We start from the raw sequence: 55,406 nt of genomic DNA, 5'->3' as shown, positions 1-55,406 counted from the left end.
CGCCTCCGGACCCGAAAGCCGCAGCCCAGCGACAAGCAGCAGCGACACACAAAAGCCGGGTGCGGCCCTCACCCCCGCCCTCTCCCAGGGGGAGAGGGAGCAAGGCAGCGCAGCCTGGCGAACAGCCAAGCGCCCTCTCCGCGAGGAAAGAAAAAGCCAGGCACCCGGCACGCTTCAAAGCACCCCCCCCCSCCGCGCCCGCCACCGCGCCGCCACCCCCGCGAACCCCAGATAGATCACCGGCGTCGTGAACAACGTCAACAACTGAGACACCACCAGCCCCCCCACCATCGTCACCCCCAGCGGATGCCGCAACTCGCTCCCCACCCCCGAGCCCAGCATCAGCGGCAACGCCCCTAGCAACGCGGCCAGCGTCGTCATCAGGATCGGCCGGAACCGCAGCAGGCACGCCTGGTGGATCGCCTCGCGCGGCGCAAGGCCCTGGGTGCGCTCGGCGTCCAGCGCGAAGTCGATCATCATGATCGCGTTCTTCTTCACGATGCCGATCAGCAGCACGATGCCGATGATCGCGATGATGTCGATGTCGAGCCGCGCCACCCACAGCGCCAGCAGCGCGCCCAGCGCGGCCGACGGCAGGGTCGAGAGGATGGTCACCGGGTGGATCGTGCTTTCGTACAGCACGCCGAGCACGATGTACATCGTCACCACCGCGGCCAGCACCAGCAGCAGCGTGTTCGACAGCGACGCCTGGAAGGCCAGCGCCGCGCCCTGGAACCGGGTCTCCACGCTCAGGGGCAGCTCCATCGCCGCCTCTTCCCGCTGGATCGCCTCGACCGCCTGGCCGAGCGATACGCCGGGCGCGGTGTTGAACGAAAGGGTCGCGGCGGGCAGCTGGCCGACGTGGTTGACGGCCAGCGCGGTGGGCCGCTCGGTCACCCGGGCCACCGACGACAGCGGCACCGGCGCGCCCAGGCTGCTCGGCACGTAGATGGCGCCCAACGCGTCGGGGCCCAGCTTGTACTGCGGCGCCACCTCCAGCACCACCCGGTACTGGTTGGACTGGGTGAAGATGGTCGAGATCAGCCGCTGGCCGAAGGCGTTGTAGAGCGCGGTGTCGATGCCCGCCACCGTCACGCCCAGGCGGCCGGCCTGGGCGCGGTCGATCTCCACATACGCCTGCAGGCCGTCGTTCTGCAGGTCGCTGGCCACATCGGCCAGCTGCGGCAAACCGCGCAGGCGCTCCAGCAACTGCGCGGTGGTGGACTGCAGCTGCGCCATGTCGGGCGAGGACAGCAGGAACTGGTATTGGGTGCGGGCGACGCGGTCCTCGATCGTCAGGTCCTGCACCGGCTGCGCATAGAGGGCGATGCCGGGCACGTCCCGCGCGGCAGCGGACAGCCGCCGCAGCACTTCGGCCACCGGGCCGCGCCGGGCCTTGGGCTGCAGGTCGATCAGCAGACGGCCGGTGTTGAGCGTGGTGTTGGCGCCGTCCACCCCGATGAAGGACGAGACGCTCTTGACCGCCGGGTCCTGCAGCAGCCGCTCGACCAGCGCCTGCTGACGCTGGCTCATCGCCGCGAAGGAGACCGACTGCGCGGCCTCGGTCGTCGCCTGCAGCGTGCCGGTGTCCTGCTCGGGGAAGAAGCCCTTGGGCACGACGACATACAGCAGCGCGGTCAGCGCCAGCGTCGCGGCGAAGACCAGCAGCGTGAGCCCGCTGCGATCGAGCACCCAGTTCAGCATGCGGCCGTAGCGGGCGATGGTGCGGTCGAAGAAACGGCCGGTGGCCTGGTAGAGCCGGCCGTGGCTCTCCTCGGGCGTGTGCTTCAACAACCGGGCGCAGAGCATCGGCGTCAAGGTGAGCGACACCACCATCGACACCAGGATCGCCACCGCCATCGTGATCGCGAACTCGTGGAACAGCCGGCCCACCACGTCGCCCATGAAGAGCAGCGGGATCAGCACCGCGATCAGCGAGATGGTGAGCGAGACGATGGTGAAGCCGATCTGCTGCGCGCCCTTGAGCGCGGCGGCCATCGGCGTCTCGCCGGCCTCCACGTAGCGGGCGATGTTCTCGATCATCACGATCGCGTCGTCGACCACGAAGCCGGTGGAGATGGTCAGCGCCATCAGCGTCAGGTTGTTGATCGAGAAGCCGCAGAGGTACATCACCCCGAAGGTGCCGACCAGCGACAGCGGCACCGCGACGCTCGGGATCAGCGTGGCCGAAACGCTGCGCAGGAACACGAAGATCACCATCACCACCAGCGCGATCGCCAGCAGCAGCTCGAACTGGGTGTCGCGCACCGAGGCGCGGATGGTGGTGGTGCGGTCGGTCAGCACCTGCACGTCGAGCGAGGCGGGCAGCGTCGCCTGCAGCTGCGGCAACAGCGCCTTGATGCGGTCGACCGTGTCGATCACGTTGGCGCCGGGCTGGCGGCGGATGTTGAGGATGACCCCTGCCTTGGCAATCGGCCCTTCGGTGCCGGTGGCGGTGGCGGCGGCGCCGGGCGCCGGCGCCACCCCGGCCCAGGCGGCCAGGCGGGTGTTCTCGGCGTCGTCCACCGTCTCGGCGATGTCCTGCAGCCGGATCGGGTTGCCGTTCTTGTAGGCGACGATCAGGTTGCGGTACTCGGCGGCGGACTGCAGCTGGTCGTTGGCGTCGATGGTCGAGGCGCGGGCCGGGCCGTCGAAGCTGCCCTTGGCCTGCTTGACGTTGGCCGCGGCGATCGCGGTGCGCACGTCGTCGAGCGTCATGCCGGCCGAGGCCAGGGCCACCGGGCTGGCCTGGATGCGCACCGCCGGCCGGCGGCCGCCCGCGATCGCCACCAGCCCCACGCCCGGCACCTGCGAGAGCTTGGGCGCCAGCCGGTTCTCGACCAGGTCGTGCACCCGGATCACCGGCAGCGAGGGCGAGGTGATCGCGAGCGTGAGCACCGGCGCATCGGCCGGATTGACCTTGCTGTAGACCGGCGGCATCGGCAGGTCGGCGGGCAGCAGGTTGCTGCCGGCGTTGATCGCCGCCTGCACCTCCTGCTCGGCCACGTCCAGGCCCACGTCGAGCGCGAAGCGCAGCGTGATCACCGACGCGCCGCCCGAGCTGGTCGACGACATCTGCGACAGCCCCGGCATCTGCCCGAACTGGCGCTCCAGCGGCGCGGTGACGGCCGAGGTCATCACGTCGGGGCTGGCGCCGGGGTAGAGGGTGACGATCTGGATCGTGGGGTAGTCCACCTCGGGCAGGGCCGACAGCGGCAGCAGCCGGTAGGCCAGGATGCCCGCGATCAGCACCGCCACCATCAGCAGCGAGGTGGCGACCGGGCGCAGGATGAAGATGCGCGACAGGTTCATGGGCGGCAGGCCGGTGCGGGTGCGGAAACAGGCGCGCGGCGCCTAGCGCGCGGCGGGGGCGGCCGGTGCGGCGGCGGGCGAACCGGCCGGGGCGGTGGCCGGTGCAGCGGCGCCGCCCGGCGCGGGCGCCGCGGCCGGCGTGCCCGGCGCACCGGGGCCGCCGGGCGCGGCGCCCTGCTGCTGGCGCTCGCGCATCTGGCGGAAGAAGGCGCGGCGCTCCTCGGGCGACATCGCCTGCACCTTGGCGGCCAGCTCGGGCGGCAGGTTGCGCCGGCCGCCGCGCGGGCCCTGGGCCGACTCCTGCACCGCCTGGTCGGCACGGGCGGCCGCATCGGGTGCGATCACCGCCACCTGCGCGCCCTCGCGCAGCCGGTCGGCGCCGTCGGTGACCACCCGCTCGCCCTCCTGCAGCTCGCCCTGCACGCTGACCCGGTCGCCGTCGGTGGTGCCGAGACGCACCTTGCGCAGGGACACGGTGCTGTCGTCCTTCACCGCATACACATAGGTGCCCTGGGTGCCGCGCTGCACTGCGGTGGTGGGCACGGTGAGCACGCCCGGCAGCGTGTCGACCTGCAGCCGCACGTTGGCGAACTGGTTGGGGAACAGGCTGCCGTCGGTGTTGGCGAAAGTGGCCTTGGCCTTGATGGTGCCGGTGGTGGTGTCGATCGCGTTGTCGACCGTCTCCAGCCGGCCGGTGGCCAGCCGCGTCTTCTGGTCGCGGTCCCACAGCTCCACCGGCATCGCGGCGCCGGCGCGCAGCCGGGCCACGACCCGCGGCAGGCTGGCCTCGGGGATCGAGAACAGCGCGTGGATCGGCTGCACCTGGGTGATGGTGACGATGCCGGTGGTGTCGGCCGCCCGCACCACGTTGCCCAGGTCGGCCTGGCGCAGCCCCAGCCGGCCCGAGATGGGCGCGGTGACGCGGGTGTAGGAAAGCTGCAGCCTGGCGGCATCGACCTGGGCCTGGTCGGTCTGCACCGTGCCCTGGGTCTGGCGCACCAGCGCGGCCTGGGTGTCGACCTGCTGCCGGGCGATCGAGTCCTGCGCCAGCAGGTCCTGGTAGCGCTGCAGGTCGAGCTGGGCGTTGCGCAGCAGCGCCTGGTCGCGGGCCAGCGCGCCCTGCGCCTGGGCCAGGGCCGCCTGGTAGTTGCGCGGGTCGATCTCGGCCAGCAACTGGCCGGCCTGCACCATGTCGCCCTCCTTGAAACGGATCGCCTTCAGCTCGCCGTCGGCCTTGGCGCGCACCACCGCGGTGTTGCGCGCGGCCACGGTGCCGATCGCGTTGACCAGCACCCGCACGTCTTGCCGCCGCACCGTGTCGGCCGAGATAGGCTGTACCTGGGCAGCCGGTGCGCGGCGGCCGCCCGGACCTGCCGCCGCGCCGGTGGCGGCCGGCGCCGCCGCCTGCCGTGCCGCGTGGCCGCGCCACCACCAGACGGCCGCCGCCACCGCGCAGAGCAGCACCACCGCCACGACCAGCCAGCCGGGCCGCACCCGTCCCCGCAGGGCATGCCGTACAGGCAAGGCAAGGGAGGGGCGCGAGCGTGGCCGGAACCAGGAGAGACGGGTGCAGGACATGGGCATGGGCAAGGTGCGGGCGGGCCGCAGGCGGCGGCAGGCCGAAAACGGGGCGGGGCCGGCCGGATGTTACGCGGCGCAACAGCGGCGGCGTAGCGCCCCGCGGCGCGATTTACCGTGGATTTACCCACCGTCCACCGGCAACCTCGGAAGACCGCCCGGCGCAGGGTGCCCGGCACCGCGCGCCGTAACAGAATATTTCCCCGACACGACCCGTACAAGCCCTCTGGTAAGGTCCCACGCGATGCAATTGCTTCCCACGGTCACTGCCGGGACCGCCCTCTTCCTCGACTTCGACGGCACCCTGGCCGAGCTCGCCCCCACCCCGGATTCCGTCCATGTGCCCTCGGGCCTGGTGACCACCATCGCCGCGCTGCGCCAGCATCTGGGCGGTGCGCTCGCCATCGTCACCGGCCGCAGGGTCGAGGACGTCGACCGGTTCCTGAGCCCGCTGCTGCTGCCGGTCGCGGGTGAGCACGGTGCTGAGTTCCGCCTGCCCGACGGCACCGGCCCCGACATCGCCCCGCCGGCGCTCGGCCCGGCGCTCGACGTGATGGAGCGGCTCGCCGCCACCCACCACGGCCTGCTGGTCGAGCGCAAGCCCCATTCGGTCGCGCTGCACTACCGCCACGCCCCCGACTTGGAGGCGCTGTGCCTGGCCGCGGTGCAGGCCGCCGTGGCCCCGCTGCCGGGCGTGGAACTGCTGCGTGGCAAGTGCGTGTTGGAGGTCAAGTCGGCCCACGTCGACAAGGGCCGTGCCATCGCCATCTTCATGCAGGCGCTGCCCTTCGAAGGCCGCACGCCGATCTTCGTCGGCGACGACGTGACAGACGAGGCCGGCTTCGCCGTGGTGCAGGGCCTGGGCGGCATCGGCATCAAGGTGGGCGAAGGGCCCACGCAGGCCCGCTACCGCTGCCAGAACCCGGCCGCGCTGCGCGGCTGGCTGGCGAGCGCCCGCACCAGCCTGGCCGCCGCCGAGGCGTCGATACCGCCGTCGCCCGCCGAATCCTGAAACCGATCTGAAGAAGAGCCCGCCATGCACGACGCCACCGCCCCCCACGCCGCCCATGCCGCCGCGCCGCACACGGACAACACCGCCGGCTTCGCGCCGCCCGAGCCCGCATCGCTGCAGCTGGGCCTGATCGGCAATTGCGGCTTCAGCGGCCTGGTGGACAAGCGGGGCCGCATCGTCTGGTGCTGCATGCCGCGCTTCGACGGCGACCCGGTCTTCAACGCCCTGCTGCAGCCGGGCGACGAGGCCAGCGCCTTCGGCATCGAGATCCAGGACTTCGCGCGCAGCGAGCAGTGGTACGAGCCCAATACCGCGGTGCTGCGCACCCGGCTGTGGGACACCGCGGGCAACGGCCTGGAGATCACCGACCTGGCGCCGCGCTTCTTCGCGCGCTCCCGCTTCTTCCGGCCGCTGACGCTGGTGCGCCGGGTGCGTGTGCTGCACGGCGCGCCGAGGGTGCGGGTGGCGATGGACCTGCGCTACGACTGGGGCCGCGAGACGCCCACCATCACCCGCGGCAGCAACCATGTGCGCTACGTCGGCGGCGACATGACGCTGCGGCTCAACACCGACGCGCCGATCGCCTACGTGCTGGCCAAGACGCCCTTCCTGCTGACCCGCGACCTGCACTTCATGCTGGGCGCCGACGAGACGCTGCACGACGGCATCGCCGACACGGTGCGCCACTTCGAGCGCGAGACCATCGCCTACTGGCGCAAGTGGAGCCAGCGGCTGGCGGTGCCGCTGGAGTGGCAGGACGCGGTGATCCGCGCGGCGATCACCCTCAAGCTCTCGCTCTACGAGGAGACCGGCGCCATCGTCGCCGCGATGACCACCAGCATCCCCGAGGCGCCGGGCAGCCAGCGCAACTGGGACTACCGCTACTGCTGGCTGCGCGATGCGTTCTTCGTGGTGCGGGCGCTCAACAGCCTCTCCGAAGTCGGCACGATGGAGGACTACCTGCGCTACCTGGGCAACGTGGTGATCGCCGCCGGCGGCGAGCATGTGCAGCCGCTCTACGGCATCGGCATGGAGCAGCAGCTGCCCGAATCCTTCGTCGAGCACCTGGGCGGCTACCGCGGCATGGGCCCGGTGCGGGTCGGCAACCAGGCGCAGGAGCATTTCCAGCACGATGTCTACGGCAACATCGTCCTCGGCGCGGCGCAGGCCTTCCACGACCACCGGCTGCTGCACCGCGCCGGCGAGGCCGAGTTCGCCCAGCTGGAGAAGATCGGCGAGCAGGCGATCCGCGTCTACGGCACGCCCGACGCCGGCATGTGGGAGCTGCGCACCCGCGCCCGGGTGCACACCTCGTCGGCCCTGATGAGCTGGGCCGCCTGCGACCGGCTGGCCAAGATCGCCACCGCGCTCTCGCTGCCGGAGCGCGCCGACTACTGGCACGGCCACGCCCGCCGGATGCAGGCCGAGATCATCGAGAAATCCTGGAACGAGGAGCGCCAGGCCTTCGCCGAGAGCTTCGGCGGCGCCGACCTCGACGCCAGCGTGCTGCTGATGGCCGAGGTGGGCATCATCGACCCGAAGGACCCGCGTTTCGTCTCCACCGTCGAGGCGATGCAGGCTTCGCTCTGCGACGGTCCCTACATGCGCCGCTACGAGGCGCCCGACGACTTCGGCAAGCCCGAGACCGCGTTCAACATCTGCACCTTCTGGCTGATCGACGCGCTGGCCCGCATCGGCCGCAAGGACGAGGCCCGCAGCATCTTCGAGACGATGCTCGCCGCCCGCAACCACCTCGGCATGATGAGCGAGGACACGCATCCCGACACGCAGGAGATGTGGGGCAACTTCCCGCAGACCTACTCGATGGTCGGCATCATCAACGCCGCGGTGCGCCTGTCCGCCCCATGGGACAGCGCGATATGAGCCGTCTCGTTGTCGTCTCCAACCGGCTGGCCGATCCGCGCAAGGCCGCGGCCGGCGGGCTGGCGGTGGCGCTGGGCGAGGCGCTCAACCGCACCGGCGGCCTGTGGTTCGGCTGGAGCGGCAACATCGTCGAAGGCGGCACGCCCGGCGAGGGCGAGCTGCACCGCCAGCAAGCCGGCGCGGTGACCCTGGCCACGGTCGACCTCTGCCGCGAGGACCACGACAACTACTACCTGGGCTACAGCAACGGCGTGCTGTGGCCGGTGTTCCATTACCGGCTGGACCTGGCGCATTTCGACGCCAACCACATCGCCGGCTACCGCCGGGTCAACCAGCTCTTCGCCCGCAAGCTGATGTCGCTCCTGAAGGAAGACGACACCATCTGGGTGCACGACTACCACCTGATCCCGCTGGCGGCCGAATTGCGCGCCATGGGCTGCAAGCAGAAGATCGGCTTCTTCCTGCACATCCCGCTGCCGCCGCAGCTGATCCTGGCCGCGATCCCGCAGCACGAGTGGCTGATGCGCTCGCTGTTCTCCTACGACGTGGTCGGCCTGCAGAGCGAGGCCGACGCCACCCACTTCTCGCGCTATGTCGAGAGCGAGCTGGGCGCCGAGGTGCTGGGCGACCACATGTTTCGCGCCTTCGGCAGCACCATCCGGGCGCAGGCGTTCCCGATCGGCATCGACGTGGACGAGTTCGCCGCCCTCACCCATGCCAAGGAAGCACGGGACACCTACGACCGGATGCGCGAGGAGTACGCCCGCCGGCGCCTGTTGATCGGCGTCGACCGGCTCGACTATTCCAAGGGCATACCGCACCGGGTGCGGGCCTTCCGCGAGCTGCTGGCCAACTACCCCGAGAACCGCGACAGCGCGGTGCTGATCCAGATCGCCTCGCCCACCCGCGAGAGCGTCGATGCGTACAACGACATCCGCATCGAGCTGGAGGGCCTCTGCGGCGCGATCAACGGCGACTACGGCGAGCTCGACTGGATGCCGATCCGCTACATCCACCGCACCGTGGCGCGCAAGCGCATTCCCGGCATCTGCCGCGCGGCCGCGGTCGGCCTGGTGACGCCGCTGCGCGACGGCATGAACCTGGTCGCCAAGGAATACGTCGCCGCCCAGGACCCGGCGGATCCGGGCGTTCTGGTGCTGTCGCGCTTCGCCGGCGCCGCCGAGCAGATGAAGGACGCGCTGCTGGTCAACCCCTACGACGCGCACGGCACCGCCGAGGTGATCCAGCGCGCGCTGCAGATGCCGCTGGACGAGCGCCGCGACCGGCACCAGAAGCTGCTACACGGCATCCGCGAGCACGACGTGCACTGGTGGCGGCGGACCTTCCTGGCGGCGCTGGAGAGCGCGCGCTGACCCATCGAATCGCTTATGGTCGCCTGCACAGGCGGCCGTGACGATAAGAACCTAAGCGCGTTTGCGAGCCTCGCCCTTGCGGACCCTGCGCAGTCGCCACATGCCGGCGAATCCCAGCGGCCCGACCAGCAGCCACCAAGGCGCTACCGGGACCGAGGCAATCTGCCCGCCAGCGCCACCCGGTACCGCGGCGGCCACGTTAAACGAAACGACATTGTTCGCGGCCACAGGATCGTTTTCCGTGGCCCCTGCGGTTCCGGTAACGGTGAATGGGGCCGCCGGCATCGTATACCCCACAGTGCAGACGATGGAAGCGTTCACTGCCAACACCGCGGGGGCGGCCGGAACGCAGGACACGGTGGCGCCCGGCGGCAGCCCGCCCACAGTGCACTGCGCCGCCGCTGCGGGGCTGGGCCCGGCGTTGGTGCAGGTCACCGTGCCGGTGCCCGCGCCGCCCACGGCGACCGGCGCGAAGCCTGCGATCGCCGCCTGCATGTCCACGGCTGCGGCGGAAGCCGTGGTGGTTACGGTGGCACTGTTGTTGAGCGTGCTCGACTCCGGGCTCTGGGTGGTCACGCCGCTCGAGATCGGCACGGTGCCGCCACTGGGCGGTGCCGTGTAGGCCACACCGATGGAAACCGATGCGCTCGGCGCCAGACTGGCCGGCATCCCCGACAGCGCCACGACGCAGCTGTTGGGGTCGTACATCGCAGATGCACCTGCCGGCAGGTTGGACACGCTTGCGTTGGCCGGGCAGCTTCCGGCAGTTCCGACCGTCAGCCGATAAGTCACACCAGTGGCCGTGCCACCGCCGAGGTTGGAGAAACTCACCGTTGCGCTAACCGCACTGCCGGCGGCGACGGTCGTGGGAATGCCGGTGATGGCGGTCGCCACGTCCGCCAGGATCACCTGCGTTTGCGCCGACGCGCTGTTGCTCGAGCGGTCATTGTTCTCGTTGGTCGCCTGAATCGCGGTGGTCAGGGTGACGGTGCCGGCGGTCGCCGGCGCAACGTAGCTGAAATTGAACGGCAATCCGCTCGAGGCCGCCAGTGTCGTCGGCATGCCGGTGAAAGCCAATGCGCAGGTCGCAGCGTTGTAGCCGACCGTGACGCCCGGCGGAACCGCGCTGAAATTGACCGCCGCAGGGCAGTAGCCGCCTGGCGCACCCAAGCTTGCGGCGTAGGTCACGCCGTTTGCAGCCGCATCGCCATCGTTGCGGAACACGAAGCTGCCATTGACCGTCTGGCCCGCATACACCTGGTTGGCAACCGAGGCTGCAGTACCGACATCCACACCTGCGGTCTGCGCGACGATGGTCAGTGTATTGGCCTCGGCGGAGGTGAACTGGTAGACCCACAGGTCGAGCGCCTTCGCGTCGCCGAACGAACCGGTCGCAGAACAATCGGCATTCGCGTTTCCGGTACCGGTCCAGGTGCGGTAGGTAGCCAGCGAATCCTGGCCCACCAACGAATGGTCCGGCACAGGCGAGGCCTGCGGATAGGCCGCGCCGCAGATCTTGCCATTGAGATCGCCGATGGCGGTGCCGTTGGAGGTGACGTAGCCGCGGTCGTCGTAGAACACGGTAGTGCGATCTGCTGCCGAGCCGTTCAGGCGGGTCATGGTGGGCCCGCTGGTGGTATTAAATTCGGCATCGACCAAGGGAAAATGAGCCTCGCCGTTGCGCCCCAGCACGCGGTAGGGATAGGGCGCCGCCGACGCGGGGAAAACCGCACCGGCGTTGTCGCGCCCGTCCCAGTAGCGGCTGTGGGTTCCGCCGAGTGCGGTTCCGGTCAGGATTCGGTTCGTGGTCTTCGCGGGATCGAAATCCACGCCGTCGGCGCTGATGACGATCTGATAGGACAACGTATTGGTGGTGGTGAAGCCGAACATGCCGCCCGCGCCTTGTGACGAAGTCGAGCCGGCCACATTGCCGGTGAAGCTCACCGATTGCAGCGTAGGTGCAGCCGGAACAGCCGGAATACCCAATTGCGCCAGCACCATTCTCACCGCGGCATCGTTGGCGCCGCCGGGCGTCACGTCGCTGAAGAATATCGGGTACTGCGCCGGCTGCGACACGATGCCGCTGGCCGGGTTGGCACCACGCGCCGCATAGGCGTTGCTACCCCGCACGTCCTTGTAGAGGGGCGAACCGGCATCGATGAAGCCCTTGCTGTTGGCATAGAGGGTGTAGCCATTGGGGTCGGTGCCGCGGAACTCCTGTCGATAGCGGTAACCGTCGGAGGTGACGTAGTAGAACGTGTGGTAGATCGGATTGCCGTTTCCGCCGGTGAACCCGTTCCATGCGTAGGTGAAGAGCCGGCCGTTGATGTCGGTCGTGCTGGCGGCGTCGGCGCGCACCGATACGTCCCACGCCGCCGTGGAGTTGTTGCTGGCCGTCTGGAGCGGATCGACAGATGCGTCGGGTCCGCCTCCACCGGTGGATTTGGTGAAATGGACGCCGTAGATGCCGTCGCGTGGCGCCTGGTAGGCACAGGGTACGAACTGGTTGCCCGAGACCGTTCCGTTGGCGGCACCGGGACCTGCCAACTCCTGTGCACGGTTGGCGATGGTACCCAGGGCACCGCCACCGAAGCTGCCGATACCGCCGACGCTGCAACGAAAGTTGACGGTTCCTGGTTCGGTCTCGTCGCCTGGTGTGCCGAACGACTGCGGGTCGTACACCAGCACGTCGCCTCCATTGGCGCGATTGCTGCTGCCCAGCACGATCTGCTCGCCCTGGCGTGCATACACGTAGAGGAAAGTCAGGCGATTGACCACATCCGCGTATTTTCCCGCGCCGCCCTGGTCATCGAGGTTCGACCGCTTGCCGGCTGCAGGATAGCCGGTCGGATGGATGCTGCGGCTGCCCTCCGCATGGGCCGTTATGGACAGCAGTACCGACAAGCAGCCGGTCAGAAGCGGCAGACGAAGGCGCGTGATGGTCGCAACCTTGCCGAGGCAGAAATGGAGGGGTGAATTCACGGACGCGAGGAAGTAAGCAAATGTTCGCCAATGGTAGCCGAGGTGTCGTTGCACAAATTTGCGTCGACCTGGTACGGCCCTTGCTCGCAATCGACAGGACGGCGCTCACTGCGCGCGCTCCCTTCCACACTTGAGGAGTTCCATGAAGACCTTGCCCCCTTTGCGCCGCCTGGCGCTGGCCTGTCTGTTCGGTGCCGGTGCCTCCCTGGCCGGCATGGCCCATGCGCAGGAGAAGACGCTGCGCATCGCCATGACCGCCGGCGACATTCCGCGGACCTCGGGCCAGCCCGACCAGGGCTACGAGGGCAACCGCTTTACCGGCATCCCGATGTACGACGCGCTGACGCAGTGGGACCTCAGCTCGGCCACCAAGCCCAGCGTGGTGATCCCCGACCTGGCCGTCTCCTGGGCGGTGAACGAGGCCGACAAGACCAAATGGACCTTCAAGCTGCGCCCCGGCGTGGTGTTCCACGACGGAACGCCCTTCAACGCCGACGCGGTGGTCTGGAACGTGGGCAAGGTGCTCGACAAGGAAGCCGCGCAGTACGACCCGGCGCAGATCGGCGTGACCGCCTCCCGCATGCCCACGCTGCGCACCGCCCGCAAGATCGACGACCTGACGGTGGAGCTGACCACCTCCGAGCCCGACTCGTTCCTGCCGATCAACCTCACCAACCTGTTCATGGCCTCGCCCGCGCACTGGGCCAAGAAGCTGGCCGCGGTGCCCGCCGCCACCACCGACAAGGCCGAACGCAGCAAGCAGGCCTGGGCCGCCTTCGCGGCCGACGCGTCGGGCACCGGCCCGTTCAAGCAGGCCAAGTTCGTGCCGCGCGAACGGCTGGAGATGGTGAAGAACCCCGCCTACTGGGACGCGGCCCGCCGCCCCAAGATCGACCGGGTGGTGCTGCTGCCCCTGCCCGAGGCCAGCGCCCGCACCGCGGCGCTGATGTCGGGCCAGGTCGACTGGATCGAGGCGCCCTCGCCCGACGCGCTGGACGCGATCAAGGCGCGCGGCTTCAAGCTGTACTCCAACCTGCAGCCGCACCTGTGGCCGTGGCAGTTCTCGCTGCTGCCCGACTCGCCCTTCAAGGACAAGAAGGTGCGCCAGGCCGCCAACCTGTGCGTGAACCGCGAGGCGATGAAGGAACTGCTGGGCGGCCTGATGGTGGGCGCCACCGGCATCGCCGAGCCGGGCGACCCGTGGCGCGGCAACCCGACGTTCCAGATCAAGCACGACGTGCCCGCCGGCCAGAAGCTGATGCAGGAGGCCGGCTACTCGGCCGCCAAGCCGGTGAAGGTGAAGGTGCAGACCTCGGCCTCCGGCTCGGGCCAGATGCAGCCGCTGCCGATGAACGAGTTCATCCAGCAGAGCCTCAAGGACTGCTATTTCGACGTGCAGTTCGACGTGGTCGAGTGGAACACCCTGTTCTCCGGCTGGCGCCTGGGCGCCAAGGATCCGGGCGCGCACGGGGCCCACGCCACCAACATCAGCGCCGCGACGATGGACCCGTTCTTCGCGATGGTGCGCTTCGTGAGCACCAAGGCGCAGCCGCCGGTCGCCAACAACTGGGGTTACTACAGCGACCCGGCGATGGACGCGCTGGTCGACAAGGCCCGCACCACCTTCGACGAGAAGCAGCGCGACGCGGCCCTGGCCGCACTGCACACCCGCATCGTCGACGAGGCGCCGTTCCTGTTCGTGGCGCACGACGTGGGCCCGCGGGCGATGTCGGCCAAGGTCAAGGGCGTGGTGCAGCCGAAGAGCTGGTTCATCGACATCGCCACGATGGACTTGAACTGACCCCCAGGCTGCGCGCTTCGCGTCTTCGCCACCCCCCCTTCGAGGGGGCGACACCGGCGGCCCGGCGGAGCCGGTTCCGCGGTGTCCCTGATATGGAGAGGGTGCGCGTCGTTCGTTGCGGCGCGGCGCCCGAGGAAACACGATGATCGCCTACCTTTTTCGCCGTGCGGGTTACGCGCTGCCCATCATGCTGGGGGTGTCGTTCCTGTGCTTCATGCTGGTGCACATCGCGCCGGGCGACCCGCTGGTGGCGATCCTGCCGGCGGATGCGTCGGTGGACCTGCAGCGGCAGATGATGAAGCTCTACGGCTTCGACCGCAGCCTGCCCGAGCAGTTCTTCCACTGGCTCTGGCGCGCGCTGCACGGCGACCTGGGCACCTCGATCGCGACCAGCCGGCCGGTGACGCAGGAGGTGATGAAGGCGGTGGGCAACACCTTCATGCTGGCGATGATGGCCACGCTGATCGGGTTTTTCTTCGGCGCGCTGTTCGGCTTCGTGGCGGGGTATTTCCGGCACTCGTGGGCCGACCGGCTGGCCTCGTTCATCTCGGTGATCGGGGTGAGCGTGCCGCACTACTGGCTGGGCATGGTGCTGGTGATCGTGTTCTCGTCGCAACTGATGTGGCTGCCGGCCACCGGCGCCGGCCCCGACGGCTCGGGCGCCTGGAAATGGGACCTGGAGCACCTCAAGTACATGGTGCTGCCGGCGGTCACCATGTCGTTCATCCCGATGGGCATCGTGGCGCGCACCGTGCGGGCGCTGGTGGCCGACATCCTGTCGCAGGAGTTCGTGGTGGGCCTGCGCGCCCGCGGCCTGGGCGAGTTCGGCGTGTTCCGGCACGTGGTGAAGAACTGCGCGCCCACCGCGCTGGCGGTGATGGGCCTGCAGCTGGGCTACCTGCTGGGCGGCTCGATCCTGATCGAGACGGTGTTCTCCTGGCCCGGCACCGGCTTTCTGCTGAACCAGGCGATCTTCCAGCGCGACCTGCCGCTGCTGCAGGGCACGATCCTGGTGCTGGCGCTGTTCTTCGTGGGCCTGAACCTGATCGTCGACGTGCTCCAAACCGTCTTCGACCCCCGTATCGAAAGAGCCTAGCCATGCAGCACACCCCCAGGCTTGCCCACTGCGTGTGGCCGCCAACCCCCTTGCAGGGGGCAACACCGGCGGCCTGGCAAAGCCGGTTCCGCGGTGTTTCTGGCCCTGGAGCGTTGCCATGAGCGCGGTCCTCGCGCCAGGCGGCCTGCCGTCCGCCCCCGCGCCGAACGTGGTGCGCTCCCGCGGCCACGGCGCCAACGTGCTGCGCCGGCTGGTGCGCAACCCCGTCGCGATGGCGGCGGCGGCGGTGATCCTGCTGCTGGTGCTGGTGGCGCTGCTGGCGCCGTGGATCTCGCCGGCCGATCCGTTCGCCACCTCGATGTTCAAACGGCTGCGGCCGGTCGGCACCGCCGGCTATCCGCTCGGCAGCGACGAGCTGGGGCGCGACATGCTCTCGCGGCTGATGCTGGGCGGCCGGCTGTCGCTGTTCATGGGCATCGCGCCGGTCGTCATGGCCTTCGCGGTGGGCGGCGGCATCGGCATCCTGGCCGGCTATGCGGGCGGCCGGGTCAACACGGTGGTGATGCGCTGCATCGACGTGCTGTACGCGTTTCCGTCGGTGCTGCTGGCGATCGCGCTGTCGGGCGCGCTGGGCGCGGGCATCACCAACGCGCTGATCTCGCTGACCGTCGTCTTCGTGCCGCAGATCGCCCGCATCGCCGAGAGCGTCACCACCCAAGTGCGGCGCAGCGACTACGTGGACGCGGCCCGTGCCTCGGGCGCCGGGCCGTTCACCATCGTGCGGCGCCATGTGCTGGGCAACGTGATCGGGCCGATCTTCGTCTATGCCACCAGCCTCATCTCGGTGTCGATGATCCTGGCCTCGGGCCTGTCGTTCCTGGGCCTGGGCGTGAAGCCGCCGCAGCCCGAATGGGGGCTGATGCTCAACACCCTGCGCACCGCCATCTACAGCCAGCCGCTGATCGCCGCGCTGCCGGGGGTGCTGATCTTCGTCACCTCGGTGTCCTTCAACATGCTGGCCGACGGCCTGCGCCAGGCGATGGAGGTCAAGCAATGAACCGTCGATTCGCCCTGCCGATATGGGCCCGCGCCGCAGCGCGCGGCACCGAGGTGTCCCGATGAGCCAGATGTTCAGCATCGTCCCCGCCGCCCTCGCCGACCCGCGCGACCTGGGCGGCCCGCGCCAGCCGCTGCTGCGGGTGCAGCACCTGCAGAAACACTTCCCGCTCAAGCGCAAGGGCCTGGCGCCCTGGGGCCCGCGGCCCGCGGTGCGGGCGGTAGACGACGTGAGCTTCGACATCAAGAAAGGCGAGACGCTGGGCGTGGTCGGCGAATCGGGCTGCGGCAAGTCGACCACCGCGCGCCTGCTGATGCAGCTCACCCGCCAGGACCGGGGCGAGCTGGTGTTCGACGGCCAGACGGTCGGCTCCCGCGCGCTGCCGCTGCGCGAGTTCCGCCGCCAGACGCAGATGGTGTTCCAGGACAGCTATTCGTCGCTCAACCCGCGGATGACGATCGAGGACTCGGTCGCCTTCGGCCCCACGGTGCACGGCGTGCCGCAGCGCGCCGCGCTCGCCCGGGCGCACGACCTGCTGGCGCGGGTGGGGCTGGACCCGGCGCGATTCGCCGGCCGCTATCCGCACGAGCTCTCGGGCGGGCAGCGGCAGCGGGTCAACATCGCCCGCGCGCTGGCGCTGGAGCCGCGGCTGGTGATCCTGGACGAAGCCGTGTCGGCGCTCGACAAGTCGGTCGAGGCGCAGGTGCTCAACCTGCTCGAAGACCTCAAGCGCGACTTCGGCCTGACCTACCTCTTCATCAGCCACGACCTGCACGTGGTGCGCTACGTGAGCGACCGGGTGCTGGTGATGTACCTGGGCCAAGTGGTCGAGGTGGGGCCGTCGGAGCAGGTCTTCGACGCGCCGCGCCATCCCTACACCCGGGCGCTGCTGCAGTCGATGCCGAGCGCCGATCCGCTGCAGCGCACCACCGAGGCGCCGCTCTCGGGCGATCCGCCCAACCCGATCGACCCGCCGACGGGCTGCCGCTTCCACACCCGCTGCGCCTTCGCCCAGCCGGTGTGCGCGCAGCGGATGCCCGCCTTCGTGGAGCCGGCGCCCGGCCACGGGGTGGCCTGCCTGCGCTGGGAGCCCGAATCCGGCTACGAGCCGCTGCCCGACTTCCCGCCCTGCCCCGCCGCGGGCGACCGGCGCCCGACGGCGGTGCGGGCGGTGCACGCGGCCGGCGAACTGCCCGACATCTTCCCGGAGGCCCAGCGTGGTTGACCGCACACCCTCCCCCCTGGCGGCCGGCACGGCCGCGGCCACACCCGCGCTGCGGATGCAGGACCTGCGGGTCGAGTTCAGCGCCGGCGCCCGGCGCATCGAGGCGGTCAACGGCGTCGACCTGTCGCTGCGCCCCGGCGAGGTGGTGGCGCTGATCGGCGAATCGGGCTCGGGCAAGAGCGTGACGCTGCGGGCCGTCATGCGGCTGCACGCGGCGCGCAGCACCTGCATCACCGGCCGGCTGGAGGTGGCGGGCCAGGACGTGCTGGCGATGTCGGCGCGGGAGCTGTCGGCCCTGCGCGGCAAGCAGGTGGCGATGATCTTCCAGGAGCCGCTGCTGGCGCTGGACCCGGTGTACCCGGTGGGCGCGCAGATCGTCGAGGCGATCCGCCGGCACGAGAGCGTCGGCCGCGCCGAGGCCCATGCCCGCGCGCTGGCCCTCTTCGAGCGGGTGCGCATCCCCAGCCCCGAGCGGCGGCTGGCCGCCTATGCCCACGAGATGTCGGGCGGCATGCGCCAGCGCGCCATGATCGCACTGGCCCTGGCCTGCCGGCCCCAGCTGCTGCTGGCCGACGAACCCACCACCGCGCTCGATGCCACGGTGCAGATCCAGATCCTGCTGCTGCTGCGCGAGCTCCAGCAGGAGATGGGCCTTGCCATCGTCTTCGTCACCCACGACATCGGCGCCGCGGCCGAGGTGGCCGACCGCATGGCGGTGATGTATGCCGGGCGCATCGTCGAGCAGGGCCCGGCCGCCATCCTGCTGACCCGGCCGCGCCACCCCTACACCCTGTCGCTGCTGCAGAGCCGCGCCCACGGCGCGATGCAGAAGGGCCAGCGGCTGCAGACCATCGCCGGATCGCCGCCCGACCTGTCGCGGCTGCCGCCGGGTTGCGCCTTCGCCGAGCGCTGCGCCTGGGCGCAGGACGCCTGCCGCGCCACCCAGCCGCCCGAGGTGGCGCTGGGTGCCGGCCACAGCGCCCGCTGCCTGCGACTCGACGTGGTCGATGCGGTGCGGCCCGCCGCGGCGCCGGCGACCGCCACCGGCTGACGCATGCCGTTTGCTATAGATTTGATAGCTGGTGGCCGGCGTACCGCGCCGGCCACAGCCTCTTTTCATCCGAAAACACGCTCAGCACCATGACCGTACCCGCCTCCGACACCCTCCCGGCCGCGCCCGAACACTGCTGGGTGCCCTACCCCGCGCCGCCGGGCGGCACGCCGCATGCCGCGGCCGGCCCGCTGCAGGGGCTGAGCTTCGCGGTCAAGGACATCTACGACATGGAGGGCTATCCCACCGGCTGCGGCAGCCCGCACATGCTGGCGCTCTCGGGCAACAAGCCGCGCTCGGCCCCGGTGGTGGAGGCACTGCTGGCCGCGGGCGCCGCCTTCGCCGGCAAGGTCGTCACCGACGAGCTGGCCTTCTCGATGAGCGGCAAGAACGCGCACTTCGGCGCGCCGCGCAACGGCGCCGCGCCGGAGCGGATCAGCGGCGGATCGAGCTCGGGCTCGGCCTCGGCCGTGTCCTGCGGGCTGGTCGATTTCGCGATCGGGTCGGACACCGGCGGCTCGGTGCGGGCGCCGGCCAGCCACTGCGGCCTGGTGGGCCTGCGGCCGACGCACGAGCGCATCCCGCTCGGCGGCACCATGCCGCTGGCGCCGCGCTTCGACACCTGCGGCTGGTTCGCCCGCGACATCGCCACCTTCGCCCGCGTCGGCGCGGTGCTGCTGGGCGAGGACACGGGCGCAACGCTGGCCGCGCCGCGCTGGCTGGTCGCGGCCGACGTGCTGGCCGCGCTCGACCCCGCGGTGCAGGCCGCCTTCGGCACCACGCTCGACCGGCTGGCCTTCGCCGTCGGCCAGCCCGCACCGGTGCAGGCCGGCTGCGGCCTGGCCTTCGACACGCTGTACTGGGCGTTCCGGCATCTGCAGGGCGCAGAGGCCTGGCAGCACCACGGCACGACGATCGAGCGCCACAACCTGCAGCTGGGCCCCGGCGTGAAGGAACGCTTCGCCTGGTCGCGCGACGTGGCGGCCACCGGCCTGGCCGGGCATGCGGCGGTGCAGGCCGATTTCCGCGCCCGCCTGGCTGCGCTGCTGGGCACCGACGGCGTGCTGCTGATGCCCACCATGCCGCAGGTGGCGCCGCTGCTGCGCGAGCCCGAGAGCGCGCTGGACGACTACCGCAACCAGGCGATCCGCATGCTGTGCCTGGCCGGGCTCTCGGGCTTCCCGCAGATCTCGCTGCCGCTGATGCGGATCGACGGCGCCCCCCTGGGCCTGTCGCTGGTCGGCCCGCCCGGCAGCGACCGCGCGCTGATCGCCCTCTCCGCCACCCTTTTCTGAACCAAACCCGATGGCACTGCTCACCCCCGACCACGCTCCGACCGCCCTGCCCGCCACCGCCGCGCTGCGCACCGACCCCGATCGCCTCTGGCAGTCGCTGATGGACCTGGCGCGGATCGGCGCCACCGACAAGGGCGGCGTCTGCCGGCTGGCGCTCACCGCGCTCGACGGCCAGGGCCGCGACCTGTTCGTCGCCTGGTGCGAGGCCGAGGGCCTGGCGGTGCGGATCGACGAGATCGGCAACATCTTCGCCCGCCGCGCCGGCACCGACCCGGGACGCCCGGCCATCGCCACCGGCAGCCACATCGACACCCAGCCCACCGGCGGCAAGTTCGACGGCAACTACGGCGTGCTGGCCGGGCTGGAGGTGGTGCGCACCCTGAACGCCCACGGCATCGAGACGGCCGCGCCGATCGAGGTGGTCGCCTGGACCAACGAGGAGGGATCGCGCTTCGTGCCGGTGATGATGGGCTCGGGCGTGTTCGCCGGCGCCTTCACTGCCGCTTTCGCGCACGGGCAGACCGACATCGACGGCATCCGGGTCGGCGACGCGCTGCAGCGCATCGGCTATGCCGGCAGCCACCCGGCCGGCGCGGTGCCGGGCGGCATGTTCGGCGCGTACTTCGAGGCGCACATCGAACAGGGCCCGGTGCTGGAAGCCGCCGGCCGCACCATCGGCGTGGTGCCCGGCGCGCTCGGCCAGCGCTGGTACGACGTGGCGGTGACCGGCATGGAGGCGCACGCCGGTCCCACGCCGATGCCGTTGCGCCACGACGCGCTGCTGGCCGCGGCGCGCATCGTCGAGCAGGTCAACCGCATCGCGCTCGGCCATGCGCCGCACGGGCGCGGCACCGTCGGCTTCCTGCAGGTTTCGCCCAACTCGCGCAACACGATCCCCGGCACGGTGAAGTTCAGCGTCGATTTCCGCAACCTGACCGACGAAGCCCTGGCCGCGATGGACGCCGCGCTGCGCGCCGCCTGCGCCGAGGTGGCCGCCGCCACCCAGGTGCGGATCGCGGTGGAGCAGGTCGTGTACTACCCGCCCTGCCACTTCGCCCCCGACTGCATCGCCAGCGTGCGCAGTGCCGCCGAGGCGCTGGGCCTGTCCCACATGGAAGTGGTCAGCGGCGCCGGACACGACGCCGTCTACGTCGCCACCCGCGCCCCCGCCGCGATGGTTTTCGTGCCCTGCAAGGACGGCATCAGCCACAACGAGATCGAGTTCGCCGAGCCCGCCCACCTGGCCGCCGGCGCCGACGTGCTGCTGCACGCGCTGCTGGCCCACGCCCTGTGATGGCGGGCTCCGAATCCGATACGGGCACCCTCCGCACCCTCGTCGCCCAGCCCCTCGGCGCCGCCGCGTTCGCGCCCTTCGGCGACGTGTTGCAGGTACCCGACGGCGCCGGCCTGCCGATCAACGCCGGCAGCGCCCAGCGCCACGACCAGCCGCCGCCCGACATCACCGGCGACGGCGGCACGCCCTGCCTGACCGTCTTCCGCACCCACGGCCCGGCCCATGCCGCGCCCTGGACACTGCACACGCTGGAGCGCCACACGCTCGGCAGCCAGACCTTCGTGCCCCTGGGCGACGCCACCTGCCTGGTGGTGGTGGCACCCACCCTGCCCGACGGCCGCCCCGACACCGCCACCCTGCAGGCCTTCCTGGTCGGGCCGGGCCAGGGCGTGACGCTGCACCGGGGTACCTGGCACCACCCGCTCTTGACGCTGGGAGCGGCCGACGTGCTGGTGCTGGAGCGGCGTGGCGCCAGGGTCGATTGCGAACTGACGGCACTTCCCGCCGGAACCTTCGTTTCAAGCACAGTGCATAGCTCCTGAAACCATAGCAGCATGTCGGCACTGCTCGCGGGCTTCAGGCGCTTTCACCAGATTTTTTCGCTACCGACAGGTTGTGCGGAAACCGGGGGATGGCCTCATTCCAGCAAGGCCAGCGCCGCGTAGTCCCCCACCTTGTCCTGCAGCCCCGCCGGCGCCAGCGCCACGCCCTGGGTCAGGGCGGGCAGGTGCGATGCCAGCTCGGCCTGCAGGCGCGGCAGCAGGTAGTCGCGGTGGTGCCAGAACACGCTGCCGCCCAGGCTGATCTTCTGCAGGTCCATCAGGGCCACCGCGTTGAACAGCGCGCGGCCCAGGATGCGGCACAGCTCGTCGACGATGGCCGTGGCCTCGGGCACGCCCTGGCGGGCGGCGTCGAGCAGGGTCGCGGCGTCGTGGAAGCCCTGGCGGACGAAGCGGCGCGACATCGCGGTGCCGGAGACCAGCGATTCGATGTCGCCCACGTTGCCGCAGCCGCAGGTCGGGCCTTCGTAGCCGCCGCTGGAAAACGTGTGGCCGCCGTGGCCGGCGTTGCCGTTCTTGCCGCGCAGCACCCGGCCGTCGACGCAGAAGCCCATGCCGATGCCGGTGCTCCAGGTCACGTAGGCGCAGTCGGCCACGCCCTGCAGCGCGCCCCAGCGGCGCTCGGCTTCCAGCGCGGCGACGCAGTCGTTCTCAACCCGCACCGGCACCTGCGGGCCGAAGCGTGCGCGCAGCGGCGCCTCCAGTGGAAAGGCGATCCAGTCGTTGGGCGTGCCCTGGTCGGCGCCGGCCAGGCCGCCACAGATGTTGGGGGTGGAGACTTCGACGCAGCCGCCCTTCATCAGGAACGGGCCGGCGGAGGACACGCCGACGCCGTCGATCGCCGCCATGTCGATGCCCGCCTCGGCGCAGGCATCGCCCAACAGCCGCAGTATCTGCGCCACCACCGCGTCGGGCGGGCCCTCCTTGGCGGTGGGTTCCGCCCGGCGGTGCAGCAGGGTCTGCGAGCCGGGCCGTGCCAGGCTCACGGCGAGTTTGGTTCCTCCGATATCGACACACGCGCGCATGGGCAGATCGTCCTCGTCTGGTGGGCGGCGCGCTCGGGGTGGCGCCGGTTCGGCCCAGTGTAGAAGCCCGGGCGCGCGCCGGCTGTAAGCAGATTCGGCAAGCGGCCCGCTAGACGAACTTGGCGACAGCGCCCGCGACGACACCGATCAGCAGCGTGCTGGCCACCGGCACGTCCCACTCGCGGCCGAAGAGCCGGAACCGCAGGTCGCCCGGCAGCCGCCCCAGCCCGAAGCGCTTCAACCAGGGCGCGGCCCAGCTCAGCAGGATGAGGACCAGGAAGACGGCGAGGTAGAGGCGGATCATGGGCAGGCGCGATTGTCGCCGCCGCGGCGCCGGCGTGCCGCCGCCGCCTACCGCGCCTGCCCCCAGCGCTGCACCGTCACCCGTTCCAGCGTGCGGAAGCCCAGGCCCTCGACCACCAGGCCGATCAGGATCACCATCGCGAGGCCTGCGAAGACCTTGTCGGTGTAGAGCTCGTTGCGGTTCTGGAAGATGTACCAGCCCAGGCCGCCCTTGCCCGACGAGGCGCCGAACACCAGCTCGGCCGCGATCAGCGTGCGCCAGGCGAAGGCCCAGCCGATCTTCAGGCCCGACAGGATCGACGGCAGCGCCGCCGGCACCAGGATCTGCAGCACGTAGCGGATGCCGGTCAGGCCGTAGTTGCGGCCGGCCATGCGCAAGGTCTCGGGCACGCCCTGGAAGCCGGCGTAGGTCGCGAGCGACAGCGGCCACAGCACCGAATGGATCAGCACGAAGACCAGGCTGCCCTGGCCCAGGCCGAACCAGAGCAGGGCCAGCGGCAGCAGCGCGATCGCGGGCAGCGGGTTGAACATGGCGGTCAGGGTGGAGAGCAGGTCGCGCCCGAACTGGGTGGACACCGCCAGCGTGGTCAGCAGGAACGCGCCGGCGATCCCCGCCAGGTAGCCCTTGAGCAGCACCGCCAGCGAGATGCGTGTCTTCTCCAGCAGCTCGCCGGTGCCCAGGCCCTCGACCAGGGCACGGGCCGTCTGCAAAAAGGTGGGCAGCAGCAGGTCGTTGTCCTGCCAGCGCGCGGCGATCTCCCACACCACCGCCAGCGCGGCCAGGATCACCATCTTGCGCAGCCAGGCCTGCTGCCAGACGCGCGCAGCCAGCGGCAGCGGCTGGGTCGGCAGGATGCCGGTCAGCGGCTCCAGCGCGCGGTCGATCTCGGGGCGCACCGGCGGCACGCGGCCTGCGCGGACGACCGTGCCGGCAGGGTCCACGTCCAGCGGCTCGGGGGACACGAAGGCGTTCATATGGCGATCTGGAAGGGCGGCTGTCCTGCCGGGCGGATGTAGGGGGCGGCACCGGGTCGGCCGTGGCGCGACAGGGCCGCGGCGTCGGCATCGACCGAGCCCGGGGGCGCGGCGGGGCCGTCGGCACCGGCGGCGGGCTCGTCGAACAGCAGCCGGTGGATGCGCTGCGCGGTCGCCTGGAACTCCACCCCGCCCAGGCTGTGCAGCCCGAACTGGTGGCTGTTGAGCTCGGCCCGCAGCCGGCCCGGGTGCGGCGACAGGATCGCGATGCGGTTGCCCACCACCAGCGCCTCCTCGATCGAATGGGTGACGAAGATCAGGGTGAAGCGGAACTCGTCCCACAGGCCCAGCAGCTCTTCCTGCATGCGGCGCCGGGTGAGCGCATCCAGCGCGGCGAAGGGCTCGTCCATCAACAGCACCCGCGGCTGCATCGCCAGCGCGCGGGCGATCGCCACCCGCTGCTTCATGCCGCCCGAGAGCTGGTGCGGATGCACGTCGGCGAACTTCGACAAGCCCACCTTGTCGAGGTAGAGCGCGGCCCGCTCGGCCGCCTCGCGGCGGCTCGCCTGGCGCGAGGCGAGCAGCGGGAACATGACGTTCTCGCGCACCGTCTTCCAGGGCGGCAGCTGGTCGAACTCCTGGAACACCACCACCCGGTCGGGGCCGGGCCGGGTGACCGGTGAGCCGTCCAGCACGATGCGGCCCTCGGTCGGCGGGATGAAGCCGGCGATCGACTTGAGCAGCGTCGACTTGCCGCAGCCCGACGCCCCCAGCAGCACGAAGCGGTCGGCCTCGTGCACCTCGAAGCCGACGCGGTGCGTGGCCCGCACCACCCGCTCGTGGGTGCGGTAGTCGATGCTGACGCCTTCGACCTCCAGCAGGGCCGGGCCTTGCGGTGCGCTGGCGGCGTCGTGGCCGTGTCTGGGTGCGGGCGCGAGCATGTTCAGCTGCCCGGCGCGGCGTGCGCCTCTTCGAAGAAATAGTCCTTCCACGAACCGGCCCGCTGGCGGATCACGCCCAGCTTGTGCAGCTCGTCGGCGTAGACGAAGGTCTTCTGCGGCACGATGGTGAAATCGTTCTCAGGGTCCTCGACGATCTTGCGCACGAACGCGGGCGGCAGCTTGGATTTCTGCACCCGGATGAAGGTGTCGGCGGCCTCGGCCTTGTGGGCGCGGATCCACTCGGCCGCCTCGGCCAGTGCGGCGTAGAACGCCTTGTAGGTCCTGGGGTTCTCGTCGTGGAACTTGCGGGTGGTGTAGAGCACGTTGAAGGTGGCCGGCCCGCCCAGGATCTCGTACGAGCCGATGATCTTGTGCACCGCCTTGTTGCCCTCCAGCGCCTGGTAGTAGAACGGCGCACTGGAGAAATGCGTGGTGATCTCCGAGCCGCCCGCGATCAGCGCGGCGGTGGCGTCCGGGTGCGGCAGGCTGACCGAGAGGGTGTCGAAGCGCTTGAAATCGTCGCGGCCGAACTGTCGGGCCGTCTCGATCTGCAGCGTGCGCGACTGGAAGCCCACGCCCGCGGCCGGCACCGCGATGCGATCCTTCGGCCCCAGGTCCTTCAGCGTCCTGACGTCGGGGTTGTTGGTGATCAGGTAGTTGGGCAGCGAGCCGAGCGCGGCCACCGCCTTCACGTCTTGTTTGCCGCGGGTGCGGTCCCAGAGCGTGAGCATCGGCGGCACGCCGGCCGACACCACGTCGAGCGCGCCGGCCAGCAACGCCTCGTTCATGCCGGTGGCGCCCGAGATGCTGGCCCAGTCCACCTCGATCGGCTGGCCCGCGGCCTTGCCGTGCTTCTCGATCAGCTGCTGGTCGCGCACCACGTCCAGGATCAGGTAGGCGATGCCGAACTGCTGGGCGATGCGGATCCTGCCCTCGGCCTGGGCGGCACCGATGCAGCCGGCGGCCAGCAGCAACACGGCGAGGGCGCGGGGCAGGAAGCGGCCGGGAACGCGCCGGCGGGCGGGATGGGAAACGTGCGCCATCTCAGTTGCCGCCCGCGGTGGCCGCATCGTCGAAGAAATAGTCCTTCAGGCCGGCCGGTGCGTTCTTGATCGCGCCCACCCGGTGCATGAACTGGCCGAGCGCCAGCGTGTTCTCGGGCTGGATCTTGAACTGCACCTCGGGGTTGCGGATGATCTGCAGCAGCAGCGCCCGGTCGGTCTTGGCGCCGGTCACCTTCAGGTAGGTGTCGGCCGCCTTCTCCGGGTGGGCGGCGATGAACTTAGCCGCCTCGTCGAGCGCGCCGAGAAACGCCTTATAGGTCTTCGGATTCTCGGCGCGGAATTTCTCGGTCGCGTACAGCACCGTGGCCGACGCGGGGCCGCCCAGCACGTCGTAGGACTTGAGAACGATCCTGGCATTCGGGTTGCCGGCCAGCTCCTGCTCCTGGAACGGCGGGTTGCCGAAGTGGCCGGTGATCTCGGTGCCGCCCTTGATGATCGCGGCGGCCGCATCCGGGTGCGGCACCGCGACGCTGATCTTGTCGAGCTTCGCGAACTCCTTGTCGCCCCACAGCTTGGCCGAGGCGAACTGCAGCACCCGCGACTGCACCGACACGCCGACGGCCGGCACCGCGATGCGGTCCTTGTCGGTGAAGTCGGCGATCGACTTCACCGCCGGGTTGTTGCTGACCAGGTAGTACGGAAAATTGCCGAGCGAGGCCACGCCCTTGACGTTCTGCCGGCCCTTGGTGCGGTCCCACAGCGTGAACAGCGGCCCCACGCCCGCGCCCGCCACGTCGATGCTGCCCGACAGCAGCGCATCGTTGACGGCCGAGCCGCCCGAGAGCTTCAGGAATTCGACCTTGATGTCCACCCCCGCCGCCTTGCCGTGCTTCTCGATCAGCTTCTGGTCCTGCGCCACGTTGAGCAGCAGGTACACGATCCCGAACTGCTCCGCGATCCGCAACTGCCCCTCGGCCCGCGCCACGGTCGACACCCCCAGCCCCGCGGCCAGCAGGCTTGCAGCAGCAAGAACGGAAGCCGCCTTGCAGGCGAATCGGCGACGGTGCAGTGGGGTCATGGTGTTCTCGTATGGATGAATAGAAAAGCCGAAGCGCCACGCAATGAAAACGCGCCGCAAAAACAAAGGCGATGCGCAGCGAGCCGCCCGATGCGAAGCGAGCTCCCCCCAGCAGGTGCTTGAAGTGGGGCAGTCGCCGTAGCGAGCGGGCCTAGCTCGCGTCGAGGACCGGAGCCGTACTCCCGTACGGTGAGGACCGCAGGCGCGAGATCGGCCCGCGCAGTAGGCGAATGCCCCGCTTCAATAGGGACGGTCGCCTTCGACGGTGGTGCGGTAGAGCTTGCGCTGCAGATGGTCGGGCGTGCCCGCCGCCAAATGCATCACCGACCGGTTGTCCCAGAACACCATGTCGTGCGGCCGCCAGACGTGCCGGTACAAGAACTGCGGCTGCACGCTGTGCGCGAACAGCTCGTCGAGCAACGCCCGGCTCTCGTCCTCCGACAGCCCCAGGATGCGCGTCGTGAAATGCTCGCTGACGAACAGCGCCTTGCGCCCCGTCTCCGGGTGGGTGCGCACCACCGGATGAATGGCGGGCGCCACCTCGTCGATCTGCGCCTGCGTCAGCTTCGGCCGCCAGGGGCTCCTGGCGCGCAGTTCCTCGTACTTGGCCAGGTAGCTGTGCTCGGCCTGCAGGGGCGCGATGCGCGCCTTGAGGTCCTCGGGCAGCGCGTCGTAGGCGGCATGCTGATCGGCAAACAGCGTGTCGCCGCCTTCGCTCGGCAGTTCCTGCGCATGCAGCAGCGAACCCAGGCTGGGCTTGTCCTTGTACGACAGGTCGGAGTGCCAGTAGTGGCCCGCGTCGCCCAGGCCGAGCGGCTGGCCGGCATCGTTGAGGATGTTGGAGACGATCAGGATTTCGGGATGGCCGGCCAGCTGGAAGTTCTTCAGCACGTGGATCTGCAGCGGGCCGAAACGCCGGCTGAAATCCACCTGTTCGGCCGGCGAGATGCGCTGGTCGCGGAACACCAGCACATGGTGGTCCAGGTGGGCCTGGTGTATGCGGCGGAAATCGGCCTCGGGCAGGGGGCGGGACAGGTCCAGCCCCACCACTTCGGCGCCCAGGGCGCCGGGCAAGGGCCGGATTTCGGGAGACGCCGGGGCCGCGACGGGCAAGGGAGCGAGGACAGCAGACATGCGTTCACTGTATGAAGCGCCGCGTCTTTTGCAAAACGCTGTTTCCGCGCTTGCTTATGCAGAAACCGACTGACGGGAGGCGTGGCCCCCTGGCGTGTCATCATCTCGGCGGGCGCGTGCCCAAGAACCGATCCCAACAACGTACGCGAGGACAACGCCATGGTTTCCTTCCCAACCGCCGCGAGCAGACCCGCCGCCCCTGCCTTTTGGCACGCCCTGGCCGCTGCGGCCGTCGCCACCTGCCTGCTGGCGCAGGCGCCACACGGGCTGGCCGCCTCGGCGGCGCCGGCGATGGCCGAGAACGGCATGGTCGTTACCGCGCAGCAACTGGCGACCCGTGTCGGGGTCGATGTGCTGAAACGCGGCGGCAACGCGGTCGATGCGGCCGTCGCGGTGGGCTATGCGCTGGCGGTGGTGTACCCGGCGGCCGGCAACCTGGGCGGCGGCGGCTTCATGACGCTGCAGCTGGCCGACGGCCGCAAGACCTTCCTCGACTTCCGCGAGAAGGCGCCGCTGGCCTCGACCGCCGACATGTACCTGGGCGCCGACGGCAATGTGGTCAAGGGCCTCTCCACCCGGGGCCACCTGGCGGTGGGCGTGCCGGGCACCGTCTCGGGCCTGGAATACGCCCGCGAGAAATACGGAACCCGGCCGCGTGCCACGCTGCTGGCGCCGGCGATCGCCTTCGCCGAGAAAGGCTTCGTGCTCGACCAGGGCGACATCGACATGTTCGCCACCGCCACCGCCGATTTCGCCAAGGACCCGGCGACCGCCGCCATCTTCCTGAAGAAGGACGGCGCGCCCTACGCCGTGGGCGACCGCATCGTGCAGAAGGACCTGGCCCGCACCCTGCGCGCGGTCAGCCAGCGCGGCACCGACGGCTTCTACAAGGGCCGCGTGGCGCAGCAGATCGTCGCCTCCAGCCGGGCCGGCAACGGCATCCTGAGCCAGGCCGACCTGGACGACTACAGCACCCGGGAGCTGCCGCCGGTCGAATGCGACTACCGCGGCTACCGGGTGGTGTCGGCGCCGCCGCCCAGCTCGGGCGGGGTGGTGATCTGCCAGATCCTCAACACGCTCGAAGGCTATCCGATAAAGGAACTGGGCTGGGGATCGGCGCAGGCGGTGCACTACCAGATCGAGGCGATGCGCCACGCCTACGTCGACCGCAACAGCTACCTGGGCGACCCCGACTTCGTGAAGAACCCGCTCGACCGTCTGCTGGACAAGGGTTACGCCGAGAAGATCCGTGCGGTGATCGCGGCCGACAAGGCGGGCGTGTCGCAGGAGATCAAGCCCGGCGTGGCGCCGCACGAAGGCAGCAACACCACCCACTACTCCATCGCAGACCGCTGGGGCAACGCGGTCTCGGTCACCTACACCCTCAACGACTGGTTCGGCGCGCGGGTGACGGCCGGCGGCACCGGCGTGCTGCTCAACGACGAGATGGACGACTTCACCTCCAAGGTCGGCGTGCCCAACATCTACGGCCTGGTGCAGGGCGAGGCCAACGCGATCGCCCCGGGCAAGCGGCCGCTGTCGTCGATGAGCCCGACCATCGTCAGCAAGGACGGCAAGCCGGTGATGGTGCTGGGCACCCCGGGCGGCAGCCGCATCATCACCGCGGTGGCCCTCACGATGACCAACGCCATCGACTACGGCATGAACGTGCAGGAGGCGGTCGACGCGCCGCGCTTCCACCAGCAATGGCTGCCCGACCTGACCAACGTCGAGCCCTACGCGCTCTCGCCCGACACCCGCCGCCTGCTGGAGCAGTGGGGCCACAAGCTGGGCGCGCCGCAGCCCGCGAACCACCTGGCGGCCATCGTCGTCGGCGCGCCGGCGCTGGGCGGCAAGCCGGTGGGCAGGAACCGGTTCTACGGCGCCAACGATCCGCGGCGGAATTCGGGGCTGGCGCTGGGCTACTGAGCGGGCCCCAGAACGGCGGCGCAACCAAGGGCAACCACCGGTTTCCAGATGTTTCCAGAGTGGTAGAACGGGCGTCTCAACGTCTTTTCCGGAAGGTCCCAGCCGTGAACACCAGCACCACCGCTCCCGCCACCTCCACCCTGCTGGCCGACTTCCTCGACGGGGTGCAGTTGCCCACGATGCCCGACGTGGCGCGCGAACTGATCGCCACGCTGCACGACGACGACATTCCGTTCGAGAAGGTGCGCAACGCCATCGCACGCGACCCGGCGCTCACCGCCAAGCTGATCCGGCTGGCCAACAGCGCGCGTTTCGGCCTGAAGCGGCAGCTCTCCTCGCTCGACGACGGCATCACCATGGTGGGCTTGAACCAGGAGCGCACCCTGGCGATGGCGGCCTGCATGAGCAGTTCGTTCGCGGCGGTGCCGGGTGTCGACAGCCAGGCCTTCTGGAAGGAGAGCATGGCGACCGCCGGCTATGCGCAGTGGCTGGCGCGCACCCTGGGCACCAACGTGCAGCAGTCGTGGCTGACCGGCTTCATGGTGCGGCTCGGCGAACTTATCATCGCCCAGAAGGTGCCCGAGCGGATCGCAGAGATCGAGCGCCTGCCGCACTTCGCCGGCGGCCGGTGGGAGCGCGAGCACTCGGTACTGGGCTTCACCGAAGGTGCGGTGACGGCCGAGCTGGCGCGCCGCTGGAATTTCCCCGAGGCGATCGCCCATGCGCTGGAAACCGCCTCCGATCCGATGCGCTGCGAGCCCTTCTGCCGGCTGGGCGGCATCCTGCACATCGCCACGCTGCTGGCCGAGCTGGAGCTCGACGAGCACAAGTCGGCTGCCGATGCGATCGACGCCCTGCCGCGCGACGTGGTCGCGGCCCTGCAACTCGACCCGGAATGGCTGACGGCGCACATGCCCGACGTGGAGAGCTTTATCGACACGCCGATCTAGTCGGACGGCCGCAGCCGCGACTTTCGGAAGAATAGTAGCCGCAGCCGTTGCGGGACGCCGGCCGTCAGCTATGCATTCAATAGCAGACGGCCGGCCACCGCCGCAGGCCCGCTACAGCCGGTGCGTCCGGTCGCCCCGCACGAACCCCATCGGCTCCCACGGCGCGCCGGCACCCAGGGCCAGCACCTTGAAGAACTCGCCCATCTCGTGCTCGTGGACCAGCTTGGCCGCCGCGGCCCGCTCGGCCGGGGTGGCCGCGTCGAGCAGCGGGCCCAGGCCGCAGTTGTAGAGGAAGTGGGCCTGCGTGGTGTAGCCCAGCACCTCCAGCCCGGCCTCCTGCGCGGCGACGGCGATGCCGGTGAAGTCGACATGGGCGGTGATGTCCTTGTCGCCCACGTCGGCCAGCGGATCGCCGTCGGCCTGGTGGGCGCGGTGGCACATCACCGTGCCCATGTGGCGCTGGGGGTGGTAGTACTCGGCCTCGGGAAAGCCGTAGTCGAGCAGGAAGGCGGCGCCGCGCTCCAGCCGGTCGGCCAGGGTGCGGACAAAAGCCTGTCCCTGGGGGTGGACCTCGGTCAGGTAGTCCTGCGGGCCCTCGATGTCGACCGGCGGTCGCAGGTCGGTCGGCCGGTCCTGCCAGGCGAAGCCGCCGCCGGGCGCCAGCACCACGCCGCGCTCGTGCCAGGTGCCGCTGTGCTGGCCGCCGTGGCGGGCCAGCAGCTGGACCGGCATCGCATCGAGCACCTCGTTGCCGACCACCACGCCCGCGAACCGCTCGGGCAGCGCATGCAGCCACTGCACCGTGTCGCCCCAGGCGGCCAGCCGGGCCTGCTGGCGCGCACGCAGGCTGCCCGACAGGTCGACGACCACGTAGCGGCGCAGCGCCACGCCGCGGGCCTGGAGCGCCTCCAGCAGCTGGGCGGCCAGCGCGCCGGAGCCGGCGCCGAACTCCCAGACCTCGTCGGTGCCGGTGGCGGCGAGCGCCTCGGCCACCTGGGCCGCGAGCGCCCGGCCGAAGAGCGGCGACAGCTCCGGCGCGGTGACGAAATCGCTGCCCGACTGCGGCATGGTGCCGAACTTGGGGCTGGCGCGGTCGTAGTAGCCCAGGCCCGGCGCGTAGAGGGCCAGCGCCATGAAGCGGTCGAAGCCGATCCAGCCGCCGGCCTGGTCAATCGCGTCGGCGATGGCGGCGTGCAGCGCGGTGGGGTCGGGGCCGGCGGCGGGGCCGGTCGATAAACTCTCGGGTCTCGTCGTCATCCCCGGATTGTCTCCCGCCGTGCTGCCCGCCTCCACCGCCCCCATCGCCTCCCTGCCCGCCCCGCGCACCGTGCTCGTCACCGGGGCCGGCCGGCGCCTGGGCCGGGAGATCGCGCTGGCGCTGGCGGCCGCCGGCTGGCAGGTGGCGGTGCACTACCGGCACTCCGAGGCGGACGCTATCGAAACCGTAGCTGAATGCCGTCGCCACGCGCCGGCCGCAGCGCTTTTTCATGCGGATCTGGAAGACGAGGCAGCGGTGCGCGGCCTGGTGCCGCAGGTGGTCGCGCACTTCGGCGGGCTGGACGCGGTGGTCAACAACGCATCGCTCTTCGAGCACGACGATGCGCAGAGCTTCGGCTTCGACGCGCTGGAGCGGCACCTGCGCAGCAACACCGCCGCGCCGATCCTGCTGGCCCAGGCGCTGCATGCCCACCTGCAGGCGCGCGGATCGGCGGCGGGAGACGGCGTGGTGGTCAACCTGCTCGACCAGAAACTGTGGAACCCGAACCCCGATTTCCTGAGCTACACGCTCTCCAAGGCCGCGCTGGAAGCCGCCAACACCCTGCTGGCCCTGGCCCTGGCCCCGGTGCTGCGGGTGGTGGGCGTGGCGCCGGGCCTGACGCTCACCAGCCACATGCTCAGCGACGAGAAGTTCGCCGCCCTGCACCGGCTGTCGCCGCTCGGCCGCTCGTCCTCGGCCGAGGACGTGGTGGCGACGGTGAAGTTCGCGCTGGAGAACCGCTCGCTCACCGGCACCACGCTGCTGGTCGACGGCGGCCAGCACCTGATGAAGTTCGAGCGCGATTTCAGCCTCATGTAGCTCTCCCCCAGGCTTCGCACTGCGTGTCTTCGCCAACCCCCTTCCGGGGGCGGTGCTGGCGGCCCGGCGGAGCCGGCTCCGCGGCACCCTGGGAATACCGCCTCGTTTCCCGCCCCTGTTTTTTTTCCAAGGCTTGTCACCCATGTCCACCACCAAAGGCACCCAGATCCTCACCCTCACCGGCCTGCGCTTCGACGCCAACCTGGGCATCCTGGAGCAGGAGAAAACCGCGCCCCAGCCGATCCGGGTCGATGCCGAGCTGAACCTGGGCACGCAGGACCTGCTGCCGCACGACGACGAGATCCTGCAGGTGCTGGACTACCGCAAGGTGCGCAAGATCGTCATCGACGAGTGCACCGCCGTGCACGTCAACCTGCTGGAGAGCCTGATCGGCAAGGTGTCGCTGCGGCTGATGCAGCTGCCGGGCGTGCTGGGCGTGCGGGTGAAGATCGCCAAGCTGGAGATCTTCGACGACTGCGAGGTGGCGATCCGGGTGGAGACGGGGCAGTGGTAAAACCCGCTGCGGCATGGGCACGCGCGAGGCGAAAGCGGTGGCAACAGGTTTGTTCAGGCTCGGCCCTGATGGAAAAGCGGTGAATCAGATGAGCGTGGTTTCCATCGACGGCATGCATGCCGGAGCCTCTTCGAAACTCGAATGGCTTCAGGTATTGCGCGGCATCGCCGCCCTGTTGGTACTGTATTTCCACATGGGCCCCCACTGGGCCGGGGTTCCCACGCTGGCAGGCTTTTCGAAGGCGATGCATTTCGGCTTCTTCGGCGTCGACGTGTTCTTCGTGCTGAGCGGTTTCGTCGTCTACTCGTCCGCGCGCAAATGCATCACCGCGACCCAGATCCAGGATTTCCTGAAGCGCCGGGTGCTCAGGGTCTACCTGGGCTACTGGCCCGTGCTTCTCGTCTTCGCCGTATTGCCCGCGGTGCTGAGCGGCACCGTCGAGAAAACGCCCAAGCAGATCGTCAAGAGCATCCTGCTGCTGTATCCGAGCGGCGCAGACAACTGGCTGCCGACGGCCTGGTCCTTGACGTACGAGCTGTACTTCTATGTCTGCCTGGCCGCGATCTGCCTGCTGGCCGGCGCCCGTCGGCTGCAGGTGGTGACGTGGGTGGTGGCCGGCATCGTGGCCTGGAACGCGTTCTGGTTGATTTTCCACCCGGCCACCCTGCAGGTGGGCAAGCAGCCGCTCTATTTCGTGCTCTCGGCCTACTTCGTGGAGTTTCTGGCCGGCGCGCTGATATCCGAAATGGCGATCCGGTGGAAGAGCCACGGACTCGATCCCTGGCTGTGGTTGCCGATTTCCGTTTCGGTAACGCTGCTGGGCTTCTCGGTCGGTACCACGTCGGGGTATTTCGACCATGTCGATTTCATGAAGGCGGGAACCTTCGGCATCGCGGCGGTGGGCATGCTGTTCACGACGCTGTTCGTTCAATTTTCGGGTATGTCCGCACCCAGGTGGCTGGTCAGGATCGGCGACGCATCCTTCAGCCTCTACTTGATCCACCCCTACCTGCTGGACCAGATGGGAAGCATCCGGTACCGCTATCTCGAAAGCGGGCCGGCCATCGTGCTCACGCTCTACTCCCTGCTTTTTCCGGGGCTCATCGTCCTGGCGGCCTGGATCTGGTTTCGGTTGGTCGAAGCCCCCCTGATGGCATGGGTCACCAGGCCCCGGGTCCGGCGCGTTGAATACCATCCGAGCGAAACGCCCCGATGACCGGGCGGATGGCCCGCAAGGACCGCACATTTGAAACCCATTCTCTCGGAGGCCGCATGAGCGCCGTCTGGACCCACGAAGACACTTTCTCCCCTTCCTCCGCCGCCGCCGCGGCCCCCGCCTCGCCCGACTTCAAGATCGAGCGCGAGACCCACAAGCTCGAGAAGCGCCTCTGCCGCGAGATGGGCCGCGCCATCGTCGACTACAACATGGTCGAGGAAGGCGACAAGGTCATGGTCTGCATGTCGGGCGGCAAGGACAGCTACGCGATGCTCGACATCCTGCTGAAGCTCAAGGCCCGCGCGCCGATCCGGTTCGACATCGTGGCGGTCAACCTCGACCAGAAGCAGCCGGGCTTTCCGGAGCATGTGCTGCCCGAGTACCTGGCCCGGACCGGCGTGCCCTTCCACATCGAGAACCAGGACACCTACAGCATCGTCAAGCGGGTCATCCCCGAAGGCAAGACCACCTGCGGTCTGTGCAGCCGGCTGCGCCGCGGCATCCTCTACCGCGTGGCCGACGAGCTGGGCGCCACCAAGGTCGCGCTGGGCCACCACCGCGACGACATGCTGCAGACCTTCTTCCTCAACATGTTCTTCGGCGGCAAGTTGAAGAGCATGCCGCCCAAGCTGGTAAGCGACGACGGCAAGCACATCGTCATCCGGCCCCTGGCCTACGTGGCCGAGAAGGACCTGGTGCGCTGGGCCGCGCACCGGCAATTCCCGCTGATCCCCTGCACCTTATGCGGCAGCCAGGAGAACCTGCAGCGCAAGCAGGTCGCCGAAATGCTGCGCGAGTGGGAGAAGATATTCCCCGGACGTATCGAGAGCATGTTCGGCGCGCTGCAGAACGTCGCGCCCTCGCACCTGCTCGACGGAACCTTGCACGACTTCAAGGGTCTGAAGGCGACCGGCATCGCCAGCGAGGACGGCGACAAGGCCTTCGACCCCGAGACCTTCGCGCCCGCCCAGCCCGCCAGCCTGAGCATCGTGCAGATCTGACACCCATCGGGAGGCTTTCCATGTCGCGCATCTCCGTCGCATTCGCCCTCGCCGCCGCCGCGGCGCTGGCGGGCTGCTCCACCACCCGCCTGGTCGATACCGACGTGCAGGCGTTCTCCACCGTCGCCGCCATTCCGGCCGGCGCCACCTACCGGTTCGAGCGCCTGCCCTCGCAGCAACTGGCCGGCGCCGCCCAGCAGACGCCGCTGGAACAGATCGCCACCGGCGCGCTGGAGCGGGTGGGCCTGAAGCAGGACGAGGCCAACGCCCGGTACAGCGTGCAGGTCGGCCTGAGCGCCCGGCGCGAGATCAGCTACGACCCGTGGCGCAGCGGTCCGGGCTGGGGTCCCGGCTGGGGCTACGGCGGCGGCTTCTACGGCCGGCGCTACGGCTACGGCGGTTTCGGCGGCTACGGCTACGGCGGCGGATGGGGCTTTCCCGACCGCATCCTGTACCGGCAGCAGATCAACCTGCTGGTGCGCGACCTCTCCAGCGGCACCGTGGTCTACGAAACCCATGCCGACCACGACAGCCTGCAGCCCGCCGACGCGCAGGTGCTGGCGGTGATGTTCGATTCGGCGCTGCACGGCTTCCCCAACGCGCCGCTGGGCGTGCGCCGGGTCAACGTCGAGATTCCGCGCTGACCGCCGGCCGGTGCCACTCGGCGCACCGGCCGGATGCCGCGCCGGGCGCATCCAGGCCGATCGCCGGCGCAGAAAACACGGGCCGGCTGCTATCCTGAGGCGCACCGCCTGCCGGATGCGACGCCACCCCCGGCGGCGCAGCAGCCCGCCTCTATGCACGCCACCCGCATCATTGCCATCCGCCACGGCGAAACCGCCTGGAACGTCGACACCCGCATCCAGGGCCAGATCGACATTCCCTTGAACGACACCGGCGAATGGCAGGCCGCACGCCTGGCCGAGGCCCTGGCCGACGAGCCGATCGCCGCCGTCTACGCCAGCGACCTGCTGCGCGCCCACCGGACCGCCGAGCACGTCGCCCGGTCGCAGGGCCTGCCGGTGCGGGCCGACACCGGCCTGCGGGAGCGCGCCTTCGGCAGCTTCGAGGGCCTGACCTTCGACGAGATCCACGCCACCCTGCCCGACGACGCCCGCCGCTGGCGTACCCGCGAGCCGGAGTTCGTGCCCGGCGGCACCGGCGAATCGCTGATCGTGTTCCGCGCGCGGGTGGTCGAGACGGTGCACGCGATCGCTGCCCGCCACCCCGGCGAGCAGGTGGTGGTGGTCGGCCACGGCGGCGTGCTCGACGTGCTCTACCGCGCCGCCACCCGCCAGGAGCTGCAGGCGCCCCGCACCTGGAAGGTGGGCAACGCGGCGATCAACCGCCTGCTGTGGACGCCCGACGGCCTCAGCCTGGTGGGCTGGGCCGACGACGCACATCTGGCGCGCCAGGAGCTGGACGACGGGACGGTGTGAGCGTCCGCCCGCCGATCAGCCGCCGCTGCACCCTGGCAACGCCGTGCGGGTCGCGACGGTAGCGGCACTGTCGTCGCGGCCGCCGGCGTTGCGGGTGTAGGTGCAGCCGTAGCGGGCGTTGGCCAGGGTCGCGGGCGTCTTCACGTCGTCGCCGGCGGGCTTGGTGCCCTTCTCGACCCAGTCGGCCATGGCCTTGAATGCCTCGGACTGCTCGGCCACGGTGAAATCGCAGTGGCTGGGTGCGCGGATGGCGCGCTGCACCAGCCACTGGCCGTTGCCGTTGGCCTCGACGCGGTCGCGGTAGACCTGCTCCATGTGGAAGGGCACGTACATGTCGCCCAGCGTGTGGATGGTCACCACCGGAATGCGGAACTGGCCGTTGACCCGCGGCACCCAGCGCAGGCCGTCGGTGCGCAGGCGGTTGGCGTCGGCGGCCGGCACCCACTTGGCGATGGTGGCGTTGAAATCGGCCACCTCGGCCGCGCTGGCGTTGAACCGGTAGACGGTGGCGGTGGTGTCGATGCCCTGCTTGTTCAGGATGCCGTTGATGGTGCCGTCGCGCCCGAAGGTGCCCCACACGGTGTTCTGCAGCGACGCGTTGGCGAAGCCCTGGTCGAAGATCGGCCGCGGCCCGCCGGTCAGGTTCATGACGATGTCCTTGAGCTTCTGCCCTTGCGGGGTCACCGACGAGAACGACGTCTGGCTGGCGAACAAGGCGTCGCGCACGCGCGGTGCGAGCGTGGCCCAGTCGGTCGTGGGCACGGTGGTGGCGGGAACGCCGGCCAGCTTCTGCGCGGCCAGCTGGTAGGCACCGAAGTAGTTGTACAGCGACAGATCCCCCAGTACCGCGCACATCGGCAGGGCGCCCTGGTAGCTGCGCTTGTTGACCGCCGTCTGCTGCGCCTCGTCCTCGATGGCGGCCGCGACGACATGGCCGCCCATCGACACGCCGGTCACATAGGTGCGGGCCGGCTCCGACAGCACCCGGCCGTTGGCCGCGGCGATCGCGACGAACGCGTTGGCCAGCGCATTGGTGTCTTCCACGCCCACCCGCACGTCGTAGAAGTTCTTGGTATAGCTGGACGCGGCCCAGGCATAGCCGTTCTCGATCAGGTACCGGCGGAAGGCCGGGTTGGACACGGTCAGCGCATTGCCTTCGCCGGCATAGCCGTGGGCGTACATCACCAACGTGCCGTTCCAGTTCTTCGGCACCTCGACGCGGTAGCCCGCTCCGGCGTTCACCCCGCTCCAGCGGTCGGTCTCCGCCGTGGTGCCGTCCAGGGCCGCGAAAGGCAGGCTGGCGGTCGACACGGCGAAACTGGTGCGGCTGTCCTGCGCGCGGGTTTCCTCCGGCGCAGGGCTGGAACCGCCGCCGCAGGCGCCGAGCAGCAACGCGCTCATGGCGCTGACGGCGGCCGTGCGGGGAGAGAAGGAGGAAAGGGTCGGCTTCATGTTTTGTCTCTTTTGATCGGGTGGAAAAGCATCGGCACAGGGGCGGCACCAGTCTAGGGACGGCGTTCATCGCCCCTGCGCGGGCTTTCCCGCGACGTTGTCGCCAGGGCGACGCAGATCAGCCGTGAGGCTGAGCCACCGCGAATCGCATTCGTGACAGCGTTGTGCGCATGTCAACGCAAAGGGTCATTCGGTGCGAGTGTGCGGATCGCCTTCTTCCGTCGGCGACACATCCGGTCTGTTCCGCTGCTCGGCAGCGTCGGCAATCACCGCGGGCAAGCTGTCTAACAGCGCGGGCAATGCGTGCCGAACCGTGCGCCAAACCACGTCGAGGTCGATCGCGAAATATCCGTGTGCCACCTGGTTGCGCATGTCCTTGATGCTGCGCCATGGCACCTGCGGGTGCCGTGCCAAAAGTTCGCCATGGCCTGCCATCAATTTCGTGGCGGCCTCCCCCAGCACCACAAAATTGAACAGCACGGCTTGCTGGGTACGTGTGTCGGCGTGAAAGGCAGCCTGGTCCAACGCGGCGGTGTAGGCCAGGATCTGGCGCGTCGCCTCCTGCATGTGCTGCAAGTAATCCAGCAGACGCGGCCCCGATGTCATACCGGTTGCGCCTCGGCCACGACGATGGCGCGCACATGGGCCGGCAGGCCGGCCGGGGTTCGGACATCCACCGGTACGCCCAGCAGATCTTCCAGTTCGCCCTGCAGGCCCCCCAGGTCGAACAAGGTGGTTTCGGGCAATGGGTCCACCAGCAGGTCCAGATCGCTGCCGTCTGCATCCACGCCGTGCAGCACCGAACCGAACACACGCGGGTTGGCGACTTTGAAGCGAAGGGCGATCGGCGCGATCCGGTGGCGCATCTGCCCGAATGGAATGGAGGGTTTCATCGTGCGGCCTGTTCAGTGGACATGGATGTTGCGAAATGGACTCGAATCCGGAACCGGTACCTGCGTCGCAGCCCCGAGCGCTGCACTCCCGTCACTCTAGCGCAGCGTCCTAACGGTGCGCATGGTCGAAGGATCGTGCCCGGCATGGCGGATCGCACGGCGGGTACTTGCCCCGGCAGGCAACCGATCCGGCCCACCCGGCGACAATGGGCGCCTACCCCCCGCACACCCATGATCGCCCGCCACACCTTCACCCCCCTCAACAACGCCCGCCTCGCCAACCTCTGCGGCTCGATGGACGAGCATCTGCGCACCATCGAGCGCGCGCTGGACGTGAAGATCGCGCACCGGCACGAGCAGTTCAAGGTCGATGGCCCGAAGGCCAAGGCGCAACAGGCGATGGAGGTGCTGCAGGCGGTCTACGAGATGGCCGAGCGGCCGGTCTCGCCCGGCACGCTGCAGCTGATGCTGGCGGGCGATGCGGCGACGGCCGAGCTGCCGGGCGGCGACATCACCCTGACCACCCGCCGCACCGACCTGCGGGCCCGCACGCCCACCCAGGCGACGTACCTCGAGAACATCGCCAGCCACGACATCACCTTCGGCATCGGCCCGGCCGGCACCGGCAAGACCTACCTGGCGGTGGCCTGCGCGGTGGATGCGCTCGAGCGCAGCGCGGTGCAGCGCATCGTGCTGACCCGGCCGGCGGTGGAGGCGGGCGAGCGGCTGGGCTTTTTGCCCGGCGACCTGAGCCAGAAGGTCGACCCGTACCTGCGGCCGCTCTACGACGCGTTGTACGACCTGATGGGCTACGACCGGGTGCAGAAGGCCTTCGAGCGCAACGCGCTCGAGATCGCGCCGCTGGCCTTCATGCGCGGCCGCACGCTGACCAACGCCTTCGTGATCCTGGACGAGGCGCAGAACACCACGCCCGAGCAGATGAAGATGTTCCTGACCCGCATCGGCTTCGGCGCCAAGGCGGTCGTCACCGGCGACGTGAGCCAGATCGACCTGCCCAAGGGCGCGATGAGCGGGCTGATCGACGCCGAGCGGGTGTTGAAGCGCACCAAGGGCATCGCGGTCACCCGCTTCACCACCGCCGACGTGGTGCGCCACCCGCTGGTCGCACGCATCGTCGACGCCTACGACGCCGCCAGCCGGCCGAGCGCGGCCGCCGCCCGGCGCCGCGACTGATCCGTCTACACACTTGCTATAGAAATAATAGCCAGAGGCCGGCGAAAGGCGCCGGCCGGAAGCCGATTCCATGCTGAACCCCCTGTCGCTCTCCCTGCAGTTCGCCCGCTTCCCTGACGCGTCCGTGCACCGGGCCGCCCTGCCGCGCCACCGCGTCGCGCGCTGGATCCGCCACGCGCTGGAGGCCGAGGGCGAGATCACCGTGCGGATCGTCGACGCCGAGGAAGGCCAGGCGCTCAACCGCAGCTACCGCGGCAAGGACTACGCCACCAACGTGCTGACCTTCGACTACACCCAGGAGCCGGTGGTGACCGCCGACCTGGTGCTCTGCGCGCCGGTGGTGGCGCGCGAGGCCGCCGAGAACGGCAAGTCGCTCGAGGCGCACTACGCCCACCTGCTGGTGCACGGCACCCTGCATGCCCAGGGCTGGGACCACGAGACGGGCGACGAGGACGCCGAGGCGATGGAGGCCCGCGAGGTCGAGATCCTGGCGGCCCTCGGCTACCCCAGCCCCTACTGACGGCGGCACGGAAGCTGCAGGACCTCTTTCTGATCGGTGTTTTCCTCCGTACACAATAGGCCCATGCCGAACGGACGCTCCCCTTCGCGATGACCGCCCCCGCCATTCCGCCCGAAGCGCTCGACGAGAGCCACTACCGCCGCGCCCTGGGCGACTTCTGCGACACACGCGTCGTCAGCGCGCACGATGCGATCTACGCGGTCAACGGCACCAAGCTGATCGAGAAGGGTGCGCGCATCGACCGCGCCCTGTACGACCGGCTGCTGCAGCACCGGCTGGCCGAGTCGATCGACCAGCACATGGCGGTCGAGGGCATGCTGGGCCTGTCCGAACTGGAGACGATGGCGCGCGGCCTCTGCGCCGGCGCGCCGCTGCCCCGGCGGATGGCCGCGCGGCTGGGTTCGCCCGATGCGATGGTGCTGCCGCTGCGGGCGGTGCCGCTGCCGGCGCCGGTCGCCCTCAAGCTCACCCTCATGCGCGACCAGCACCCGGCCTTGCTGCAGCAAGGGCTGCAGGCCCTGCTGGTGGCGCTTTACCTCGGCACCCGCCTGAAGCTGCCCGAAGCGCAGATGCAGTCGCTGGCCGCGGCCAGCCTGCTGCGCGACCTGGGCATGCTGCACATGGACCAGACCTGGCTGCAGGCCCAGCGCACCATGGCCGACGCCGAACGCCGCCACCTGCGGGCGCACCCGATCACCTCGATGATCCTGCTGCGCGCGCAGAAGGTCTATTCGGAGGAAGCGGTGATCGCCGTCTTCGAGCACCACGAGCGGCTCGACGGCACCGGCTACCCGCGCGGCGCGAAGGCGGCCGACATCTCGCCGCTGGGGCAGGTGCTGCTGTCGGCCGAACTGGTCGCCGCGATGGCGCACAAGTTCGGCGAGGCCTCGCCCCACCACCTGGCGCTGGTGCTGCAGCTCAACCAGCGCGCCTTTCCGAAGGTGCTGACGGCCGAGCTGCTCGGGCTGCTGCAGGACGCGATTCCGGTGGCCAGCGCGGGCGACGCCGAGCTGGCCGCCCGCCAACTGCGCCTGCTGGCCGAGGCTTTCGAGCAATGGGCCGAATGGAAGGCCGCCCTGCCCACCGGCCCGGGCGATACCCCGGCCCACTGGATGGCCGCGCGGATGGCCGGCCTGCGGCAGATCCTGATCGAAGCCGGCACCCACCCCGACCAGCCGGCCTACCTGCTCGACCAGGGCGGCGGCGACGACCAGCAGGTGGCCGAGGCGGTGGTCATGGGCCGCGAGGCGCTGTGGCAGCTCACCAGCATCTGCCGCGAATGCCTGCAGCGCTGGCCGCACCTGGCCGCCGCCACCGAGGGCGGCACGAGCCCCGCCCGCAAGGGCGATGCGGCGGTGGCGGCCTGGTGCGCCTGGGTGCAGCAACGGCTCTCGGGCGCCGCGCCGGCCACCGGCGACCGACGCAGCGACAGCGACGACGGCGCGGGCGCCTGAGATTCGGCGGTCGTCTAGGCCGGCCGCACCGTCACCGGAATGGTCACCGGCCCGTCGTTGACCAGGTGCACCTGCATGTCGGCACCGAAGCGGCCGGTCTGCACCACCGGGTGCGCCGTGCGGGCCCGGGCCACGAAGTAGTCGTACAGCCGCTCGCCCTCGGCCGGTGGCGCGGCGCGGGAGAAACCCGGGCGCGTGCCGCCGGCGGTATCGGCCGCCAGGGTGAACTGGCTCACGACGAGCAGGCCGCCCGCCACGTCCTGCACGCTGCGGTTCATCTTGCCGTCGGCGTCCGGGAAGATGCGCAGCTTGAGGAGCTTGGCCAGCAGCCGGTCGGCTTCGGCGTCGGTATCGCCGCGCTCCGCGCACAGCAGCACCAGCAGGCCGCAGCCGATCTCGCCCACCACCTCGCCCGCGATCCGTACACGGGCTTCGCTCACCCGCTGCAACAGCCCGATCACCGTTCGCCCCTGCAAACGTGCATTCCAGCCGGCGCAAAACCAACACAAAATGCAAGAAAAGGTAATAAACCCATAGGAATTGATGGCTGACGTAGCATTCGCGACCGCGTGTGAGAGAACGAAACCATGAAGATTACAAGCCTTTTGTCCCTATTTGCCGTCTTTGTGGCCACTGCCGCAGGTTCTGCCGCAGCCCAGGACGTGCGTGCCGGCACCGCCAAGGTCGTCGGCGGCGCCGTGACGCTGCAGAACGCCAAGGGCGAGCGTCCGCTGCAGTCGGGCGACGCGCTTAACGCGGCCGACCGGATCGTCACCGGCGCGGACGGCTCGGCCAGCGTGGTGCTGCGCGACGGCTCGGTCATGGTCATCGGGCCGAAAAGCCGGATGGAGCTGAAATCCTTCGCCTTCGATTCGACCACGCACGACGGCAACATGGGCGTGTCCCTGCTGCGCGGCACGATGCGCATGGTGACCGGCCTGATCGGCAAGAAGCGGCCCGAAGCGGTGCAGGTGGAAACGCCGACCTCGACCGTCGGCATCCTGGGCACCGACTTCATCCTGGAAGTGGCCGAGGCAGAGGCCGCCAAGTGACTCTGCGACGCCTGTCCGCCACCGCCGTGGCGGCATTGGCGATGCTGGCGGCCGGCTGCGCCGCCCCGCCTCCTCCGCCGCCCGCCGGCCCCACCACCCGGGTGGTACTGCTGCCGCAGGAGGACGGATCGCCCTCGGCCGTGGTGCTGCGCTCGGGCAACGCCCAGCAGAAGATCGACACGCCGTACGCCCAGGCCAGCGCCATCGAGGGCCAGGCACCGCAGGTGCAGCAACTCGAAGCCGGCGCGGTTCGGCAGGGCTATGCCCCGCTCTTCTCCAGCGCGCCGCCCAAGAGCCAGCGCTTCGTCGTCTATTTCCTGACCGGCACCACCAAGCTGGCGCCGGAATCGGCACGCACCATCGGCAACGTGCTCGACACCGCCACCCAGTTCCCGGGCGGCGAGATCCTGATCATCGGCCACACCGACACGCTGGGCGCGACCGAGCTCAACGATACGCTGTCCCTGCGCCGGGCCAACGAGGTCCGCGACATGTTCATCGCGCGCCGCTTCCCGGCCAGCCGGCTGGAAGCGGCCGGCCGCGGAGAACGCGAGCCGGCGGTCGCCACCCGCGACAACACCGCCGAACAGCGCAACCGCCGGGTCGAGATCATCGTCCGTTGAGACGGCAGGCCGGCCCCGTGCCGGCGCGCGCCCGCGACCCGATCAGGTCGTGACCTTGACGGCGCGGCCGATGAACTGGATCGGCCCGGTCGGGTGGTCCAGCGGCGAGCCGCCTGCGGGCTCCAGCGTCAGCTCGAAGAGCTGGTTGGGCTGCAGCGGCGGCAGCCGGTCGAGCGGGATGCGCACCGCATGGCCCGGCTCCACCAGCCCCAGGGAGCGGGGGCCGTTCCAGCCGTCTGCCTTGGTCCAGAACTGCAGCGTCTTCTCGGTCGGAACCGCCGTGTCGGCCAGCGGGATCAGGTCGAGCTGCTGGCGGGCGCCGGCCTGCACCACCCAGCCGGCCGACTGGCCCTGCGGCGCCACCAGCACCACCATGTACTCGGGCGTCGGCGCAGGCGCCTGCAGCTGGCGCACCAGCAAGGCGGCCAGCACCGCCGCGGTGGCGAAGCCCGCGCCGCTCAAGCCCCGCCAGATCGGCAGCGACTGCCACCAGCCCGCAGCAGCCGCGGGCCGCGCGGTGCCGCCGCGGGGAGCGGCCGGTGCTGCCGCGGAAGCGACGCGGTCCACGCTCCGCGCGATGCGCGGCCATACACCGGGCGAAGGCTCTGCGGGCGGCACCAGGGCCGTCAGCGGCAGCAGGCGGGCCTCCCAGCCCTCGACGGCGGCGCGCAGCGCGGGCTCGCGCGCCATGCGCTGCTCCACCGTGCGGCGGCCCTCGGCCGACAGGGTGCCCAGCACGTATTCGGCCGCCAGCGCGCGCATCGCGTCGTGGGCGTCCTGCGGTTCGGGGGAAGTGGCGGTCGTGTTCATGGTCGCGGCCTCGCGGGACCGAAGAGGGTTCGGGGCACGGCGGCACAGGCCGTGGGGCGGACGCGCGCCGGCGCGCGTTCCAGAATGTCGCGGCTCATGCCATGCACTCCCGCAAGGCGCCCATGCCGCGCTGGATCCAGGCCTTCACCGTGCCCAGCGGCGTCTTGAGCCGCGCGGCGATCTCGCCGTGGGAGCAGCCTTCCAGGTAGGCGTACAGGATGCACTCGCGGCGCGCGGGCTCCAGGCGCAGCAGGCACTCCTGCAGTCGGCCCAGGTCGGCGTGCAGCTCGAAGACGTCGCTGGCGCGGTGGGCCTGCAGCGCCGCCTCGTCGTCGACCGCGGCGGCGGCCTCCTCGTCCAGCGCCACCTCGCGGGCACCCGACCGCACCCGGTTCAGGGCGGCATGGCGCACCACGCTGTAGATCCAGCCGCGGCCTTCGCCCCGGGCGGGGTCGAAGCTCGCGGCGCGGCTCCAGATCGACACGAAGGCATCGTGCAGCACGTCCTCTGCCTGCTGGCGCTCGCGCACGATGCGCAGGGCCACGCCCAGCAGGAAGCGCGATTCGCGCTCGTAGATGCGCTGCAGGGCAAGGCGGTCGCCACGGGCGCAGGCCAGCAGCGCGGCGTCGTGGTCGAAGGTGTCGTTGGCGGGCACGGTCGGCGGCGGCGAGAGAGATTGGCCCCGGCGCACGCCATGGCGGCACCGGGGAACGGGTCTGCCGATGGTAGTGCAGTGCATCGCGGGCCGCCCCCTGTCTTTGCCGTTGCCGCAACGGTTGCAGATCACCGCGGCCCGTGCCACGCAGGCAGCGCAGCGTGGGCGCCGGCAGTGCGAGCGACGTGCGCCGCATCGCCGGCCCGGGCCGTAGCGCCGGTCGCCGGCGCTTAGGCGGCCTTCCAGAAGATGTAGTCGGCCTGGTACTTCACCGTGCTCTTCTGGCCCTTGGTCATCGCGGTGCAGGGCTTGTCGGCCGGTGCCACGCCGCCCTTCAGGGCCACCCGCTGGATGTAGGTCACGCCGGTCAGGGCGCCCGCGCCCATCGCCGGGTTGGCCTTGACCAGCTGGTACGGCAGGTTGCCGGCACCGGCGGGGGCCACGGCCAGCTGAGTAGCAGTGAGCTTGGAGCCGTCGGTGGCTTCCCAGGTGGCGGGCGGGCCGTAGTACTTGCCGACCTGCTTGCCGGCGCGGTCCTTCAGCACCGCGTCGGGGCCGACGAAGACCCACTCGGTCTGGCCGGGCATGCCGGCCTTGTCGCGGCATTCGTAGGTGATGTCGCCGCTGCCGACGGTTTCCCATGCGACCTTGTTGCCGGCCGGCACCTGCACCGTCGGCGGCAGGCTGGTCTGCGAATAAGGGGCGCTAGCGCCCATCGGTGCCATGGAGCCGCAGGCGGCCAGGAGGGCGGCAGCAGCCACCGAGCCGAGCACGGCGGAGGAACGGGCGAAAACGCGACGGGTGGGGGACAGGCTTTGCATGGTCTTCTCCAGGGGGTTGATGACAGCAGCTTTCGTTGCCGCTGCTGGTACTACCCCCGCCGGATGCGGATGGATGCACCCCGCGCGAAAAATTTTTCGCGACCCATGCGGGACGTTGCTACAGCAACCGCACCTTCACGCTCTTGCCCTTGATGCGCCCGGCCGACAGGCGCTTCTCGGCCTCGCGGGCGATGCGGCGGTCCACCGCAACGTAGGTCGAGAAATCGTTCACGCTGATCTTGCCGACCTGGTCCTTCGCGAACCCGGCCTCGCCGGTCAACGCGCCCAGCACGTCGCCGGCCCGGATCTTCTCCTTGCGCCCGCCGGCGATCTGCAGCGTCGCCATCGGCGGCACCAGCGGGCCGCTGCAGGTGGGTACCAGCTCGCCCAGCTTGTGCCATTCGGATTCGCGGCCCTGCAGCTGCTCGATCTTGCCGACGCTACCCATCTCGTTCAGGCTCGCCAGGTTGAGCGCCAGGCCTTCGGCATCGCCCCGGCCGGTGCGGCCGATGCGGTGGATGTGGATCTCCGCATCGGGCGTGGTGTCGACGTTGATCACCGCCGCCAGCTGCGCGATGTCGAGGCCCCGCGCCGCCACGTCGGTCGCCACCAGCACCGAGCAGCTGCCGTTGGCGAACTGCACCAGCACCTGGTCGCGGTCACGCTGCTCCAGCTCGCCATGCAGTGCCAAGGCCAGGATGCCCTGGGCATGCAGCACCTCGGCCAGGTCGCGGCACTGCTGCTTGGTGTTGCAGAAGGCCAGGGTGCTGGCCGGCCGGAAGTGGTTGAGCAGCAGCGACACCGCATGCAGCCGCTCGTCCTCCCGCACTTCGTACCACTGCTGGCGGATCTTGCCGGCGCTGTGCTGGGCCTTGACCGTCACCTGCTGCGGATCGCGCATGAACTTCTGCGCCAGTTGGGCGATGCCCTCTGGGTAGGTGGCCGAAAACAGCAGGGTCTGCCGCGCGGGCGGGCACTGCCGCGCCACCTTGGCGATGTCGTCGACGAAGCCCATGTCGAGCATCCGGTCGGCCTCGTCGAGCACCAGGGTGTTGAGGGCCGACAGGTCGAGGTGGCCGCGGTCGAGGTGGTCCATGATGCGGCCCGGCGTGCCCACCACGATGTGGGCGCCGTGCTCCAGGCTGGCGGTCTGGGCGCGCAGTGGCACGCCGCCGCAGAGCGTCACCAGCTTGATGTTCTCCTCGGCCCGGGCCAGCCGGCGGATCTCGGTGCTGACCTGGTCGGCCAGTTCGCGGGTGGGGCACAGCACCAGCGCCTGGATCGCGAAGCGGCGCGCATTGAGGTTGGCGAGCAACGCCAGGGCGAAGGCGGCCGTCTTGCCGCTGCCGGTGGCCGCCTGGGCGATGATGTCCTTGCCCAGCAGCGCGGGCGGCAGGCTGGCCGCCTGGATCGGCGTCATCGCGTGGTAGCCCAGCGCCTCCAGGTTGGCGAGCATATGGGGTGGCAGCGCCAGGCGGGAGAAGGCATCGGCGGTCGATGCGGCGGGCAAATCGCGGGTATCGTTCATCGTCCGATTATCCAGGCGGCTCCTGGTTGGGGTGCGGTGCGCCGTCCCCGCCCCTCGCGCGCCGCCGGCATCCCCCTGGAACCCCATGCAGAAAGAACACGACTTCGACCTCTTCGTCATCGGCGGCGGCAGCGGCGGCGTGCGCGCCGCGCGCATGGCGGCGCAGCGCGGCCAGCGGGTGGCGGTGGCCGAGGCGGCGGCCATGGGTGGCACCTGCGTCAACGTGGGCTGCATCCCGAAGAAGCTCTACAGCTATGCCGCGGGGTATGCCGAGGCCTTCGAGGAAGCGCGCGGCTACGGCTGGACGCAGGCGGCGCCCCGCTTCGACTTCGACGTGCTGAAGGCGGCGCGCGCCAAGGAGATCGGCCGCCTCAACGGCATCTACACCCAGCTGCTGCAGAGCGCCGGCGTGCGCATCGTCGAGGGCTGGGCGCAGATCTGCGGCCCGCACGATGTGGTGGTGGGCGAGCAGCGCTTCAGCGCCCGCCACATCCTGGTCGCGACCGGCGGCCGTCCGCACGTGCCCGACATTCCCGGCAAGGACCTGGTGCTCACCTCCGAGGCGATGTTCGACATCGACCCGTTCCCGCGGCGGCTGGTGGTGGCCGGCGGCGGCTACATCGCCTGCGAGTTCGCCTCGATCTTCCGCGGCCTGGGCGCCGAGGTGACGCTGGTGCAGCGCGGCGGCCGGCTGCTGCGGGGCTTCGACCACGACGTGCAGACCTTCATCGCATCCGAGATGGGCAAGACCGGCATCGACATCCGGCTCAACTGCGAGATCGCGGCCATCGTCCGCCAGGACGACGGCAGCCTGCTGCTGACGCTGGCCAGCGGCGGGCAGCTGGAGGCCGACGCCGTGCTCTACGCCACCGGCCGGGTCGCCAACACCACCGGCCTGGGGCTGGAGAACGTCGCCCTGCGCACCACCGACAAGGGTGCGATCGCGGTGGATGCGCACTACCGCACCAGCGTGCCGTCGATCTACGCGATCGGCGACGTATCGTCGCGGCTGCAGCTGACGCCGGTGGCGCTGGGCGAGGCGATGGCGCTGGTCGACCATCTCTTCGGCGACGACGAGCGCCGCATGGACTACGACTACGTGCCGACCGCGGTATTCACCCATCCGAACATCGGCACCGTGGGCCTGACCGAAGCGGCCGCGCGCGAGAAATACGGCAAGGTGACGCTGTTCAGGGCCGACTTCCGTACCCTGCGCCACACGCTCTCGGGCCGCGACGAGCGCACGCTGGTGAAGCTGGTGGTGGACACCGCCAGCGACCGGGTGGTGGGCCTGCACGTCGTCGGCCCCGATGCGGGCGAGATCGTGCAGGGTTTCGCCGTGGCGCTGCGGGCGGGCGCGACCAAGGCGTTGTTCGACAGCACGGTGGGCATCCACCCCACCCTGGCCGAGGAACTGGTCACGCTGCGCACGCCGGTGCCCGACGGCGAATGAGGTGCGGGCGGCCCATCGGCTGCCCGAAAAGCAAAAAAGCCTGCGAGGGATGAGCCTCGCAGGCAGGGTGCGTGTTGCGCTTACGGCCGTCTCGGCGGCCTACCAACTGTAGGGGTCAGCTGAACAGGGTCGGGAAGAAATCGGGATCGGTGCTGGAGATCAGGTCGCGCCACAGCGGGAAGCTGGCTTCGTCGATTTCCTTGTCGAAGGCGGTAGAGGCGGCATCCTTTTTCGGGATGGGCAGGATGTCGAGCGGCTGGATGCGGCGCAGCTTGAGGTTGCGCAGGGCGTCGGAATGTTCCATCGCCTTCAGCACCGCTTGCGGCTCCATGATCAGGGCGAAAGGGTTCGCGGCGAGGGTGGCGGTCGTGCTCATGAAAATTCCTTCCTGGAAGGTGGCCGGTGAGGGCGGTTTGGGATGCGCTGCATGTAACGTGTGTATGCAGAAGCGATGGATTGAATGTAGGCAGGGCCCATTCGCCGAGGAGTCAGGGCCCGGCGCGCGGCCTTGTAGGACTTTTCCGCCTGTTACACGTTGCACAATAGTTCGATGCCGCACACGCCACCTTTCATGCCGCCCTTCGTCGCCAGCCAGCGTTTTTCGGACCCGGACGCCGCGCTCGCGCAGGTCCAGTCGCTCTACGAGGCGGGCCTTGCCCACCTGCGGGGCGCGATGCAGCGCTTCGTCGCTGGCGAGACGCTGCCGGGCCACGTCCGCGCCTGCTACCCGTATGTCCGCGTCCATACCGAGACGGTGGCGCGCGCCGCGTCGTCGCTCGCCTACGGCTTCGTGGAGGGGCCCGGCACCTTCGAGACCACGCTGACCCGGCCTGACCTCTTCGCCCGCTATTTCCGCGAGCAGTTCCGGCTGCTCGGCAACAGCCACAGCGTCGAGCTGGAGGTCGGCACCAGCAGCCAGCCGATCCCGGTGCACTTCTCGTTCGTGCAGAACGACCACATCGAGGGCAACCTGAGCGACGAGCGCCGCATGCTGATGCGCGACGTGTTCGACCTGCCCGACCTGGCCGCGATGGACGACGGCATCGCCAACGGCACCCGCCGCGCGCTGCCCGGCGAGGCGCAGCCGCTGGCGCTCTTCACCGCGCCGCGGGTCGACTACTCGCTGCACCGGCTGCGCCACTACACCGGCACCGCGCCCGAGTGGTTCCAGAACTTCGTGCTGTTCACCAACTACCAGTTCTACATCGACGAATTCGTGCGGCTGGGCCATGCCGCGATGGCCGACCCCGAGGGCGAGTACATCGCCTTCGTCGAGCCCGGCAATGTGGTCACCCGGCGCGTCGGCCTGCCGCCGGGCGTGGCCGGCGACGCGCTGGCGCGGATGCTGGAAGAACCCTCGGGCGTCGCGCCGCCGCGCCTGCCGCAGATGCCGGCCTACCACCTGGTGCGGGCCGACCACAGCGGCATCACCATGGTCAACATCGGCGTGGGGCCGTCCAACGCCAAGACCATCACCGACCACATCGCCGTGCTGCGGCCGCACGCCTGGATGATGCTGGGCCACTGCGCCGGCCTGCGCAACAGCCAGCGCCTGGGCGACTACGTGCTGGCCCACGGCTACGTGCGCGAGGACCATGTGCTCGACGAAGAGCTGCCGCTGTGGGTGCCGATCCCCGCGCTGGCAGAGATCCAGGTGGCGCTGGAGACCGCGGTGGAGGACGTGACCGGCCTCGACGGCCCGGCGCTCAAGCGCATCATGCGCACCGGCACCGTGGCCAGCACCGACAACCGCAACTGGGAACTGCTGCCGGAGAACGAGCCGCAGCGCCGCTTCAGCCAGAGCCGCGCGGTCGCGCTCGACATGGAGAGCGCCACCATCGCCGCCAACGGCTTCCGCTTCCGGGTGCCCTACGGCACGCTGCTGTGCGTGAGCGACAAGCCGCTGCACGGCGAGATCAAGCTGCCCGGCATGGCCAACCATTTCTACCGCGAGCGGGTCGACCAGCACCTGCGCATCGGCATCCGGGCGATCGACATCCTGCGCGAAGGCGGCGTGGACCGGCTGCACAGCCGCAAGCTGCGCAGCTTCGCCGAAGTGGCGTTCCAGTGAAGCCGGTGCAGAGCCGGTCGACGGCTGCCCTGCTACGAAATCGATAGCTGGTAGCCGGCTCCCCGTGCCGGCTGCAGCCCTTTTTTACCGTTGAATCAGGCGGTGCGGGGCCGCACCTTCTCGGCGGCCTGCAGCGCCCGGGCCCGGGCCTGCTCGACCGTGTCGGCATGGGCCAGGGCTACGCCCATGCGGCGCTTGACGAAGCTCTCGGGCTTGCCGAAGAGGCGGATGTCCACGCCCGGCACGGCCAGGGCCTCGGCCACGCCGTCGAACACGATGCCGGTAGCGTCCACGCCGCCGTAGATCACCGCGCTGGCGCCCGGGCTCTTCAGGGTGGTGTCGACCGGCAGGCCCAGGATGGCGCGGGCGTGCAGTTCGAACTCGTTCTGCCACTGGGTGGCCATCGTCACCATGCCGGTGTCGTGCGGCCGCGGGCTGACCTCGCTGAACCAGACATCCTCGCCCTTGACGAACAGCTCCACCCCGAACAGGCCCAGGCCGCCGGGCGTGCCGTCGCGGGTCATGCCCAGGTTGCCGGTGACGGCCAGGGCGATGTCCTGCGCGCGGGCCAGGGCCTTGGGCGCCATCGGGTGCGGCTGCCAGCTCTCGACATAGTCGCCGCTGACCTGCAGGTGGCCGATCGGCTCGCAGAAGACAGTACGCACGTCGCCGGCCGAGTCCAGGGCGCGCACCGTCAGCAGCGTGATCTCGTAGTCGAAGTCGATGAAGCCCTCGACGATCACCCGGCCGTGGCTGACCCGGCCGCCGGCCATCGCGTAGTCCCAGGCGTTCTGCACGTCGTCGGGGCCGGCGATCTTGCTCTGGCCCTTGCCCGAGCTGCTCATGACCGGCTTGACGATGCAGGGGTAGCCGATGCCCGGCTCGCCGTCGGCGCCGTCGATGGCGCCCTGCAGCTCTTCGAGCGAGTCGCAGAACTTGTAGGGGCTGGTGGGCACCCGCAGGGTCTCGGCGGCCAGGCGGCGGATGCCTTCGCGGTCCATGGTCAGGCGGGCGGCGCGGGCGGTGGGCACCACGCGCACGGTACCGGCCTCTTCCAGCTCCTGCAGCATCGGGGTGGCGATGGCTTCGATCTCGGGCACCACCAGCATCGGCCGCTCGGCCTCGATCAGCGCCTTCAGCTGGGCGGGGTCGCTCATGGTGATGGTGCGCGCATGGTGGGCCACCTGCTGGCCGGGCGCGTTCTCGTAGCGGTCGACCGCGATGGTTTCCACGCCCAGGCGCTGCAGCGCGATCAGCACCTCCTTGCCCAGTTCGCCGGAGCCGAGCAGCATCACGCGGGTGGCCGAAGGAGACAGGGGCGAGCCGAGGGTGGTCGTCATGGGGGCGGGGCCTTTCGCGGGCGTGGTGGGTGGAAACCGGGCACTGTAATCCAAGCCGGGCTCGCCCTGTTACCCGGGCGCCGGCCGCTTTGCCACAATGGCCGCATGCCCCTGCCCCTGTTCCAGGCCCACGCGCTGACCAAGCGCTACGGCGACACCACCGTGGTCGACCAGCTCTCGTTCGCCATCGCGCCCGGCGAATGCCTGGGCGTGATCGGCCCCAACGGCGCCGGCAAGACCACCACCATCCGCATGGCGCTGGGCCTGACCGCGCCCGACACCGGCCGCATCGACTTCTTCCCGCGCGAGGACGGCACCGCCCTGCGGATGCCGGCCGACGCCCGCGCGATCAAGGCGCGGCTGGGCGTGGTGAGCCAGTTCGACACGCTCGACCCGGACTTCACCTGCGCCGAGAACCTGCGGGTGTACGGCCGCTACTTCGGCCTGGGCCGCGCCGCGATGGACCCGCGGGTGCCGCAGCTGCTCGACTTCGCGGCCCTCGCCCAGAAGGCCGACGCCAGGCCCGGCGACCTGTCGGGCGGCATGAAGCGGCGCCTGTCCCTGGCCCGGGCGCTGGTCAACGATCCGGCCCTGCTGCTGCTCGACGAGCCCACCACCGGCCTCGACCCGCAGGCCCGCCACCTGATGTGGGAGCGGCTGCAGGCCCTGCTGCAGCAGGGCAAGTCGATCCTGCTGACCACCCACTTCATGGACGAGGCCGAGCGCCTCTGCAACCGCCTGCTGGTGCTGGACCACGGGCGCAAGATCGCCGAGGGCACGCCCCGCGCGCTGATCGCCGAACACCTGGAGCCCGACGTGGTCGAGGTCTACGGCCAGGGCGCGCTGGCGCTGGCCGAAGAGCCGGTGCTGCGCGAGCTGGCCGCCCGCACCGAGGTCAGCGGCGAGACGGTGTTCTTCTACACGCAGGACGCCCGCGCCCTGCTGAACGCGCTGGCCGCCCATCCGCAGCAGCGCATGCTGCACCGGCCGGCAAACCTCGAGGATCTGTTCCTCAAGCTCACCGGCCGCCAAATTAGGGAATGACGCTCCGCGCATCGCTCGACCATGACTGACAAGACCCTCGCTTCATCACCCCCCGCCACGCCGTCGCTGTGGGGGCCGCCGCGGCTGTCGATGCGGTGGTGGCCGGTGTTCCTGCGCAACTTCCTGGTGTGGAAGAAGCTGGCGCTGCCCAGCCTGATCGGCAACATCGCCGAGCCGCTGATCTGGCTGGTGGCGTTCGGCTACGGCATGGGGGCGCTGATCGGGCAGGTGAACGTGCAGGGCACGCAGGTGCCCTACATCCTGTTCCTGGCGAGCGGCTCGGTCTGCCTGAGCGCGATGCAGGCGGCCTCGTTCGAGGCGCTGTATTCGGCCTTCTCGCGGATGCAGATCCAGCGCACCTGGGACGGCATCATGAACGCGCCGGTGGGCCTCGACGACATCGTGCTGGCCGAGATGCTGTGGGCCAGCTTCAAGTCGATCTTCACCGTCACCGCGATCCTGCTGGTGATGGTGGTGCTGCAGATCAGCCTGAGCCCGAAGCTGCTCGTGGCCTGGTGGGTGCTGGCCGCCACCGGCATCACCTTCTCCAGCATCGCGCTGATCTTCAACGCGCTGGCCAAGGGCTACGATTTCTTCACCTACTACTTCACCCTGTTCATGACGCCGATGATGTTCCTCTCGGGCGTGTTCTTCCCGCTGGAACAGTTGCCCGGCGCGGTGCAGGCGGTGGCGCAGTGGCTGCCGCTGTCGCATGCGGTGGCGCTGGTGCGGCCGCTCTTCATGGACCGCTGGCCCGATGCGGCGTGGCTGCACCTGGGCGTGCTGGCTGCCTATGCCGTCGGTGCCTTCTGGATCGCGCTGGCGCTCACGCGCCGGCGGTTCCGCAGCTAGCGCCCGCACCCTTACGATTCGCATTCTTCGCAACTACACACAGGACCTCTCCACCATGCAGATCACCACCGTAGGCATCATCGGCGCCGGCACCATGGGCAACGGCATCGCGCAGGCCTGCGCCGTCGCGGGCGTCGATGTCGTCATGGTCGACATCTCGGATGCCGCCGTGCAGAAGGGCGTGGCCACCGTGGCGGGCAGCCTGGACCGGCTGATCAAGAAGGAGAAGCTCACCGCTGCCGACAAGGACGCGGCGCTGGCCCGCATCCGCACCTCGACCCGCTACGAGGACCTGCAGGCCGCGCAGCTGGTGATCGAGGCCGCGACAGAGAACTACGAGCTGAAGTTGAAGATCCTGAAGCAGGCCGACGCGCTGCTGGCCCCCGAGGTGATCGTGGCGTCGAACACCTCGTCGATCTCGATCACCAAGCTGGCCGCGGCCACCGGCCGGGCCGACCGCTTCATCGGCATGCACTTCTTCAACCCGGTGCCGATGATGGCGCTGGTGGAGATCATCCGCGGGCTGCAGACCAGCGACGCGACCCACGATGCGGTCAAGACCCTGGCCGAGACGCTG

50 protein-coding genes (1 of these 50 cut by a window edge) are annotated in these 55,406 nt (G+C 70.1%); 29 read left to right on the top strand and 21 right to left on the bottom strand.

The genetic code is table 11. The features are described from left to right. Positions 1 to 174: 174 nt before the first annotated feature. Both ASE76_RS06400 and ASE76_RS06395 read right to left on the bottom strand, forming a co-directional pair. Positions 175 to 3,312: an MdtB/MuxB family multidrug efflux RND transporter permease subunit gene (locus ASE76_RS06400; RefSeq protein WP_055836537.1), complete on the bottom strand. Its 3,138-nt coding sequence runs from the start codon at positions 3,310 to 3,312 to the stop codon at positions 175 to 177. 42 nt (positions 3,313 to 3,354) lie between these two features. Then, positions 3,355 to 4,836 (bottom strand): MdtA/MuxA family multidrug efflux RND transporter periplasmic adaptor subunit, encoded by a 1,482-nt coding sequence (locus tag ASE76_RS06395; RefSeq protein ID WP_055836534.1) that lies wholly within the window; start codon positions 4,834 to 4,836, stop codon positions 3,355 to 3,357. Positions 4,837 to 5,134: 298 nt separating this feature from the next. On the opposite strand from ASE76_RS06395, the gene otsB reads away from it, so the two are divergent. Genes otsB through otsA form a run of 3 tightly spaced genes read left to right on the top strand, consistent with a single transcriptional unit; the run spans position 5,135 to position 9,159 of the window. Continuing rightward, positions 5,135 to 5,902 carry a trehalose-phosphatase gene (gene otsB / locus ASE76_RS06390; protein ID WP_055836532.1) on the top strand — a complete coding sequence of 256 codons (768 nt, stop codon included), beginning with the start codon at positions 5,135 to 5,137 and terminating at the stop codon, positions 5,900 to 5,902. Positions 5,903 to 5,926: 24 nt separating this feature from the next. Further along, positions 5,927 to 7,786, top strand: a complete 1,860-nt coding sequence (locus tag ASE76_RS06385) for a glycoside hydrolase family 15 protein (protein ID WP_055836530.1) — start codon at positions 5,927 to 5,929, stop codon at positions 7,784 to 7,786. Continuing rightward, positions 7,783 to 9,159 (top strand): alpha,alpha-trehalose-phosphate synthase (UDP-forming), encoded by a 1,377-nt coding sequence (gene otsA / locus ASE76_RS06380; protein WP_055836528.1) that lies wholly within the window; start codon positions 7,783 to 7,785, stop codon positions 9,157 to 9,159. The genes ASE76_RS06385 and otsA overlap by 4 nt, the downstream gene beginning before the upstream one ends. Positions 9,160 to 9,210: 51 nt before the next feature. On the opposite strand, the gene ASE76_RS06375 is transcribed toward otsA, so the two are convergent. Beyond that, positions 9,211 to 12,141: a hypothetical protein gene (locus tag ASE76_RS06375; protein ID WP_156362546.1), complete on the bottom strand. Its 2,931-nt coding sequence runs from the start codon at positions 12,139 to 12,141 to the stop codon at positions 9,211 to 9,213. Between the two features lie 142 nt (positions 12,142 to 12,283). Here ASE76_RS06375 and ASE76_RS06370 point away from each other — a divergent pair, with 142 nt between their 5' ends. The 8 genes from ASE76_RS06370 to ASE76_RS06335 all read left to right on the top strand — a co-directional run bounded on the left by ASE76_RS06370 (position 12,284) and on the right by ASE76_RS06335 (position 21,463). Next, on the top strand, positions 12,284 to 13,942 hold the full coding sequence (locus tag ASE76_RS06370) for an ABC transporter substrate-binding protein (RefSeq protein ID WP_055836521.1): 1,659 nt from the start codon (positions 12,284 to 12,286) through the stop codon (positions 13,940 to 13,942). 142 nt (positions 13,943 to 14,084) lie between these two features. Next, positions 14,085 to 15,038 (top strand): ABC transporter permease, encoded by a 954-nt coding sequence (locus ASE76_RS06365; RefSeq protein ID WP_055836518.1) that lies wholly within the window; start codon positions 14,085 to 14,087, stop codon positions 15,036 to 15,038. 118 nt (positions 15,039 to 15,156) lie between these two features. Continuing rightward, positions 15,157 to 16,056: an ABC transporter permease gene (locus ASE76_RS06360; protein WP_055836515.1), complete on the top strand. Its 900-nt coding sequence runs from the start codon at positions 15,157 to 15,159 to the stop codon at positions 16,054 to 16,056. Positions 16,057 to 16,117: 61 nt separating this feature from the next. Continuing rightward, positions 16,118 to 17,281 carry an ABC transporter ATP-binding protein gene (locus ASE76_RS06355; protein WP_369793381.1) on the top strand — a complete coding sequence of 388 codons (1,164 nt, stop codon included), beginning with the start codon at positions 16,118 to 16,120 and terminating at the stop codon, positions 17,279 to 17,281. Between the two features lie 55 nt (positions 17,282 to 17,336). Next, positions 17,337 to 18,332, top strand: coding sequence for an ABC transporter ATP-binding protein (locus ASE76_RS06350; RefSeq protein ID WP_055836513.1), 996 nt, complete (start codon positions 17,337 to 17,339; stop codon positions 18,330 to 18,332). Positions 18,333 to 18,421: 89 nt separating this feature from the next. Continuing rightward, on the top strand, positions 18,422 to 19,627 hold the full coding sequence (locus ASE76_RS06345) for an amidase (protein ID WP_055836510.1): 1,206 nt from the start codon (positions 18,422 to 18,424) through the stop codon (positions 19,625 to 19,627). Between the two features lie 10 nt (positions 19,628 to 19,637). After that, a complete protein-coding gene (locus tag ASE76_RS06340) occupies positions 19,638 to 20,921 on the top strand; it encodes a Zn-dependent hydrolase (RefSeq protein WP_055836507.1) in 1,284 nt (427 codons plus the stop codon). Further along, positions 20,921 to 21,463 carry an ureidoglycolate lyase gene (locus ASE76_RS06335; protein ID WP_055836505.1) on the top strand — a complete coding sequence of 181 codons (543 nt, stop codon included), beginning with the start codon at positions 20,921 to 20,923 and terminating at the stop codon, positions 21,461 to 21,463. The genes ASE76_RS06340 and ASE76_RS06335 overlap by 1 nt, the downstream gene beginning before the upstream one ends. Before the next feature lie 95 nt (positions 21,464 to 21,558). Here the strand turns inward: ASE76_RS06335 and ASE76_RS06330 are convergent, their stop codons facing one another. From ASE76_RS06330 to ASE76_RS06300, 7 genes are all read right to left on the bottom strand, one after another. Continuing rightward, positions 21,559 to 22,506 (bottom strand): ROK family protein, encoded by a 948-nt coding sequence (locus ASE76_RS06330; RefSeq protein ID WP_055836502.1) that lies wholly within the window; start codon positions 22,504 to 22,506, stop codon positions 21,559 to 21,561. Positions 22,507 to 22,615: 109 nt separating this feature from the next. Further along, the gene (locus ASE76_RS06325) at positions 22,616 to 22,810 is read right to left on the bottom strand and encodes a DUF2905 domain-containing protein (protein WP_055836500.1); all 195 of its coding nucleotides are present in this window, start codon (positions 22,808 to 22,810) and stop codon (positions 22,616 to 22,618) included. A 47-nt stretch (positions 22,811 to 22,857) separates the two neighbouring features. After that, the gene (locus ASE76_RS06320; protein ID WP_082448082.1) at positions 22,858 to 23,784 is read right to left on the bottom strand and encodes an ABC transporter permease; all 927 of its coding nucleotides are present in this window, start codon (positions 23,782 to 23,784) and stop codon (positions 22,858 to 22,860) included. Continuing rightward, positions 23,781 to 24,725, bottom strand: a complete 945-nt coding sequence (locus ASE76_RS06315) for an ABC transporter ATP-binding protein (RefSeq protein ID WP_055836497.1) — start codon at positions 24,723 to 24,725, stop codon at positions 23,781 to 23,783. Before ASE76_RS06315 ends, ASE76_RS06320 begins: the two co-directional genes overlap by 4 nt. A 2-nt stretch (positions 24,726 to 24,727) precedes the next feature. Continuing rightward, the gene (locus ASE76_RS06310) at positions 24,728 to 25,768 is read right to left on the bottom strand and encodes an ABC transporter substrate-binding protein (protein ID WP_055836495.1); all 1,041 of its coding nucleotides are present in this window, start codon (positions 25,766 to 25,768) and stop codon (positions 24,728 to 24,730) included. A 1-nt stretch (position 25,769) separates the two neighbouring features. Next, positions 25,770 to 26,807 (bottom strand): ABC transporter substrate-binding protein, encoded by a 1,038-nt coding sequence (locus tag ASE76_RS06305; RefSeq protein WP_055836493.1) that lies wholly within the window; start codon positions 26,805 to 26,807, stop codon positions 25,770 to 25,772. Positions 26,808 to 27,047: 240 nt separating this feature from the next. Further along, the gene (locus ASE76_RS06300) at positions 27,048 to 27,941 is read right to left on the bottom strand and encodes a TauD/TfdA family dioxygenase (RefSeq protein WP_055836490.1); all 894 of its coding nucleotides are present in this window, start codon (positions 27,939 to 27,941) and stop codon (positions 27,048 to 27,050) included. 291 nt (positions 27,942 to 28,232) lie between these two features. On the opposite strand from ASE76_RS06300, the gene ggt reads away from it, so the two are divergent. Then, a complete protein-coding gene (ggt, locus tag ASE76_RS06295; RefSeq protein WP_369793382.1) occupies positions 28,233 to 29,870 on the top strand; it encodes a gamma-glutamyltransferase in 1,638 nt (545 codons plus the stop codon). Positions 29,871 to 29,974: 104 nt separating this feature from the next. Then, positions 29,975 to 30,820 carry an HDOD domain-containing protein gene (locus ASE76_RS06290; RefSeq protein WP_236698359.1) on the top strand — a complete coding sequence of 282 codons (846 nt, stop codon included), beginning with the start codon at positions 29,975 to 29,977 and terminating at the stop codon, positions 30,818 to 30,820. A 111-nt stretch (positions 30,821 to 30,931) separates the two neighbouring features. Here the strand turns inward: ASE76_RS06290 and ASE76_RS06285 are convergent, their stop codons facing one another. After that, positions 30,932 to 32,077 carry a class I SAM-dependent methyltransferase gene (locus tag ASE76_RS06285; protein ID WP_055836487.1) on the bottom strand — a complete coding sequence of 382 codons (1,146 nt, stop codon included), beginning with the start codon at positions 32,075 to 32,077 and terminating at the stop codon, positions 30,932 to 30,934. Between the two features lie 19 nt (positions 32,078 to 32,096). Here ASE76_RS06285 and ASE76_RS06280 point away from each other — a divergent pair, with 19 nt between their 5' ends. From ASE76_RS06280 to ASE76_RS06255, 6 genes are all read left to right on the top strand, one after another. Next, the gene (locus ASE76_RS06280) at positions 32,097 to 32,897 is read left to right on the top strand and encodes an SDR family oxidoreductase (protein WP_369793379.1); all 801 of its coding nucleotides are present in this window, start codon (positions 32,097 to 32,099) and stop codon (positions 32,895 to 32,897) included. 142 nt (positions 32,898 to 33,039) lie between these two features. Further along, the gene (locus tag ASE76_RS06275) at positions 33,040 to 33,411 is read left to right on the top strand and encodes a dihydroneopterin aldolase (protein WP_055836485.1); all 372 of its coding nucleotides are present in this window, start codon (positions 33,040 to 33,042) and stop codon (positions 33,409 to 33,411) included. A 13-nt stretch (positions 33,412 to 33,424) separates the two neighbouring features. Further along, entirely contained in the window at positions 33,425 to 34,627 is a 1,203-nt protein-coding gene (locus ASE76_RS06270) for an acyltransferase (protein WP_082448076.1), read from the top strand. Positions 34,628 to 34,683: 56 nt separating this feature from the next. Continuing rightward, positions 34,684 to 35,628, top strand: a complete 945-nt coding sequence (gene ttcA / locus ASE76_RS06265; RefSeq protein ID WP_055836479.1) for a tRNA 2-thiocytidine(32) synthetase TtcA — start codon at positions 34,684 to 34,686, stop codon at positions 35,626 to 35,628. A gap of 20 nt (positions 35,629 to 35,648) precedes the next feature. Continuing rightward, a complete protein-coding gene (locus tag ASE76_RS06260; RefSeq protein WP_055836477.1) occupies positions 35,649 to 36,272 on the top strand; it encodes a DUF4136 domain-containing protein in 624 nt (207 codons plus the stop codon). A gap of 153 nt (positions 36,273 to 36,425) precedes the next feature. Further along, positions 36,426 to 37,067 (top strand): histidine phosphatase family protein, encoded by a 642-nt coding sequence (locus tag ASE76_RS06255; protein WP_055836474.1) that lies wholly within the window; start codon positions 36,426 to 36,428, stop codon positions 37,065 to 37,067. 15 nt (positions 37,068 to 37,082) lie between these two features. Here the strand turns inward: ASE76_RS06255 and ASE76_RS06250 are convergent, their stop codons facing one another. From ASE76_RS06250 to ASE76_RS06240, 3 genes are all read right to left on the bottom strand, one after another. Next, the gene (locus tag ASE76_RS06250; protein WP_055836471.1) at positions 37,083 to 38,468 is read right to left on the bottom strand and encodes a hypothetical protein; all 1,386 of its coding nucleotides are present in this window, start codon (positions 38,466 to 38,468) and stop codon (positions 37,083 to 37,085) included. 237 nt (positions 38,469 to 38,705) lie between these two features. Beyond that, positions 38,706 to 39,125, bottom strand: a complete 420-nt coding sequence (locus ASE76_RS06245) for a DUF86 domain-containing protein (RefSeq protein ID WP_055836468.1) — start codon at positions 39,123 to 39,125, stop codon at positions 38,706 to 38,708. Continuing rightward, positions 39,122 to 39,412, bottom strand: a complete 291-nt coding sequence (locus ASE76_RS06240) for a nucleotidyltransferase family protein (RefSeq protein WP_055836465.1) — start codon at positions 39,410 to 39,412, stop codon at positions 39,122 to 39,124. Before ASE76_RS06240 ends, ASE76_RS06245 begins: the two co-directional genes overlap by 4 nt. A gap of 231 nt (positions 39,413 to 39,643) precedes the next feature. Here ASE76_RS06240 and ASE76_RS06235 point away from each other — a divergent pair, with 231 nt between their 5' ends. The 3 genes from ASE76_RS06235 to ASE76_RS06225 all read left to right on the top strand — a co-directional run bounded on the left by ASE76_RS06235 (position 39,644) and on the right by ASE76_RS06225 (position 42,580). Continuing rightward, a complete protein-coding gene (locus ASE76_RS06235) occupies positions 39,644 to 40,606 on the top strand; it encodes a PhoH family protein (protein WP_055836462.1) in 963 nt (320 codons plus the stop codon). Positions 40,607 to 40,676: 70 nt separating this feature from the next. Beyond that, positions 40,677 to 41,126, top strand: a complete 450-nt coding sequence (gene ybeY / locus ASE76_RS06230; protein WP_055836459.1) for an rRNA maturation RNase YbeY — start codon at positions 40,677 to 40,679, stop codon at positions 41,124 to 41,126. 89 nt (positions 41,127 to 41,215) lie between these two features. Further along, a complete protein-coding gene (locus tag ASE76_RS06225; protein WP_055836457.1) occupies positions 41,216 to 42,580 on the top strand; it encodes an HD-GYP domain-containing protein in 1,365 nt (454 codons plus the stop codon). 14 nt (positions 42,581 to 42,594) lie between these two features. On the opposite strand, the gene dtd is transcribed toward ASE76_RS06225, so the two are convergent. Continuing rightward, complete coding sequence (dtd, locus tag ASE76_RS06220; protein WP_055836454.1) at positions 42,595 to 43,041, bottom strand: D-aminoacyl-tRNA deacylase; 447 nt, start codon at positions 43,039 to 43,041, stop codon at positions 42,595 to 42,597. Between the two features lie 201 nt (positions 43,042 to 43,242). Here dtd and ASE76_RS06215 point away from each other — a divergent pair, with 201 nt between their 5' ends. Both ASE76_RS06215 and ASE76_RS06210 read left to right on the top strand, forming a co-directional pair. Then, entirely contained in the window at positions 43,243 to 43,632 is a 390-nt protein-coding gene (locus ASE76_RS06215) for a FecR domain-containing protein (protein ID WP_236698358.1), read from the top strand. After that, entirely contained in the window at positions 43,629 to 44,255 is a 627-nt protein-coding gene (locus ASE76_RS06210) for an OmpA family protein (RefSeq protein ID WP_156362545.1), read from the top strand. The genes ASE76_RS06215 and ASE76_RS06210 overlap by 4 nt, the downstream gene beginning before the upstream one ends. A gap of 42 nt (positions 44,256 to 44,297) precedes the next feature. Here ASE76_RS06210 and ASE76_RS06205 read toward each other — a convergent pair whose 3' ends face one another. The 4 genes from ASE76_RS06205 to dbpA all read right to left on the bottom strand — a co-directional run bounded on the left by ASE76_RS06205 (position 44,298) and on the right by dbpA (position 48,069). After that, positions 44,298 to 45,065, bottom strand: a complete 768-nt coding sequence (locus ASE76_RS06205; RefSeq protein ID WP_055836444.1) for an anti-sigma factor domain-containing protein — start codon at positions 45,063 to 45,065, stop codon at positions 44,298 to 44,300. Positions 45,066 to 45,159: 94 nt separating this feature from the next. Next, positions 45,160 to 45,720, bottom strand: coding sequence for a sigma-70 family RNA polymerase sigma factor (locus tag ASE76_RS06200; protein WP_055836441.1), 561 nt, complete (start codon positions 45,718 to 45,720; stop codon positions 45,160 to 45,162). A gap of 230 nt (positions 45,721 to 45,950) precedes the next feature. Next, on the bottom strand, positions 45,951 to 46,541 hold the full coding sequence (locus ASE76_RS06195; RefSeq protein ID WP_055836439.1) for a DUF3455 domain-containing protein: 591 nt from the start codon (positions 46,539 to 46,541) through the stop codon (positions 45,951 to 45,953). Positions 46,542 to 46,659: 118 nt separating this feature from the next. Beyond that, positions 46,660 to 48,069, bottom strand: a complete 1,410-nt coding sequence (gene dbpA / locus ASE76_RS06190) for an ATP-dependent RNA helicase DbpA (RefSeq protein WP_055836437.1) — start codon at positions 48,067 to 48,069, stop codon at positions 46,660 to 46,662. 85 nt (positions 48,070 to 48,154) lie between these two features. Here dbpA and gorA point away from each other — a divergent pair, with 85 nt between their 5' ends. Beyond that, the gene (gene gorA / locus ASE76_RS06185; protein WP_055836434.1) at positions 48,155 to 49,522 is read left to right on the top strand and encodes a glutathione-disulfide reductase; all 1,368 of its coding nucleotides are present in this window, start codon (positions 48,155 to 48,157) and stop codon (positions 49,520 to 49,522) included. Between the two features lie 115 nt (positions 49,523 to 49,637). Here gorA and ASE76_RS06180 read toward each other — a convergent pair whose 3' ends face one another. Continuing rightward, on the bottom strand, positions 49,638 to 49,898 hold the full coding sequence (locus ASE76_RS06180; protein WP_055836431.1) for a hypothetical protein: 261 nt from the start codon (positions 49,896 to 49,898) through the stop codon (positions 49,638 to 49,640). Between the two features lie 195 nt (positions 49,899 to 50,093). Here ASE76_RS06180 and ASE76_RS06175 point away from each other — a divergent pair, with 195 nt between their 5' ends. Next, positions 50,094 to 51,593, top strand: a complete 1,500-nt coding sequence (locus ASE76_RS06175; RefSeq protein ID WP_236698357.1) for an AMP nucleosidase — start codon at positions 50,094 to 50,096, stop codon at positions 51,591 to 51,593. Positions 51,594 to 51,688: 95 nt separating this feature from the next. On the opposite strand, the gene purT is transcribed toward ASE76_RS06175, so the two are convergent. Beyond that, positions 51,689 to 52,933 carry a formate-dependent phosphoribosylglycinamide formyltransferase gene (gene purT, locus ASE76_RS06170; RefSeq protein WP_055836425.1) on the bottom strand — a complete coding sequence of 415 codons (1,245 nt, stop codon included), beginning with the start codon at positions 52,931 to 52,933 and terminating at the stop codon, positions 51,689 to 51,691. Between the two features lie 105 nt (positions 52,934 to 53,038). Between purT and ASE76_RS06165 the strand changes: the two genes are divergently transcribed. The 3 genes in view from ASE76_RS06165 to ASE76_RS06155 are tightly spaced (at most 55 nt apart) and all read left to right on the top strand, a layout consistent with a single transcriptional unit that may run on beyond the window. Continuing rightward, positions 53,039 to 53,977: an ATP-binding cassette domain-containing protein gene (locus tag ASE76_RS06165; protein ID WP_055836422.1), complete on the top strand. Its 939-nt coding sequence runs from the start codon at positions 53,039 to 53,041 to the stop codon at positions 53,975 to 53,977. 21 nt (positions 53,978 to 53,998) lie between these two features. Then, positions 53,999 to 54,829: an ABC transporter permease gene (locus ASE76_RS06160; protein WP_055836419.1), complete on the top strand. Its 831-nt coding sequence runs from the start codon at positions 53,999 to 54,001 to the stop codon at positions 54,827 to 54,829. Between the two features lie 55 nt (positions 54,830 to 54,884). Beyond that, positions 54,885 to 55,406, top strand: the 5' portion of a protein-coding gene (locus ASE76_RS06155; RefSeq protein ID WP_055836416.1) for a 3-hydroxybutyryl-CoA dehydrogenase. It continues 327 nt past the right edge of the window; 522 of the gene's 849 nt are visible here — the first part of the coding sequence; its start codon is at positions 54,885 to 54,887; its stop codon lies beyond the right edge, outside the window.

The organism is Xylophilus sp. Leaf220 (assembly GCF_001421705.1).
In the GTDB taxonomy this organism is placed as follows: domain Bacteria; phylum Pseudomonadota; class Gammaproteobacteria; order Burkholderiales; family Burkholderiaceae_C; genus Xylophilus.
Note: the sequence above shows the minus strand (reverse complement) of the source record. Positions and strands in the feature narration are given on the sequence as shown.

Excerpts from the sequence above, each read along its gene's own strand:
- otsB (WP_055836532.1), top strand. The coding sequence starts at position 5,135 with ATGCAATTGCTTCCCACGGTCACTGCCGGGACCGCCCTCTTCCTCGAC.
- ASE76_RS06385 (WP_055836530.1), top strand. The coding sequence starts at position 5,927 with ATGCACGACGCCACCGCCCCCCACGCCGCCCATGCCGCCGCGCCGCAC.
- otsA (WP_055836528.1), top strand. The coding sequence starts at position 7,783 with ATGAGCCGTCTCGTTGTCGTCTCCAACCGGCTGGCCGATCCGCGCAAG.
- ASE76_RS06370 (WP_055836521.1), top strand. The coding sequence starts at position 12,284 with ATGAAGACCTTGCCCCCTTTGCGCCGCCTGGCGCTGGCCTGTCTGTTC.
- ASE76_RS06365 (WP_055836518.1), top strand. The coding sequence starts at position 14,085 with ATGATCGCCTACCTTTTTCGCCGTGCGGGTTACGCGCTGCCCATCATG.
- ASE76_RS06360 (WP_055836515.1), top strand. The coding sequence starts at position 15,157 with ATGAGCGCGGTCCTCGCGCCAGGCGGCCTGCCGTCCGCCCCCGCGCCG.
- ASE76_RS06355 (WP_369793381.1), top strand. The coding sequence starts at position 16,118 with ATGAGCCAGATGTTCAGCATCGTCCCCGCCGCCCTCGCCGACCCGCGC.
- ASE76_RS06350 (WP_055836513.1), top strand. The coding sequence starts at position 17,337 with ATGCAGGACCTGCGGGTCGAGTTCAGCGCCGGCGCCCGGCGCATCGAG.
- ASE76_RS06345 (WP_055836510.1), top strand. The coding sequence starts at position 18,422 with ATGACCGTACCCGCCTCCGACACCCTCCCGGCCGCGCCCGAACACTGC.
- ASE76_RS06340 (WP_055836507.1), top strand. The coding sequence starts at position 19,638 with ATGGCACTGCTCACCCCCGACCACGCTCCGACCGCCCTGCCCGCCACC.
- ASE76_RS06335 (WP_055836505.1), top strand. The coding sequence starts at position 20,921 with ATGGCGGGCTCCGAATCCGATACGGGCACCCTCCGCACCCTCGTCGCC.
- ASE76_RS06330 (WP_055836502.1), bottom strand. The coding sequence starts at position 22,506 with ATGCGCGCGTGTGTCGATATCGGAGGAACCAAACTCGCCGTGAGCCTG.
- ASE76_RS06325 (WP_055836500.1), bottom strand. The coding sequence starts at position 22,810 with ATGATCCGCCTCTACCTCGCCGTCTTCCTGGTCCTCATCCTGCTGAGC.
- ASE76_RS06320 (WP_082448082.1), bottom strand. The coding sequence starts at position 23,784 with ATGAACGCCTTCGTGTCCCCCGAGCCGCTGGACGTGGACCCTGCCGGC.
- ASE76_RS06315 (WP_055836497.1), bottom strand. The coding sequence starts at position 24,725 with ATGCTCGCGCCCGCACCCAGACACGGCCACGACGCCGCCAGCGCACCG.
- ASE76_RS06310 (WP_055836495.1), bottom strand. The coding sequence starts at position 25,768 with ATGGCGCACGTTTCCCATCCCGCCCGCCGGCGCGTTCCCGGCCGCTTC.
- ASE76_RS06305 (WP_055836493.1), bottom strand. The coding sequence starts at position 26,807 with ATGACCCCACTGCACCGTCGCCGATTCGCCTGCAAGGCGGCTTCCGTT.
- ASE76_RS06300 (WP_055836490.1), bottom strand. The coding sequence starts at position 27,941 with ATGTCTGCTGTCCTCGCTCCCTTGCCCGTCGCGGCCCCGGCGTCTCCC.
- ggt (WP_369793382.1), top strand. The coding sequence starts at position 28,233 with ATGGCCGAGAACGGCATGGTCGTTACCGCGCAGCAACTGGCGACCCGT.
- ASE76_RS06285 (WP_055836487.1), bottom strand. The coding sequence starts at position 32,077 with ATGACGACGAGACCCGAGAGTTTATCGACCGGCCCCGCCGCCGGCCCC.
- ASE76_RS06275 (WP_055836485.1), top strand. The coding sequence starts at position 33,040 with ATGTCCACCACCAAAGGCACCCAGATCCTCACCCTCACCGGCCTGCGC.
- ASE76_RS06270 (WP_082448076.1), top strand. The coding sequence starts at position 33,425 with ATGGGCACGCGCGAGGCGAAAGCGGTGGCAACAGGTTTGTTCAGGCTC.
- ttcA (WP_055836479.1), top strand. The coding sequence starts at position 34,684 with ATGAGCGCCGTCTGGACCCACGAAGACACTTTCTCCCCTTCCTCCGCC.
- ASE76_RS06260 (WP_055836477.1), top strand. The coding sequence starts at position 35,649 with ATGTCGCGCATCTCCGTCGCATTCGCCCTCGCCGCCGCCGCGGCGCTG.
- ASE76_RS06255 (WP_055836474.1), top strand. The coding sequence starts at position 36,426 with ATGCACGCCACCCGCATCATTGCCATCCGCCACGGCGAAACCGCCTGG.
- ASE76_RS06250 (WP_055836471.1), bottom strand. The coding sequence starts at position 38,468 with ATGAGCGCGTTGCTGCTCGGCGCCTGCGGCGGCGGTTCCAGCCCTGCG.
- ASE76_RS06245 (WP_055836468.1), bottom strand. The coding sequence starts at position 39,125 with ATGACATCGGGGCCGCGTCTGCTGGATTACTTGCAGCACATGCAGGAG.
- ASE76_RS06240 (WP_055836465.1), bottom strand. The coding sequence starts at position 39,412 with ATGAAACCCTCCATTCCATTCGGGCAGATGCGCCACCGGATCGCGCCG.
- ASE76_RS06235 (WP_055836462.1), top strand. The coding sequence starts at position 39,644 with ATGATCGCCCGCCACACCTTCACCCCCCTCAACAACGCCCGCCTCGCC.
- ybeY (WP_055836459.1), top strand. The coding sequence starts at position 40,677 with ATGCTGAACCCCCTGTCGCTCTCCCTGCAGTTCGCCCGCTTCCCTGAC.
- ASE76_RS06225 (WP_055836457.1), top strand. The coding sequence starts at position 41,216 with ATGACCGCCCCCGCCATTCCGCCCGAAGCGCTCGACGAGAGCCACTAC.
- ASE76_RS06205 (WP_055836444.1), bottom strand. The coding sequence starts at position 45,065 with ATGAACACGACCGCCACTTCCCCCGAACCGCAGGACGCCCACGACGCG.
- ASE76_RS06195 (WP_055836439.1), bottom strand. The coding sequence starts at position 46,541 with ATGCAAAGCCTGTCCCCCACCCGTCGCGTTTTCGCCCGTTCCTCCGCC.
- dbpA (WP_055836437.1), bottom strand. The coding sequence starts at position 48,069 with ATGAACGATACCCGCGATTTGCCCGCCGCATCGACCGCCGATGCCTTC.
- gorA (WP_055836434.1), top strand. The coding sequence starts at position 48,155 with ATGCAGAAAGAACACGACTTCGACCTCTTCGTCATCGGCGGCGGCAGC.
- ASE76_RS06180 (WP_055836431.1), bottom strand. The coding sequence starts at position 49,898 with ATGAGCACGACCGCCACCCTCGCCGCGAACCCTTTCGCCCTGATCATG.
- ASE76_RS06175 (WP_236698357.1), top strand. The coding sequence starts at position 50,094 with ATGCCGCCCTTCGTCGCCAGCCAGCGTTTTTCGGACCCGGACGCCGCG.
- purT (WP_055836425.1), bottom strand. The coding sequence starts at position 52,933 with ATGACGACCACCCTCGGCTCGCCCCTGTCTCCTTCGGCCACCCGCGTG.
- ASE76_RS06165 (WP_055836422.1), top strand. The coding sequence starts at position 53,039 with ATGCCCCTGCCCCTGTTCCAGGCCCACGCGCTGACCAAGCGCTACGGC.
- ASE76_RS06160 (WP_055836419.1), top strand. The coding sequence starts at position 53,999 with ATGACTGACAAGACCCTCGCTTCATCACCCCCCGCCACGCCGTCGCTG.